This window comes from Pseudomonas sp. 37 R 15 (assembly GCF_900004865.1).
GTDB classification, from domain to species: domain Bacteria; phylum Pseudomonadota; class Gammaproteobacteria; order Pseudomonadales; family Pseudomonadaceae; genus Aquipseudomonas; species Aquipseudomonas fluorescens_AM.
The window spans coordinates 1-57671 of the sequence record NZ_CVTV01000056.1 but is presented as its reverse complement, the minus strand read 5'-3'; the positions used below and the strand labels follow the sequence as shown (position 1 = coordinate 57671).

General features: G+C 61.8%; 47 protein-coding genes and 1 pseudogene (1 of these 48 running past the window's edge). 22 read left to right on the top strand and 26 right to left on the bottom strand.

From position 1 onward, the window contains the following. The 13 genes from icmH to tssA form a co-directional block, all read right to left on the bottom strand. Nucleotides 1-259 carry the 5' portion of a type IVB secretion system protein IcmH/DotU gene (gene icmH / locus BFQ04_RS21330; protein WP_065952479.1) on the bottom strand. It extends 602 nt beyond the left edge of the window, so the window shows 259 of its 861 coding nt (coding positions 1-259); it begins with the start codon at nt 257-259; its stop codon lies beyond the left edge, outside the window. A 5-nt stretch (nt 260-264) separates the two neighbouring features. Then, nucleotides 265-1593, bottom strand: coding sequence for a type VI secretion system baseplate subunit TssK (tssK, locus tag BFQ04_RS21325; RefSeq protein WP_065952478.1), 1329 nt, complete (start codon nt 1591-1593; stop codon nt 265-267). 1 nt (nt 1594) lies between these two features. Next, nucleotides 1595-2080 carry a type VI secretion system lipoprotein TssJ gene (gene tssJ / locus BFQ04_RS21320; RefSeq protein WP_065952477.1) on the bottom strand — a complete coding sequence of 162 codons (486 nt, stop codon included), beginning with the start codon at nt 2078-2080 and terminating at the stop codon, nt 1595-1597. Between the two features lie 5 nt (nt 2081-2085). Continuing rightward, nucleotides 2086-3276, bottom strand: a complete 1191-nt coding sequence (tagH, locus tag BFQ04_RS21315) for a type VI secretion system-associated FHA domain protein TagH (protein WP_065952476.1) — start codon at nt 3274-3276, stop codon at nt 2086-2088. 20 nt (nt 3277-3296) lie between these two features. Then, nucleotides 3297-3428, bottom strand: coding sequence for a type VI secretion protein (locus BFQ04_RS28820; protein ID WP_065893074.1), 132 nt, complete (start codon nt 3426-3428; stop codon nt 3297-3299). 81 nt (nt 3429-3509) lie between these two features. Beyond that, nucleotides 3510-5042 carry a sigma-54 interaction domain-containing protein gene (locus tag BFQ04_RS21310; RefSeq protein WP_065952475.1) on the bottom strand — a complete coding sequence of 511 codons (1533 nt, stop codon included), beginning with the start codon at nt 5040-5042 and terminating at the stop codon, nt 3510-3512. After that, nucleotides 5039-7477, bottom strand: coding sequence for an AAA family ATPase (locus tag BFQ04_RS21305; RefSeq protein WP_065952474.1), 2439 nt, complete (start codon nt 7475-7477; stop codon nt 5039-5041). Before BFQ04_RS21305 ends, BFQ04_RS21310 begins: the two co-directional genes overlap by 4 nt. Before the next feature lie 12 nt (nt 7478-7489). After that, on the bottom strand, nt 7490-8497 hold the full coding sequence (gene tssG, locus BFQ04_RS21300; protein ID WP_065952473.1) for a type VI secretion system baseplate subunit TssG: 1008 nt from the start codon (nt 8495-8497) through the stop codon (nt 7490-7492). Continuing rightward, nucleotides 8461-10248 (bottom strand): type VI secretion system baseplate subunit TssF, encoded by a 1788-nt coding sequence (gene tssF / locus BFQ04_RS21295; RefSeq protein ID WP_065952472.1) that lies wholly within the window; start codon nt 10246-10248, stop codon nt 8461-8463. Before tssF ends, tssG begins: the two co-directional genes overlap by 37 nt. Further along, entirely contained in the window at nt 10238-10639 is a 402-nt protein-coding gene (gene tssE / locus BFQ04_RS21290; RefSeq protein WP_065952471.1) for a type VI secretion system baseplate subunit TssE, read from the bottom strand. The genes tssF and tssE overlap by 11 nt, the downstream gene beginning before the upstream one ends. Before the next feature lie 14 nt (nt 10640-10653). Next, nucleotides 10654-12135 (bottom strand): type VI secretion system contractile sheath large subunit, encoded by a 1482-nt coding sequence (gene tssC, locus BFQ04_RS21285; RefSeq protein ID WP_065952470.1) that lies wholly within the window; start codon nt 12133-12135, stop codon nt 10654-10656. 15 nt (nt 12136-12150) lie between these two features. Then, on the bottom strand, nt 12151-12660 hold the full coding sequence (tssB, locus tag BFQ04_RS21280; RefSeq protein ID WP_065952469.1) for a type VI secretion system contractile sheath small subunit: 510 nt from the start codon (nt 12658-12660) through the stop codon (nt 12151-12153). Between the two features lie 24 nt (nt 12661-12684). Then, a complete protein-coding gene (tssA, locus tag BFQ04_RS21275; protein ID WP_065952468.1) occupies nt 12685-14238 on the bottom strand; it encodes a type VI secretion system protein TssA in 1554 nt (517 codons plus the stop codon). 475 nt (nt 14239-14713) lie between these two features. On the opposite strand from tssA, the gene BFQ04_RS21270 reads away from it, so the two are divergent. Then, the gene (locus BFQ04_RS21270) at nt 14714-15229 is read left to right on the top strand and encodes an Hcp family type VI secretion system effector (RefSeq protein ID WP_065952467.1); all 516 of its coding nucleotides are present in this window, start codon (nt 14714-14716) and stop codon (nt 15227-15229) included. Between the two features lie 49 nt (nt 15230-15278). Here the strand turns inward: BFQ04_RS21270 and BFQ04_RS21265 are convergent, their stop codons facing one another. Next, nucleotides 15279-16100 carry an aldo/keto reductase gene (locus BFQ04_RS21265; protein WP_065952466.1) on the bottom strand — a complete coding sequence of 274 codons (822 nt, stop codon included), beginning with the start codon at nt 16098-16100 and terminating at the stop codon, nt 15279-15281. 106 nt (nt 16101-16206) lie between these two features. Here BFQ04_RS21265 and BFQ04_RS21260 point away from each other — a divergent pair, with 106 nt between their 5' ends. From BFQ04_RS21260 to BFQ04_RS21205, 12 genes are all read left to right on the top strand, one after another. Further along, nucleotides 16207-16701 carry a DUF1543 domain-containing protein gene (locus BFQ04_RS21260; protein WP_065952465.1) on the top strand — a complete coding sequence of 165 codons (495 nt, stop codon included), beginning with the start codon at nt 16207-16209 and terminating at the stop codon, nt 16699-16701. 114 nt (nt 16702-16815) lie between these two features. After that, nucleotides 16816-17097: a peptidylprolyl isomerase gene (locus BFQ04_RS21255; protein ID WP_065952464.1), complete on the top strand. Its 282-nt coding sequence runs from the start codon at nt 16816-16818 to the stop codon at nt 17095-17097. A gap of 128 nt (nt 17098-17225) precedes the next feature. Then, on the top strand, nt 17226-19085 hold the full coding sequence (locus tag BFQ04_RS21250) for an extracellular solute-binding protein (protein ID WP_065952463.1): 1860 nt from the start codon (nt 17226-17228) through the stop codon (nt 19083-19085). Further along, the gene (locus BFQ04_RS21245; RefSeq protein ID WP_065952462.1) at nt 19085-20143 is read left to right on the top strand and encodes a microcin C ABC transporter permease YejB; all 1059 of its coding nucleotides are present in this window, start codon (nt 19085-19087) and stop codon (nt 20141-20143) included. Before BFQ04_RS21250 ends, BFQ04_RS21245 begins: the two co-directional genes overlap by 1 nt. After that, nucleotides 20143-21165: an ABC transporter permease gene (locus BFQ04_RS21240; protein WP_065952461.1), complete on the top strand. Its 1023-nt coding sequence runs from the start codon at nt 20143-20145 to the stop codon at nt 21163-21165. Before BFQ04_RS21245 ends, BFQ04_RS21240 begins: the two co-directional genes overlap by 1 nt. A 10-nt stretch (nt 21166-21175) precedes the next feature. Next, nucleotides 21176-22747, top strand: a complete 1572-nt coding sequence (locus tag BFQ04_RS21235; protein ID WP_065952460.1) for an ABC transporter ATP-binding protein — start codon at nt 21176-21178, stop codon at nt 22745-22747. A 108-nt stretch (nt 22748-22855) separates the two neighbouring features. After that, nucleotides 22856-24256, top strand: coding sequence for a sigma-54 interaction domain-containing protein (locus BFQ04_RS21230; RefSeq protein WP_065952459.1), 1401 nt, complete (start codon nt 22856-22858; stop codon nt 24254-24256). Between the two features lie 284 nt (nt 24257-24540). Beyond that, a complete protein-coding gene (locus BFQ04_RS21225; RefSeq protein WP_065952458.1) occupies nt 24541-25932 on the top strand; it encodes a GntP family permease in 1392 nt (463 codons plus the stop codon). A 7-nt stretch (nt 25933-25939) separates the two neighbouring features. Beyond that, complete coding sequence (locus BFQ04_RS21220; protein WP_065952457.1) at nt 25940-26713, top strand: 3-hydroxybutyrate dehydrogenase; 774 nt, start codon at nt 25940-25942, stop codon at nt 26711-26713. 159 nt (nt 26714-26872) lie between these two features. Further along, nucleotides 26873-28825 carry an acetoacetate--CoA ligase gene (locus BFQ04_RS21215; RefSeq protein ID WP_065952456.1) on the top strand — a complete coding sequence of 651 codons (1953 nt, stop codon included), beginning with the start codon at nt 26873-26875 and terminating at the stop codon, nt 28823-28825. A 142-nt stretch (nt 28826-28967) separates the two neighbouring features. Further along, complete coding sequence (locus BFQ04_RS21210) at nt 28968-31505, top strand: PAS domain-containing protein (RefSeq protein ID WP_065952455.1); 2538 nt, start codon at nt 28968-28970, stop codon at nt 31503-31505. Nucleotides 31506-31548: 43 nt separating this feature from the next. Beyond that, on the top strand, nt 31549-31824 hold the full coding sequence (locus tag BFQ04_RS21205) for a peptidylprolyl isomerase (RefSeq protein WP_003174397.1): 276 nt from the start codon (nt 31549-31551) through the stop codon (nt 31822-31824). A gap of 103 nt (nt 31825-31927) precedes the next feature. Here the strand turns inward: BFQ04_RS21205 and BFQ04_RS21200 are convergent, their stop codons facing one another. The 8 genes from BFQ04_RS21200 to BFQ04_RS21165 all read right to left on the bottom strand — a co-directional run bounded on the left by BFQ04_RS21200 (nt 31928) and on the right by BFQ04_RS21165 (nt 38513). Next, on the bottom strand, nt 31928-32833 hold the full coding sequence (locus tag BFQ04_RS21200) for a sugar kinase (protein WP_065952454.1): 906 nt from the start codon (nt 32831-32833) through the stop codon (nt 31928-31930). Nucleotides 32834-32939: 106 nt separating this feature from the next. Further along, the gene (locus tag BFQ04_RS21195) at nt 32940-34148 is read right to left on the bottom strand and encodes an amino acid deaminase (protein ID WP_065952453.1); all 1209 of its coding nucleotides are present in this window, start codon (nt 34146-34148) and stop codon (nt 32940-32942) included. A 9-nt stretch (nt 34149-34157) separates the two neighbouring features. Continuing rightward, complete coding sequence (locus BFQ04_RS21190) at nt 34158-34922, bottom strand: IclR family transcriptional regulator (RefSeq protein WP_065952452.1); 765 nt, start codon at nt 34920-34922, stop codon at nt 34158-34160. A gap of 169 nt (nt 34923-35091) precedes the next feature. Then, on the bottom strand, nt 35092-35481 hold the full coding sequence (locus BFQ04_RS21185) for a RidA family protein (RefSeq protein WP_065952451.1): 390 nt from the start codon (nt 35479-35481) through the stop codon (nt 35092-35094). A gap of 15 nt (nt 35482-35496) precedes the next feature. Continuing rightward, a complete protein-coding gene (locus BFQ04_RS21180; protein ID WP_065952450.1) occupies nt 35497-36279 on the bottom strand; it encodes an amino acid ABC transporter ATP-binding protein in 783 nt (260 codons plus the stop codon). Beyond that, nucleotides 36276-36938 carry an amino acid ABC transporter permease gene (locus tag BFQ04_RS21175; RefSeq protein ID WP_065952449.1) on the bottom strand — a complete coding sequence of 221 codons (663 nt, stop codon included), beginning with the start codon at nt 36936-36938 and terminating at the stop codon, nt 36276-36278. Before BFQ04_RS21175 ends, BFQ04_RS21180 begins: the two co-directional genes overlap by 4 nt. Before the next feature lie 11 nt (nt 36939-36949). After that, a complete protein-coding gene (locus BFQ04_RS21170) occupies nt 36950-37612 on the bottom strand; it encodes an amino acid ABC transporter permease (protein WP_017737242.1) in 663 nt (220 codons plus the stop codon). A gap of 52 nt (nt 37613-37664) precedes the next feature. Next, the gene (locus BFQ04_RS21165; protein WP_065952448.1) at nt 37665-38513 is read right to left on the bottom strand and encodes a transporter substrate-binding domain-containing protein; all 849 of its coding nucleotides are present in this window, start codon (nt 38511-38513) and stop codon (nt 37665-37667) included. A gap of 277 nt (nt 38514-38790) precedes the next feature. On the opposite strand from BFQ04_RS21165, the gene BFQ04_RS21160 reads away from it, so the two are divergent. Both BFQ04_RS21160 and BFQ04_RS30505 read left to right on the top strand, forming a co-directional pair. Continuing rightward, a complete protein-coding gene (locus tag BFQ04_RS21160) occupies nt 38791-39039 on the top strand; it encodes a hypothetical protein (RefSeq protein ID WP_065952447.1) in 249 nt (82 codons plus the stop codon). Nucleotides 39040-39058: 19 nt separating this feature from the next. Continuing rightward, nucleotides 39059-39379: pseudogene (locus BFQ04_RS30505) on the top strand (thioredoxin family protein); the annotation flags it as partial. A 40-nt stretch (nt 39380-39419) separates the two neighbouring features. Here BFQ04_RS30505 and BFQ04_RS21155 read toward each other — a convergent pair. The 3 genes from BFQ04_RS21155 to rpiB all read right to left on the bottom strand — a co-directional run bounded on the left by BFQ04_RS21155 (nt 39420) and on the right by rpiB (nt 42904). Further along, on the bottom strand, nt 39420-40988 hold the full coding sequence (locus BFQ04_RS21155; RefSeq protein WP_065952446.1) for a TerC family protein: 1569 nt from the start codon (nt 40986-40988) through the stop codon (nt 39420-39422). A 410-nt stretch (nt 40989-41398) separates the two neighbouring features. Continuing rightward, nucleotides 41399-42379, bottom strand: a complete 981-nt coding sequence (locus BFQ04_RS21150) for a sugar-binding transcriptional regulator (protein ID WP_065952445.1) — start codon at nt 42377-42379, stop codon at nt 41399-41401. A 63-nt stretch (nt 42380-42442) separates the two neighbouring features. Further along, nucleotides 42443-42904, bottom strand: coding sequence for a ribose 5-phosphate isomerase B (gene rpiB / locus BFQ04_RS21145; protein ID WP_065952444.1), 462 nt, complete (start codon nt 42902-42904; stop codon nt 42443-42445). Between the two features lie 283 nt (nt 42905-43187). On the opposite strand from rpiB, the gene BFQ04_RS21140 reads away from it, so the two are divergent. The 7 genes from BFQ04_RS21140 to dhaL all read left to right on the top strand — a co-directional run bounded on the left by BFQ04_RS21140 (nt 43188) and on the right by dhaL (nt 50594). After that, the gene (locus tag BFQ04_RS21140) at nt 43188-44675 is read left to right on the top strand and encodes a sugar ABC transporter ATP-binding protein (protein WP_065952443.1); all 1488 of its coding nucleotides are present in this window, start codon (nt 43188-43190) and stop codon (nt 44673-44675) included. Next, nucleotides 44672-45649, top strand: coding sequence for an ABC transporter permease (locus tag BFQ04_RS21135; RefSeq protein WP_065952442.1), 978 nt, complete (start codon nt 44672-44674; stop codon nt 45647-45649). Before BFQ04_RS21140 ends, BFQ04_RS21135 begins: the two co-directional genes overlap by 4 nt. A gap of 34 nt (nt 45650-45683) precedes the next feature. Beyond that, nucleotides 45684-46691 carry a substrate-binding domain-containing protein gene (locus tag BFQ04_RS21130; protein WP_065952441.1) on the top strand — a complete coding sequence of 336 codons (1008 nt, stop codon included), beginning with the start codon at nt 45684-45686 and terminating at the stop codon, nt 46689-46691. Nucleotides 46692-46835: 144 nt separating this feature from the next. Beyond that, nucleotides 46836-47591, top strand: coding sequence for an SDR family oxidoreductase (locus BFQ04_RS21125; protein WP_065952440.1), 756 nt, complete (start codon nt 46836-46838; stop codon nt 47589-47591). A 27-nt stretch (nt 47592-47618) separates the two neighbouring features. Further along, nucleotides 47619-48734, top strand: a complete 1116-nt coding sequence (locus tag BFQ04_RS21120; RefSeq protein ID WP_065952439.1) for an MDR/zinc-dependent alcohol dehydrogenase-like family protein — start codon at nt 47619-47621, stop codon at nt 48732-48734. 210 nt (nt 48735-48944) lie between these two features. Then, on the top strand, nt 48945-49946 hold the full coding sequence (locus BFQ04_RS21115; protein ID WP_065952438.1) for a dihydroxyacetone kinase subunit DhaK: 1002 nt from the start codon (nt 48945-48947) through the stop codon (nt 49944-49946). A gap of 3 nt (nt 49947-49949) precedes the next feature. Next, the gene (dhaL, locus tag BFQ04_RS21110; RefSeq protein WP_065952437.1) at nt 49950-50594 is read left to right on the top strand and encodes a dihydroxyacetone kinase subunit DhaL; all 645 of its coding nucleotides are present in this window, start codon (nt 49950-49952) and stop codon (nt 50592-50594) included. Nucleotides 50595-50645: 51 nt separating this feature from the next. Here dhaL and BFQ04_RS21105 read toward each other — a convergent pair. Then, on the bottom strand, nt 50646-57671 hold a 7026-nt coding region (locus BFQ04_RS21105), incomplete at its 5' end, for a non-ribosomal peptide synthetase (protein WP_139111953.1).

Here is a 57671-nt window from a genome sequence, read left to right as displayed (position 1 = left end):
TCGTGACGAGGTTTTCACGACCTGAGCAGCCCTTGAGCCGGACCACTTGCGACAATACGTCCCAAGCCGCGACCACCAGCGGGTTGAGCATTGTCGTGAAGCTGTGTGCGTCCAACGCCTGGCTCGCGTAGATCATCCGATCCTGCAACTGTTCGTAGCGTGGCGGCGAGGGGAACTGCGTAAGCGCTCCTTGTGCGGGCCCATGGCCGTCGCGATCGAGCAGAACGGTTTTTTCATCCTGCGAATATTCACTGTCCATAGCGTTCAATTCCTGATGGCCCAGAAGGTCAACTCAAGCCCGGAGAATTCGCCCCCCACGTGGAACGCGAACCCACCCGACTGCTGCAACTGCGCGATGTCGCGGGCACTCATGTCCAGCATGAAATAAGTCTTGCCGGCGTGAAACGGGATCTGGCGCGGCGCTACGGGCAGTGGCTTGACCTTGATACCCGCCAGGTGCAGGTTGACCAGCTCGCGTATGCGCTCAACGGGGCCGATTTTCAGGTGCGCTGGCAGGCGTTGGCGTAATTGCTCCGAATCAGACTGCGCCGTGGCCGCCAGGATGAACGTCGCAGTGCCCAGCAATTTCAAGTCGCTTACCGGGCAAACCAATACGCCGTACTGTCGCTGTTGCAACGTCAACTCGATAGAGTGTTGTTCCAGCACGACCGACAGCACGCCCCGCACCGCTTCCATCAGCCCGCGGAAGCTTGCCCCCTGGTCGGCGTGCCGGTAATGCACGTCCAGCTCAGCGCGCCTGCTATCGCTGGCGAACGTTGATAACTCGCCGAGCAGCGCCAACAGTGCACCGAACACCGCTTCAGGGCGCACCCGGGCCTGGCTCAAGCAGTGGCGCAGTGCAAGCTCGGTACGATTGATGACCTGCAGCATCAGAAAATCACCCACCTGCGTGCCGGCGGCGGTGCTCTCCCCCCTGATCCGCGCGGCGATGGCATCCCCCCGCGATGCAAGCAAGCCGATCACCTCCTTGAGACAAGAGGCTACATACCCGCGGTCATGCATAAAAATGAACGTAGGGACGAACTCCGCGTCCAGGCGCACGCCCCCCGCGTCGGTAGACTCCAGTACCTGTGCGACCTTGAGTGTGACGTAACCCTGCTCCCTCTGCGGCTCACCCAACAGGAGGCGCAGATCAGGTCGCGCGCAGTGAATCCGACAACGAGAGCCGGTCCCGGCATTCGAGTCGCCTACCTCCACTTCACAGCTGAGGTAGCGCGCCAGGACATCGCCCTGCTCCGGTTGTCGGGCTTCAATCTGATTGTCGGTCGCCAGTAACAGCGCAAGGTAAACGGCCTGTTCCCCGGCATTGGCGGGCACCTGTAATACCAGGGGTTCCATGGCGGTACCGTGGTCGAACAGGGTGCCGTCCGGCAACACACCGCTGGCTTGAGTGACCACCAGCTTGCCCAGGTTGAGGTACTGCACATCGAATTCCAGTGTGAGGAAGCCCCAGGCATCAGGGCCCAGCAACCGCGTCTGGTTGAGCTGTTGCTGGTAATGCCGGTCGTTGTGCTGCAAGTGCTGTGGCCGCAACAGCATGCCTTCCTGCCATATGACTTTATGTACGTGCATATCACTGCACCTCCTTGTCGGAACGCGGGTCGGCAAGCCGGATTCCGTCCTGGTCCAGCACCAGCTCGGCACGGTTCAAGTGCCGGGCGGTGAGCGGAACGAGCAGCCGCCATTGAACGTGTGGCAAGTCTCGATAGGCCGCCAGGACGCCCACAAAATGACTGTTTGGTTCGACCCTCAACTTGAGTGCCAGTCGATCGCCCGGGCGCAGTTCAACTTCCTCACTGCTCACCCAGTCCTTTGGCAAACTCTGCTCGGCGTTGTCATACAGGCTGAAGAAGTCGGCGTTCTCAAAGGCAACGCCATGGCGCAGTTCAATCAACTGCAGCACGATCGGCGAGGGTCGACCCTGAAGATCCGGGTTGACGTGCTCGTTGGCGGTCAGTACCAGATCCAGTTTGGTCAACGTCGAGAACGGCGATAGGGCGCTGCAGCCAGCCAACAGTCCGAGCATGAGCAACAGCGATATGAGGGTGGCTCGATGCATGAATATCATCCTGGATAATCGTTGTGCAGGGTTGAGATCAGGCGCACCTGTTCCTCATAGGCCCTGACGAAGTCGCTGCCCAGCGGTCGCTCGTCGGACTGCTCATCCGCCGTCAGGCGCCGGTAGTGACGCAGGTATGCCCGCCAGCGCGCGCCATCGGAAAACCATCGGGGGGCTGCTTCCTGAAATTCGGCACACGCCAGTAAATGGCCTGGGGCGAAAGCGGCTCGAGCGTTTCGCAGCGTACTGCGGCAGGCGCTCAGCAACGCGACCTGATGCACCTGAAGCGCCCGGTGCGCCTGGGCGATCGCCTGTTCGCCAGACAGCGGGGCCACCTGCGCCATGTCCAATATCGCGGTTAAGGCCGCGTCGGTATCGACACAGTTGTGCAAGGGGTTGTGGGCGGTGCGCAACGCGTCGACAGGCAGCGTTGCCAGTTCGCCTTGCAATTGTTCACAGGTGCGCAGGCTGCTTTGCAGTCGTTCTACCTCCAGCCGAAACAAGCGCGCCACCTTGATCGCCAGCGCCTCTCGGGCAGCACTGTCAAGCCTGTCCAGGTCGAGCCCCAGCGCCGCAGCGAACGCGACCCAGAAGACCTCGTCGGACGAGGCTGCCATCGCGACAGATTCAGCCACGGGCATCTCCCTGAGGGGATCAACCCTGCGCGGCATCGCCACATGCTCGCGGTCGGCGGCATACCGATCAGCCCATGCCCCGAGTTCGCCGACGCCTGCACTCAACGCCGCCAGCTCATCCGAGACGCTATGCCGCTGGTGCTCAAGGTCCAGCGCCTGCAACGGGTCCAGCGCCAGGAAAGCGTCATCGGGAATCGGTATACCCGTGCTGATCGGCAGTTCATCAAAGGGTTGAGCGGGTTCAATCAACCGCGCGCGTATCGACAACGTCCCCAGCTCGAATACATCGCCCTCCTCGATCAGTCGCGCCTGCCCCTTGCGCAGTCGCTCACCACTGCCTGGCATGCCGATACCGTTGCTGCTGATATCGGTGAGAAAGTAACGTCCTTCCCGGCAACCCACCAGGGCATGGTGGCTGGAGAGCAAGCGGCTGGGATCGTGGATTACCCAGTCACAGCCGGAGCCACGGCCAATCACGCCGCCGACGCCGTCAAACACCTTGCGCACCGTGGACGCAGGACTGGCGCCTGCGGCCTCACATACTTCAAACACGAGTTGCATGGTCAGGCTCCCTCCTCTGCTCAGCGGCCACGGATCACTGCCTGAGGCTCACCCAAAGGCCGGTATTGGGCGTCATCGAATACATAGTTGGCGTTACAACCGCCAAGCAGACACAGCACAAGCACGACGAGGTGCCGGGGACGATCAAGCATCAGGTTTCTCCTCGGTGAAAAGGCATGCCGACGCCTATCGATGACGGCGGCGATGATCTCGGCAATCTTCAGATACACCGTTCAACGCTCCCCACGGGCATCGCCGCAGGCAATGTTCAAGCGCGCCAGCCGGTACAGCAGCGTGCGCCGTGCAACACCCAGTTCACGGGCGGTACGGGTTCGGTTGCCACGATTCTTGTGCAGGCAATCGAGCAGGAACACCCGCTCTACCCGTTCCATACGCTGGCGCAGCGTTACATCATCAACGGCGGTAGCGGCCGGTGCCTGGGGCAGCGACAGGTGCACCGGCAGAATCACGTCGTCGTCACACAACAGCACCGCTCGCTCCACCAGGCATTTGAGTTCACGCACGTTGCCGGGAAAGGGATGACTCGACAGTTGATCAAGGGCGATATTCGACCATTGCACAGGTGTCCTCCCCAGGCTTGCGCACGCCTTGACGGCGAAATGGCGTGCCAGTTGCAGCACATCTCCGTCCCGCTCACGCAAGGCGGGCAACTGGATGGGGAACTGGGCAAGCCGGTAATAAAGGTCTTCGCGAAAGCGGCCTTCGGCGACCATGGCTGCCAGGTCGCGGTGAGTGGCCGCGATGATACGCACATCAACTTTGTGCGCTGCACTGGCGCCCAATGGACGAACCTCGCCTTCCTGCAATACCCGCAATAGCTTCGCTTGCAGGGACAGCGGCATATCGCCGATTTCATCCAGCAGTAGAGTGCCGCCATGCGCAGCGTCGAACAGCCCGGCATAGTTGCGCTCGGCACCGGTGAACGCGCCTTTTCGGTAGCCGAACAGCTCACTCTCCAACAAGCCTTCCGGGAACGCCGCGCAGTTCTGCACCACAAACGCCTTGGCCGCACGCGGCCCTGCCAGGTGGATGGCCCGAGCCACCACTTCTTTGCCGGTGCCGGTTTCTCCCCGCAGCAGGACGGTATAAGGGGTATGCAGCACCTTGCCGATCAATTGGCAGGTCTGGGCCATCGCTGTGCTGCTGCCAATCAGGCCATAAGTACCGGCCAGCGACTGTTCGTGTCCTTGCGGTGCAACAGCCGGCACCCACCGCAGGCTGCGCAACAGAGCCAATTGGTGCAAGGCGAAGCTGCCGAACTGGCCCAGCGAGCACGCGTATCCTCGTAACGGCGCCGGGCGTTGAGCGGCGCATAGGAGCACGCCCGTGACTGCATTGAGACGGTTGAACAGCGGCACACTCAACATGGCGCGCCAAGGTGACGCGAGCACCGGCAAAAAAGCCATGTCGTAGGGACTGTTTTGCCCATCTTCCACATTGACGGCAACGCCCTGGTTCACGGTGTCGCGCAGCAAAGGCACCTGCAGCAGATCGATAGCTGCAGCCGCAACCTCCAACGAGGGTGTCGTGCTCAGGTGCTGGGCGATCAGATCAAGCCGACCAGTTCCTTCATCGAGCCGGTACAACTGGCTCAGTTCACAGTGGCTCATGTGTGCCGCAGCCGAAACGCACACGCCGGGCAATGAAGCGACGTCGGTGTCCAGGCCTATTCGCGTGAAACAGTCGAGCATGGCGCGGGCATGGGCAAGCGGGTCAGGCAGTTGCTCAAGGTTTTTTCCGGTCATTGGCTGAACTCACAGACGGGCTGGCCGTTGCCATCCAATCGGGCATGCACCGAGACAACCGGTGCGTCCGCGGCCATGGCGTCGAGCAGACCATCCACCATCTGCGGTAATAAATGCCGCTCGATCCACTGGTCGATGAACCGCGCACCGCTGTCGCCGTCAGCGCAACGCTCGGCCATGTGCGCCACCAATCCAGGCGTCCAGGTGAACGCCAGTTGACGTTGGTGCAGCCGCTGGCCAAGGCTCGCCAGTTTGAGTGCGGCGACCTCGTGCAGCACCTTTTCCCCAATCGGGTAATACGGTACGACACGCATACGGGCGAGCAATGCGGGCTTGAAGTGGGCACGCAGTACTGGATAGATCGCGTCTTGCAGCACTTGGGGATCAGGTCGTTGACCGTCTGCGCAAAGCGCGTCGATACAGTCGCTTGCCAAGTTGGAAGTCATCAGCAGCACGGTGTTGCGAAAGTCGATTTCCCGCCCTTCGCCATCATTGGCACGGCCTTTGTCGAACACCTGGTAAAACAGGTTCAATACCTGCGGGTCCGCTTTCTCCACCTCGTCGAGCAGCACCACCGAATAGGGACGCTGGCGTACGGCTTCCGTTAATACCCCGCCTTCGCCATAACCGACATAACCCGGCGGCGCGCCGATCAATCGGGAAAGCGCGTGCTTCTCCTGATATTCCGACATATTGATCGTGGTAACGAACTGCTCACCGCCGTACAAGAGATCGGCCAGCGCCAGTGCCGTTTCGGTCTTGCCGACACCGCTTGGCCCCACCAGTAGAAACACCCCGACAGGCGCATCGACCTTGTCAAGCCCAGCGGCGACCGCGCGCATGGCGCGATCCAGGGCCTGCACCGCGTGTTCCTGCCCAAGCACGCGCGCGCGCAGAGCCTCGGCAAACCCCAGGACTTTTTCGTTTGGTTCCAGGGCCAACTGCTCGGTGGGAATACCGGTCCACGCGCTGATGACTTGCGCTACGCCACGCGGGCATACCTCAGGTTTAGCCGACGGCTGCTCACCCCGCTCAAGCCAGCGCCGCTCAAGTGTCAGGCGCTCGTGCTCAAGGGTTTCCAGGCGCAGCGTCAACGCCTGCAAGGCCTGTGCGTCCACCGGCAAACCGAGCTCGGCGTCTCGACCCAGCGCCCGCGCCTGCCGCTGACCCTCGATCAGTTCGGTGCGTAGCGCCTGCAATGCCTGCGGCGGCATGGCCTGACGCGTGCGAACACTGGCACAGGCGGTATCCAGCACGTCCACTGCCTTGTCCGGCAGTTGTCGGCCTGCAAGATAGCGTGCACTCATGCGAGCGGCCGCCACCACCGCATCATCACGCACGTGCACGCCATGACTCGCTTCATAGGCAGGCACCAGTCCCCGCAGAATCGACACCGCCTGCTCGACACCGGGTTCCGCGACCAGTACCGGCTGGAACCGCCGCGCCAGGGCCGGGTCCTTTTCGATGTACTGCTTGTATTCCGACCAGGTCGTGGCGGCAATCGTACGCAGCGCGCCGCGAGCCAGCGCCGGCTTGAGCAGGTTGGCCGCGTCCAGGCCTCCCGGCTGGCCGCCAGCGCCAACCAGGGTATGGGCTTCGTCGATAAACAGGATCACCGGCTCCGGCGATGCATTCACTTCATCGATTACCCCTTTGAGACGCCGCTCGAACTCGCCTTTGAGGCCGGCCCCCGCTTGCAGCAGGCCCATATCGAGGGTCAGCACGCGAACCGCTTTAAGGGCCTCGGGCACTTGCAAGGCGACGATCTGCAACGCAAGTCCTTCGACGATCGCGGTTTTCCCTACCCCGGCCTCCCCCACCAGAATCGGGTTGTTCTTGCGCCGGCGCAGCAGAATATCGATCAACTGGCGTATTTCACGCTCACGACACAGCACGGGGTCTATCCGGCCCTCACGGGCCTGCCGGGTGAGGTCCTGGGTAAAGCGTTGCAACAGCGACTCGTTGGCAATCGGCTGGTTCTCGCTGGGCTGGCTCTTCAGGAAATCCCGCAGCCTGCCCGTGTCCAGGCGGCTGAGCACGGCGTAATACCCGCTGCCCGCGTGTTCCAGCGGGTGCTGTAAAAGTGCCAGCAACAGGGCGCCGTGATCGACGAAACGTTGACCCAACTCCACGTGCGCAATGATCAACGCTTGTTGTAACCACAGCACCAAGGCCTGGGCGAACACCGGATTGCGTGTAGCGCTCTGCTCACTCCTGGGCTGCAAGGCTGACTGCAGTTCGCCCACGGGAATGCCGGCATCGGACAATGCCTTGACCATCAGCCCGGCGGGATGCTCGAGCAGGGCCAGGAGCAGATCCTCCACTAACACTTCATGGCCGCCTCTTGTCATGCAGCGCTCGGCAGAACGCGTGAGGTCACGGCGGGTCTGGTCCGTCAGCGTGCGGATCAGTTGTTGCAGGTCCACATTAATCATGCTCATCAATCCTTAATGAAAATGCCCGTCGAGTGTGATCGCACCCTCGGCTCGCTCATGGTCCAGCCACGTGGTCCAACCCAGGCGGCACACATTGTTTGCGCCGATGTGCAGCGCCCGGATTTCGCCGGCCGCCAGCACCAGGCGCAGGTCAAATTGCAGCGCATCCGGCGCGGTTAAACGCACCAGCGAACACGCCGGGGCATACGCCGTTCCCGTGGGGAGAAAATCGTGAAAACGCTGCCAACCCAACGCCGTGATATGCACCCTGAACTTGCCGCTGCGGTCAGCGATCCGGCGCCCCAACACCAGGTCCTGGCCAAGCTCACAGTTGGCGCGGCCCAAGTCATTGCACTGCGACTGCGCAACGTCCACCGTGCGTGCGACCCATTGCTCGATGAACACCGAGGCATGTTTGAAGTAATACCGCAGGACGGTCTCGATCAACGTCGCCGAGTGCGTTCGCAGGCTCAGCAGCCCGAGGTAAGGCAACAAGCGCTTGCAATCGAGACGCGAGGCCCCTCGTATCGCGTGACTGCCGAGGCCGATCAGCGCAAACATCTGCTGTGAAAACCCATCACGGGCGCCCTGTTGGAAACAGGCCGGGTAACGGTATTTCCGCCAGATCGGTAACATCAGGCGGTGCAGTCGGTGGTGGAACACATCGAGGAAATCGCGCGTGGGATTGCCACCCGCTCGTTCCGCCAATGCCTGCTCAGCATAAAACGCGGGCAATGGTGAACCCGCGCCGAACAATCCCAGCACATTGATGCGCAGGCGCGCACGCAAGGTCCCGTGGTCGATGAAAAACGCCACGTGATCGATATCGTGTCCTGCAAACCCCAGGCCTGGATTGGCCTGGAATTCCAGCAGGTCGTACAGCGCATCCTCATCCAGCCGTGGATGGGCTTCGCGTAAGCGTGCGACCACCTGCACCACCGCCTGGAACAGCGTGTATTCGCGGATGACACGGCACAGCCGAGTCAAAGCAGGGGTTGCTGCCCCATCTGGAACGGCCATAGATACACGTCTCCTTGTGTGCTGATCACTCGCAACTCGTGATAGGAATTGAGGCTGGCGTACAGCGCAAAGAACTGATTGAGGACCGAAGCAAACACAAACAGATCGCCTTGGCCGGCAAACCCCAGGGGGTCCACCGTCAGGTCCACGCGCAATCCGCGAATCGGTAGGCCACGGTGCAAGCGGTCAACCGCTTCATGCTGGATGGAGCGCAGCGCGCCCAACTTTTTCCGGCTGATGTTCAGCGCCTGTCGATCGTGATAGCGCGGCAGATCGTAGGTTTCGAGAATCACCCTCAGCGCGTTGATATCGGTCAACGACAGATAGTTGAGCGACATGTTGCTGATCAGCTTCCAGAGGTAATCCTGGTCCAGCGGCGGCGCAAAACTCGCGGTTGGCGCGGTGATATTGCAAAACGTCAACGACTCGGGGGTGTGCTCGCCGGGCTGGTTGATGTCACCGGCCCGTAACTGTCGCGGCAGGCCTGCGTTGGTGCACGTCAGCTCGATCGACAGGGTTTCCGGGCCCTGCTCGCGACGACCGTCAAACCCTATCCAGGTAGCCAGCCCGTCATGCTGTACCGAAGGCCGTTGACGGATGCTGAAGCTGGGAGACGCCCCCGCAGTCTGCAGGTCGCCGTCATGCTCGAAGGACTCAAAGGGCACATACGTCTGATACCCCACGCCACCGGGCCGCCATCCTGTAACACGGTCAACCGAAAACACACCGGCATTTCCAGGGGAGTATTCCCCGGGCAACAGGAGGTATTCGTCCTGTTTTCCGTCCAGCCGAATGGGTATCGCATCGTGATTGAACAGGTTGACGATAGGCGTGCAGTACAGCTTCACGTTGTCCAGGGTGGGGCGTGCAAGCGCACGGCCCTGGCCGCACAGCTCGAAGCGCAACAGCATGCCGTGTGCCTGTTTGAGGATTTCCTGGGGAAACCGATGGAGGGCAGCCAACCCTTCGATATCGACAAACAGGTACTTCTCGGGAAACGTGAAATATTCCTGCAGGTGGCGATAACCACAAAAGGTGTTTTGCGGGTAGGGAATCAGTGCGTGTTCCTGTGCAAACCCCACCGGCCGGACCTGGCTGGCGCTGAGCCGCAGCGTGGCCGGCTGATCGTCGACCCCGTTGACCGGCGAACCGCTCTGGTCCAATAGCTGCACCTGAATGCTGTCCAGATGGCGCAACAGGCCAAGGTACAGGCCTTGGCTGATATAGCGGTCTCCGGCCAGGTGCAGGCGCAACGAATCGAATGCCAACGCACTGAAATTACCCTCTGCGCTCATGGTCAGGCGCAGGTCCAACCAGTCCACTGCACCCTGGTAGGTGTAATCCAGGCTACGCAGTTGCAACGGCATGACATCGGTGGCATAGCAGGTTTTGAAACGGCAACGTTCGCCCTTGATGGGCAGGCTTTCCACGGCGGTATCCCGTGCCACTCGAACACTGGGGCCGGCGCACTTCAACGGGTCAAATTGCAGGATGCTCAAAGCAGGCATCGGCCGCATGTAGTTGGGCCATAACAGATGCATCAACGAATGCGTCAGCTCAGGCAGCTCGTCATCCAGCTTCTGACGCAGGCGCGCGGTCAGAAACGCAAAGCCCTCCAGCAAGCGCTCCACATCCGGGTCCTGACCGGCCTCGGCGAGAAACGGTGCCAGGGCCGGGTTGCGCTCGGAAAAGCGCCGCCCGAGTTGCCGCAGGGCACTGAGTTCGCTTTGAAAATAACGGTTAAAGGCCATCTGCGCAGACCTCCACTTGCCCTGCATCCGCCAGACGCGCATGGAACACGACAGATTGGGTGCCACCGTCAATAAGCAGTCCGGCATCAATGGCAAAGGCCAATACCAACGTTTCGTGCACGCGGGGGAGCACCCTGACGCGTACATTCACCAGCCGTGGTTCGTAGGCCTGGATGAAGCGCTCGATCAGCAGCCGCGACTGGGTCAGGGATTCGTGCAGGCTGAGCCGCCTATCATTGAGATCAGGCAAGCCGTAATCCGGCAGCGTCTGGACGCTGCCTGCACGGGTGCTGAGCATTTTCGTCAAATGCGCGGCGACGGACGTCACGCGGCACACGCTGGCGGACGCGTCGGGCTCAAGGCGCTCGAAGAGGCTTCTGTAGTGGCGCATTCCCTGGCCTCGACTCATTCTTTATCGAGCTTGCCGACAAGGGACAAGGTGAAGTCTGCCCCCATGTACTTGAAATGCGGCCGTACGCTCAAACTGACGCGGTACCAGCCCGGGTCACCCTCGACATCGCTGACGACAATGCGCGCTGCACGCAGTGGACGCCGCCCGCGCACTTCTGCACTGGGATTCTCCTGATCCGCTACGTATTGGCGAATCCACTTGTTGAGTTCCAACTCCAGGTCGGTCCGTTCCTTCCACGAGCCCAATTGTTCACGTTGCAGAACCTTGAGGTAGTGGGCCAGGCGATTGACCACCATCATGTAAGGCAACTGGGTACCCAGCCGGTAGTTCAGTTCGGCTGCCTTGCCCTCTTCGCTGATGCCGAACGTCTTGGGTTTCTGCACAGAGCTGGCGGAAAAGAAGGCTGCATTGTCACTGCCCTTGCGCATGGTCAGGGCGATGAACCCTTCTTGCGCCAACTCATATTCGCGCCGGTCTGAAACCAGTACCTCGGTAGGAATCTTGGTTTCAATCTCACCCATGCTCTGGAAGTGATGCAACGGCAGGTCCTCGACCGCTCCCCCACTCTGGGGCCCGATGATGTTGGGGCACCAGCGAAAGCGCGCGAAGCTGTCGGTCAGGCGCGTAGCGAAGGCGTACGCCGTATTGCCCCACAGGTAGTGTTCGTGGCTGTTGACCACAGTTTCCCGGTAGGCAAAGGTTTTGACCGGGCATTCAAGGGGGTCGTACGGCGTGCGCAGCAAAAAGCGCGGTACCGTGAGGCCGATGTAGCGAGCATCTTCGCTCTGGCGAAAACTCTGCCACTTGGCAAACTGAGGGCCTTCGAAATGATCCCTGAGGTCCTTGAGGTCAGGTAGGCCGGTAAAGCTTTCCAGACCGAAGAAACCTGGCCCTGCGGCCGCGATGAACGGGGCGTGAGCCATACCGGCAACACCCGCCACGTATTGCATGAGTTTTACATCAGGCGCGCTGGGCGAGAGGAAGTAGTTGGCGATGATCGCCCCTACCGGCTGCCCGCCAAACTGGCCGTATTCGGCACTGTAGATGTGCTTGTAGAGCCCCGACTGGGTAACTTCCGGGGAATCTTCGAAATCGTCCAACAGGTCCTGCCGCGAGACATTCAGCAGTTCTATCTTGATGTTCTCACGGAAGTTGGTGCGCTCGACCAGCAGTTGCAGCCCTCGCCAGGCCGACTCCAGTGCCTGAAACTCCGGGTGGTGCAGAATCTCATCCATTTGCCGGCTGAGCTTGGCATCAATCTCGGCGATCATCCGATCGACCAGACGTTTCTTGACCGGTTCTTCGCGGTTGTGAGGCTTGACCAGTTCTTCGATAAACGCCGACACACCGCGCTTGGCAATGCTATACGCCTCGTCATCGGCACTCAGCAACGTCTGGGCAATGATGTTGTCGAGAATGCTGCACGCGTCGGCGGCGTTTGGCAGGGGCTGCGGGTCATGCTGGGTAGTCGTCATGGTGTCAGTGTCCTTTTACTGAATAGGTTCGGCATCAGCGTTGCTCAGCCCCAGCTCGGCCAGTACCCGAACACGGGAGTCGTCATCGGCCAGTGCCTGCTCAATGGCTTTGCGAAAGCTCGGGGTGTTGCCCAGCGGCCCCTTGAGCGCCACCAATGCCTCTCGCAGCACCATCAGCTTTTGCAGCTGCGGTATCTGCTCGACCAGGTTGGCGGGGTTGAAATCCTTCATCGAGTTGATCCGGACCTGGATCGCCAGGTCTTCGACGTCAGCGTCTTCCTGGAGGCGATTGGGCACGCTCAATGTCAAGTTCAGGGCCTGTTTGGCCAACACCTCATCGAAGCTGTTCCTGTCGATTCCGATAGGCTTGCGGTCCTCAAGCTTGCGCGGGTCCTCGCGTTGTGAAAAATCCCCCAGCGCCAGCAGTTTCAACGGCAGCTCAACTTCTTCCTGCGCACCACCAACCGCGGGTTTGAAGGTGATATTGATACGTTCCTTGGGTGCTACCGAACCGTCTTTGGCCATGGTGTTTCTCCTTATGATGATTTTTTATTCGAGTACCGCTTCCAGATCGAAATGGCACAACCGGCGGTGCGTGGCGTCCTTGCTTTCGCGCACGGCGTGGCTTTGTGGCAACAGGTCATAGCAGCGGTACAGAAGCCGACCGACGTGCAAGGCCAGTTCCGGCTCCCAGCGGTCCAGGCCCGCGCGCTGTAATTCGAGGTCCAGCTGTTCCAGTTGAATCCTGCCCAAGTCAGGCTTGCCCGCCCGCACGCATAACCTGGCCAGCGCCAGCCGCCAATGAAAGCGCGCGCGTTCACTGCACGCGCTCTTCAAACCTTGCGTGAGCACGCTCACTGCAGTCTTGAGCCCCTCCTTGCGCAAGCTTGGCATGGCCGCCTGCAAGGCGGCTTCCCAGGGTTCGCTGCCGACATCGGCGACAGCATTGAAAGACTCGGGTTTGTGCAGGTGGCGAATCACATGGAGCGTGATCCACTCACAGGTCGCCGGGGCCGCAAACGGGGTACCGTCGTCAAAGCGCAATTCAGGCAGGTTCGGCAAACGTTGCAATAACAGCGCGAAACTCATTTCCAGCTCAGTCATCGCCTGGCTCGCATGCAAGGCTTCAAGGCATTCCCAGACCATGCGCAGGCCATCGAACCAGAACAATGCGCCCGCCAGGCTGGCCTCGAGTTCAAGCAACAGCTCGGCGTGATGGCCGTGACTGAGACGATCCTGGTAACGGTTAAGCTTGTCGGGAGCCAGCGGGCGCAACGCCGTCACCCCCTCACTGTTGGCATCGGGATAGTTGACGAGGCTCAGCCAGGCCAAGGTGCGTCCCAGACGCAAGGCGCGCAGGTCGGTGGCATTCTGGCGCAACCACCAGGTACATAACGTGCGGGCCTGTTCCTGTAAGGCGCGCAGCGCTTTGTGGGCATCCTTCTCGTTGTTGATGGGCGATTCAGGCTTGAGCAGTTGCGTGCCCGCCTGCTTGACCTGGGCAATGACGCCCGCGATGCCCGCCGGCTCCACACCGCCTTGTGTGGCACGCGCCAGACGCTCCGCCAGTTGTCGTCGGCTCGGCAACAACAACGGCGCATCGCTACCCAGATGCTCGTTCAACAGTTCATCAAGGCGTACGAGGTGTTCATGCAGTGCCCGGAACAAGGGCAACTGGTCGACAAGAGACAGGTTATGCGAGAAGAGCGAGTCGAGGCGCGTCACCAGCCAGCCCAACGCGGCAACGCGGGTACGTGGCTTGGCGGGATACACCGGTGCCCAGTGATGCTCACAGAGATAAACCAGCAAACCAAGACCGGCCAGCAACCCAGGAAATGAATCACGCTGGTGCAGCGCCCAGGTCAGCCATACAGCGACGCGAAGATCCTTGGATTGCTCACGCAGCATGCGCTCACTGATGTCGCAGACCTGCTGCCAATTCGGCAGGCTCCCACCATGTATCGATTGTGTCTTGGCGACCTCGGTTTCCACGGTTTCAAACTCACTCGAAAACCGCACGTCGTTGCCAGCGAAATTCCCTGGCGAACAGGGGGTTCGTGCAAGTTCCTGGTAATAAGCATAAAGCTTTTCTGAATGAACCATTTTTGGCCGCACACAACTAAGAAGGCAGAATAGGCAAACCAGATACCATGAAACACGTATCTGAGTGCCGCTAACCCCGCGTTCAACACGCTACGAAGTGAACAAACCTTAGCCACCTTAAAAACAACCAGCAAGCCGCAGAGCAGGACTTAAGGAATTTCCTACGACCCTCTAAAATCGTGGCCTGCGCAAGGATTTGCGCACTTAATCAACTGAAAAATCCTTCAATTATCCGCACCTGCGCTTAATCGCTCACTCACCACCACGAGCAATTAACTGCGCACTTATGCGCAACTTCAATTACTGAATAACCGCCAAAAACCCACAACGCATTGAGCTATTAAATTTTTCCAACCAGATCGCCCTGACTTCATTGACCCACGCACTTTCCGGCACGCTTTTTGTTATAGGCCTTTAACCGCCCGGCAACTTTGCTGTTCGGGGGTACCTACTCAATCAGACAAGGAAACCCGTCATGCCAACACCCGCGTACCTCTCCATCACCGGTGTCAAACAAGGTTTGATCACCGCAGGTACATTTACCCAGGACTCGGTAGGAAACATTTATCAGGAAGGCCATGAAGATCAGATCCTGGTCCAGGCGTTTGCGCATCAGGTGATCATTCCCCGGGATCCGCAATCGGGGCAGCCTACCGGCCAGCGTGCACACAAACCGCTGATGATCAGCAAGGTCTTCGACAAGTCCTCGCCCCTGCTATTCAGTGCACTGACTTCGGGAGAAGAAGTGTCGTGCCGGCTGGAATGGTTTCGTACCTCTTCGGCAGGCACCCAGGAGCACTACTTCACCGTCGAACTGGAAGGCGCGACGATTGTGGACATCCAGTCGCGCATGCCCAATTGCCAGGACCCGGACAACGCCCATTTCACCCACCTGGAGGACGTGTACTTCAGCTATCGCAAGATCGTCTGGACCCATGAAGTAGCCGGCACGTCCGGCTCTGATGACTGGCGCAATCCTGTGGCCAGCTGACCGCGGCGCAGGCGGGAACGGTCCAGGGAAGGCACCGTTCCTGCTGGGACTACACCATGGCCAGCGGGTGCTTGCGCTTGGGCGCGCCAAACACGCGATCAATGGCGTCCAGGTCATGCTCGTCCAATACCAGCTTCGCAGCGGCAGCGTTTTGCCGTATGTGTTCGGGCGTCACTGCCTTGGGGATGGCAATGACGCCCTCCTGACGCAAGACCCAGGCGAGGGCGACTTGCGCAGCGGTCGCCTCATGGCGATGGGCGATCTGCTTGAGCGTCGGGCTCGCCAACAGTGCACCGCCCTGGGCGACAGGACAGTAAGCCATCAGGGGCAAATGGTGCTGTTGCCACCACGGCAGCAGGTCGAATTCAATACCACGCTCTTCAATGTTGTAGAGCACCTGATTGGTTGCGCACACAGGGGATGCCAGTTCCTGCAGGTCTGCCACATCAAAATTGGAAACCCCCCAACGGCCGATCTTGCCTGCTTCGCGCAAACGCTCGAACGCTTCGACGGTTTCTTCAAGAGGGTACTGGCCGCGCCAGTGCAGCAGGTACAGATCGATGTAGTCGGTGCCCAGGCGCTGAAGGCTCGCTTCGCACGCGCGGGGCACACCCGTGCGGCTGGCATTGTGCGGGTACACCTTGCTCACCAGGAATACCTGGTCGCGCCTGCCCTGGATGGCCTCGCCGACCACCTTTTCCGCACCGCCTTCGCCATACATTTCAGCGGTGTCGATCAGGGTCAGGCCCTCGTCGATACCCAGTTGCAATGCGCCCACTTCGGCGCGGCGCCGGTTCGGGTCTTCGCCCATGCGCCAGGTTCCCTGGCCGATGACAGGGACGGGAACGCCGGCCAGATCGATAGTACGCATGACAACCTCCTGATGAGTTCGCGAATTAACAGTGTGGCATTGACCGGACAAAAGGGTTCAATCGCAGTATGGTTGGCCTTTGATCAATCGCCAGGAATCACCCGCAATGCTGTTTGTTGTCATGCTCGGGGGCAAGCACCCCAGGGCCCGGATCGAAGTACACGATGTGGCGTTTGCCGTCGCGGATACGCTGCAAGCCACCTACCCGCAATTGCGCGACGCCTGGTTTGGCAGCCCCAAGGGCGTGCACATCGATTCGTGGATGGCGGTCGATGGTGTCGACGGCTGGAAGGTCCAATTCAGCCAATTGGCGCCGCACGGCGAGGCGCCTCACTTGTATTTCATCAACCTGGGCGGCTATGAGGCCAACAGCTTTGGCGAGGCCCATCACTACCTGTTGCTGGTCGCGCGCGACAAACGCGAAGCGATGAGCAAGGGCAAGCAGCACCTGTTGCGCCACTGGTCCCAGGCCCACACCGACGCGGTCATGGATATCGACGATTGTCTGCCCATCGACCTGGTGGACGGTCGCTATATCCATCTGGTCAAGGGCCCGCACGCCCCCATCGTCCAGCAGAACGACTACATCGTTTTGGCCTGAAACCCGCGCGCCAGGCCATTCCTCAGCCGGTCAGGCACGCCGGTGGAACTTTGCCGGGAAATAACCGCCTGAATCCGGTAGGCTCACCGTTTTTCACTTAAGGAGTTATTTTCCATGGCCAAAGCCACCGCCCGCCACATCCTCGTTTCCACTGAAGAAAAGTGCAACGAACTCAAGACCCAGATCGAAGGCGGCGCTGATTTCGCCGAAGTCGCCAAAGCCAACTCCAGCTGCCCGTCCAGCCGTCAAGGCGGTGACCTGGGTTCGTTCGGCCCAGGCCAGATGGTCAAGGAATTCGACAGCGTCGTCTTCAGCGCCCCGGTCAATACCGTACAAGGCCCGGTAAAAACCCAGTTCGGTTATCACCTGCTGGAAGTCACCAGCCGCCAGGACTGATCGGTCCGTGCTGATGCTGTAAACAACGGCCCGCCATTTGGTGGGCCGTTGTGCATGTGATGACTGACGACGCTTAAGTCGTTAACGTACCGCTCTCTATTTATGTTCATCCGCGCTCAAGGCTGATAATGCGATTGGCTTTTCCAAAACTGTTGAGCATCACCCTGGTCCTGTTCCTGACAGGCACCGCCGTGATAGCAGCGCCACAAGCCTCCCTCACGGTGTACGGCGAGCCGGCCAAATACCCCGACGGCTTCAGCCATTTCGACTATGCCAACCCGGATGCGCCCAAAGGCGGCAGCCTGCGCCGCTCCGCCCTGGAGATCGGGCGCTTTGACCATGTCTTGCCGTATATCGACAAAGGCATCGGCGTGTCCCAGGTGGATGGCTGGCTGTATGCGCCGCTGGCCCAGCGCTCCCTGGACGAGCCTTATACGGTCTACGGCCTGGTTGCCGAAAAAATGGAGCGCGCCGACGACGGTCTGTCGCTGCGTTTCTACCTCAACCCCAAGGCGCGTTTTGCCGATGGCAAACCGATTACCGCCGAAGACGTGCGTTACAGCTTCGATTTATTGATGACCCAAGGCAGCCTGCGTTTTCGCACGCTGTTTGCCGACGTCAAGCATGTCGAAGTCGAAGGCGAGCGCCAGGTGCGTTTCGACTTTGCCAGCAATGAAAACCGCACCCTGCCCCTGGATATCGCCACCCTGCCAGTGTTTCCCGAACATTGGTGGAAGACCCGCGACTTCGCCAATGGCGGCGGCTATGAAGCCCCTCTGGGCAGTGGCCCGTATAAAGTGAGCAAGATCGACTCCGGCAGCACCATCACCTTTACCCGCGATCCCGATTGGTGGGGCAAGGATTTGCCCGTCAGCCGTGGCCTCTACAACTTCGATCACCTGAGCCTGGAGTATTTCGGCGACACCGAAGTGGCGCGCCAGGTGCTGCGCGGCGGCGCCTACGATTTCAACCGGGAGTTTTCCGCCACCGGCTACTCCATCGGCTATAACGGCCCGGCCCTTGACGATGGCCGCCTGCAGCGCGCGCATTTGGCCAAGGAGATGCCGCAGCCGGCTCAGGGCTATGTGTTCAATGTGCAAAAGCCGATGTTCAAGGACCGTCGCGTGCGCCAGGCCCTGGCCATGCTATGGGATTTCGAATGGGCCAACCGGCAGATGATGCGCAACCTGTACATCCGTCAGCAGAGCTATTTCTCCAATAGCCCGCTTGCCGCCACCCAGTTACCGACCCAGGAAGAACTGGCGATCCTTGAACCCTTGCGCGGGCAGATTCCCGATGAAGTGTTTACCCAGGTGTTCAAGGCGCCTGTCACCGATGGCAGCGGCGTGATCCGCGATAAGCAGTTGCAGGCCCTGGCCCTGCTGGAGCAAGCGGGCTGGAAGCCTGACGGCGACAGACTGGTCAATGCCGAGGGCGAGCCGCTGGCATTCACCTTCCTCAATGCCCAGGCGGGTGTGGAACGTCTGCTGCTGCCGTACAAGCGCAACCTGGCGCAAATCGGTATCACCTTGAATATCCGCCGCATCGACTCCTCCCAATACGTCAACCGCTTGATGGCACGGGATTACGACATGATTGTCACCGGCTTTCCGGTCACGGCATCGCCGGGCATGGAGCTGTACAATTTCTTCGGTTCCGCCGCCGCGTTCGATCCGGGCGCCAATAACTATATGGTGCTGCAGGATCCGGCCGTCGACAGCCTGGTCAAGGGCCTGGTCAAGGCCGACACCCAGGCGCAGATGCTCACCTACGCCCACGCGCTGGATCGGGTGCTGCAATGGAACTACCTGTGGATTCCCAATTACTACCCACCCGGCACCTCCGCGGCGTGGTGGAATCGCTTCGGCCGCCCGGCCATCGAGGCGAAAAACGATGAAGCGCTGGAAACCTGGTGGGAAGTCAGCCCGACGCCGCTGACAGACGAGCAGATGCGCGCCAAGCTGGAACAACGTGGAGGTAAGCGCTGATGTTTGCCTATATCGTGCGGCGCCTGCTGTTGATCATCCCGACCCTGGTGATCATCCTGCTGGTCAATTTCGTGATCGTGCAGGCCGCGCCGGGCGGGCCGGTCGAACAAGCCATTGCCCACCTGCAAGGCATCGGCGGGGGCGGTGTCGCAGGCGCTGCCGGCGAAGGCATCAGCGGCTCGCGGGCCAGCCGCGGCCTGGACCCGAAACTGATCAAGGACATCGAAAAGCAATACGGCTTCGACAAGCCTGCGCCGGAACGCCTGTGGCTGATGCTCAAGAGCTACGCCCGACTGGACTTCGGCAACAGCTTCTTTCGCGGCGCGACGGTGATCGACCTGATCCTGGAAAAGATGCCGGTCACCATTTCCCTCGGCCTGTGGGCCACCTTGATTACTTACCTGGTGTCGATCCCCCTGGGGATACGCAAGGCGGTGCGCCATGGCAGCAGCTTTGATGTATGGAGCAGCACCGCCATCGTGATCGGCTATGCGATGCCGGCGTTCCTGTTCGCGATGTTCCTGATCGTAATATTTGCCGGCGGCACTTCGCTGAACTGGTTCCCGGTGCGCGGGTTGGTGTCGGAGAATTTCGAAGCACTGAGCACCGTGGGCAAGATCGCCGACTACTTCTGGCACCTGGTATTGCCGGTCACGGCGCTGGTGATCGGCGGGTTCGCCACCCTGACCATCCTCACCAAGAACTCGTTCCTCAACGAAATCACCCGACAGTACGTGGTGACCGCGCGCGCCAAGGGTTTGAGCGAGCGTCGCGTGCTCTACGGCCATGTGTTTCGCAACGCGATGCTGCTGGTGATTTCCGGGATTCCCCAGGCGTTCATCAGCGTGTTCTTCGCGGGCTCGCTGCTGATCGAGGTGATCTTCTCTCTCGATGGCCTGGGCCGCATGAGCTATGAGGCTGCGGTGTCGCGGGATTACCCGGTGGTGTTTGGTTCGCTGTTTATCTTTACCCTGTTCGGCCTCTTGATCAAACTCATCGGTGACCTCTGCTACACCCTGGTGGACCCGCGTATCGACTTTGCCGCGAGGAACGCCTGATGCTCAATCTGTCTCCCGTGGCACGTCGGCGTTTTGAGCGATTCAAGAAGAACCGTCGTGGCTGGTGGTCCCTATGGCTCTTCATCGGCCTGTTCATGCTGACACTGGGCGGCGAGCTGATCGCCAATGACAAGCCCCTGGTGCTCAGTTTCAAGAACGAGCTGTATTTCCCGGTATTCAAACGCTACACCGAGCAGCAGTTCGGCGGGCAACTGCCGTTCCAGGCCGACTACCGCAGTGACTACGTGCAAAAGCTGATAAGGCAGGACGGCGGCTGGATGCTGTTTCCCCCCATCCCCTTCAGCGACGACACACCCAACTATGAATTGACCCGCCCTGCCCCCAGCCCGCCGTCGACGGTGAACTGGCTGGGCACCGATGACCAGTCGCGGGATGTGCTGGCGCGGGTGATTTTCGGCGCGCGGGTGTCGATCCTGTTCGCCCTGGCGTTGACCGCGATCAGCGCGGCCATCGGCATCGCTGCTGGCGCATTGCAGGGTTACTACGGCGGCTGGGTGGACTTGCTCGGCCAACGCATCCTGGAGGTGTGGTCGGGCCTGCCGGTGCTGTACCTGCTGATTATTCTGTCGGGGTTCGTCGAGCCGAATTTCTGGTGGCTGCTGGGGATCATGGCGCTGTTCTCCTGGCTGGCCCTGGTGGATGTGGTGCGTGCCGAGTTCCTGCGCGGGCGCAACCTGGAGTACGTCAAGGCCGCACGCGCCCTGGGACTGGGCGACGGCAAGATCATCGCCCGGCATATCCTGCCCAATGCCATGACCGCGACCTTGAGCTATTTACCGTTCATCCTGACCGGGGCGATTTCGACCTTGAGCGCCCTGGACTTCCTCGGCTTCGGCATGCCGGCCGGCAGTGCTTCGCTGGGTGAGTTGATCGCCCAGGGCAAGCAGAACCTGCAAGCGCCGTGGCTGGGCCTGACGGCATTTTTCACCCTGGCGCTGATCCTGTCGCTGCTGGTGTTTATCGGCGAGGCGTTGCGTGATGCCTTCGACCCTCGCTCATGAGTGACCGCGTATGAACCTGATTGAAATCCGTGACCTGTGCGTGGCGTTCGGCGGCCAGACCGTGGTGCACAATGTGAGCCTGGACGTACGCCCAGGCGAATGCCTGGCGCTGGTTGGCGAGTCGGGCTCGGGCAAATCCGTGACCGCCCACTCGATCCTGCAATTGCTGCCCGAAGCCGGCGCGCACAGCACAGGCTCGGTGAAGTACCGTGGCCAGGAGTTGATGGGCGCGTCACCTGCGGCCCTGCAAAAGCTGCGCGGCAACCGCATTGCCATGATCTTTCAGGAGCCGATGACCTCGCTGAACCCGCTGCATACGGTCCAAAAGCAGATCGGCGAGACCCTGCTGCTGCACAAGGGCCTGGGCGGCAAGGCGGCGCAGGCGCGCATCCTCGAACTGCTCGACCTGGTGGGCATCCAGAAGCCGCGGGAGCGGCTCAAGGCCTATCCCCATCAACTCTCCGGTGGCCAGCGCCAGCGGGTGATGATCGCCATGGCCCTGGCCTGCGAGCCGGAGCTGCTGATTGCCGACGAACCCACCACCGCGCTGGACGTGACCGTGCAGCGCAAGATCCTGCTGTTGCTCAAGTCCCTGCAGCAACGCCTGGGCATGTCACTGCTGCTGATCAGCCATGACCTCAACCTGGTGCGCAGCATTGCCCAGCGGGTGTGCGTGATGCGCGCCGGAGAGATCGTCGAGCAGGCCGATTGCCAGACGCTGTTCACGGCGCCCCAGCACCCTTACAGCCGCCTGCTGCTGGACGCCGAGCCTTCCGGCGATGCGCTGTGCAGCGACGAGCGCGAGACGGTCTTGCAGGTCGATGACCTGACCGTGCAGTTTCGCCTCGGCGGCGGGCTTTTTCGGCCCAAGACCTACCTGCGCGCGGTGGACGGCATCAGCCTGAGCGTGCAACGGGGCAAGACCCTGGGGATTGTCGGCGAGTCCGGCTCGGGCAAGTCCACCCTCGGCCAGGCGATTTTGCGCTTGCTGGACTCCAGCGGCAGCATCCGCTTCCAGGGCCAGGCCCTCGACCCGCTCACTCATCAGCAGATGCGGCCGTGGCGCAAGCAGATGCAGGTCGTGTTCCAGGACCCCTATGGCAGCCTCAGTCCACGCATGTCAGTGCAGCAGATCATCAGCGAGGGCCTGCAAGTGCACGCCCCGTGCAGCCTCGACGCGCGCGAAGCGCAAGTGATCCAGGTCCTCAAGGATGTGGGCCTGGACCCCGCCAGCCGCCATCGCTACCCCCATGAGTTTTCCGGCGGCCAGCGGCAACGTATCGCCATTGCGCGTGCGCTGGTGCTCAGGCCGGCGCTGATGCTGCTGGATGAACCCACCTCGGCGTTGGACCGTACGGTGCAAAAACAAGTGGTGGCGCTGCTGCGCGAACTGCAGGAGAAATACGGCCTGACGTACCTGTTCATCAGCCATGACCTGGCGGTGGTGCGTGCGATGGCCCACGATATGATCGTGGTCAAGGACGGCAAGGTAGTGGAACGTGGCGCCAGTCATGACGTATTTGAGTCGCCGCAACACCCCTACACCCGGGAGCTTCTGGCAGCGGCGCACATTCCCCTGTAGGAGCGAGCTTGCTCGCGAAGAAATTGAATACTCCAAGTTCCTCCAGAAGCGCCGCGTTATCGTTGATAACCTTCGCGAGCAAGCTCGCGCCTACAGGATTTTGTACCCATGAGTACCAGCCTCAAGGATTACCAACAGGTTCGTGGCCTGGCTATCCAGTCGCTGTTCGAGATCATCGAGCAGTCCAGCGAAGGCACGGTGATTGTCGATCGCGACGCGAATATCGTCTGGATGAACGAACGCTACGCCAGGCGTTTCGGCCTGCAAAGCGCCGAGCAGGCCATCGGCCAACCCTGCGAGCAGGTGATTTCCAATAGCCTGTTGCGCCAGGTGGTGCGCAATGACCGGCCGATCCTGCTGGATATCCAGGACACGCCCAAGGGCCCGCTGGTGGTGATGCGCCTGCCGATCCACGATGAAGCGGGCGCGGTGATCGGTGCGATCGGGTTTGCGTTGTTCGATGAGCTGCGCAACCTGTCGCCGCTGATCGAACGCTACCTGAGCATGCAGCAGGAGCTGGCGTCCACCCGTTCGCTGTTGCGCTCGCGGCAAAGCAAATACAACTTCGCGCACTTTATCGGCACCAGCGCCGCCAGCCTTGAAGTCAAGCGCCGCGCGCGGCGCAGTGCGAGCGCCGAATCGCCGGTGCTGCTGCTCGGTGAAACCGGCACCGGCAAGGAACTGCTTGCCCAGGCCATCCATGGCGCGTCGCCACGCGCCCACAAGGCGTTCGTCAGCATCAACAGCGCGGCGATTCCCCATGACCTGCTCGAGGCTGAGTTTTTCGGCACCGCACCGGGTGCGTTTACCGGCGCCGACCGCAAGGGCCGGCCGGGAAAATTCCAGATCGCCCAGGGTGGCACGCTGTTTCTGGATGAGATCGGTGACATGCCGCTGCCCCTGCAAAGCAAGTTATTGCGGGTGCTGCAGGAAAAGGAATTCGAACCGGTGGGTTCCAACGAGATGCTGCACAGCGATGTGCGGGTGATTGCCGCCACCTCCATGGACCTGGAAGCGGCGATCAAGCGTGGCGAGTTCCGCGCAGACCTGTATTACCGCCTCAATGTCCTGCCGATCCAGGTGCCGCCGTTGCGTGAACGGCTGGAGGACATCCCCGCGCTGAGCGAAGCGATTCTGGAAGAACTGCGCAGCCGGCATGAGTTGAGCCCCGAAGCGCTGACACTGTTGGCCCACCATGCCTGGCCGGGCAATATCCGCGAGCTGCGCAATGTGCTTGAGCGGGCGGCGTTGTTGAGTGATGACCTGCTGTTGAACGCCGCACAGATCCGTGCGGCGATTGGTACGTTCAGCCCGGTGGCAAGCGGTGCGGTGGCCACGGTCGAGGGTGAGACGTTTGCGGCGGCGCGGGCGCGGTTTGATCGGCAGTTGATCGATGAGGCTTTGCAGGCGTGCGCGGGGAATGTGGTGGAGGCCGCCAAGCGGTTGGGGCTGGGGCGGTCGACGCTGTACAAGAAAATGATCGCCCTTGGGCTAACTCAGTCTCCCTAAAGAGACACTTCTCTCAATATAAAGACAATCCAATGTGGGAGGGGGCTTGCCCCCGATAGCAGTGTGTCAGGTTAAGCATATACACCTGATATACCGCCATCGGGAGCAAGCCCCCTCCCACATTGGAGCTGTGTTTGTCTCACTATTGAGACGGCCTCCAAAAAATTCAACGTAAACCTCACTAAATAACCTTTTATTTCAACAAGTTAAATACTTGGCACACATCTCGCTATAGCTCCCCAAAGCCCCACCCCACAACAATAACAATCCGATGGAGACACACCATGAGTGTGATCATTGCCCTGGCAGCGCTGGCGCTGCTGATGCTGGCTGCCTACCGTGGCTACAGCGTCATCCTGTTTGCCCCAATCGCTGCCCTTGGCGCTGTGCTGCTCACCGACCCGTCCGCTGTCGCTCCGGCCTTTACCGGGGTGTTCATGGAAAAGATGGTCGGCTTTATCAAGCTGTATTTCCCGGTGTTCCTGCTCGGCGCGGTGTTCGGCAAGCTGATCGAGCTGTCAGGCTTTTCGCGCTCGATTGTCGCCGCCGCCATTCGTGTGCTCGGTACGCGCCAGGCGATGCTGGTGATCGTACTGGTCTGCGCCCTGCTCACCTACGGCGGTGTGTCGCTGTTTGTGGTGGTCTTTGCGGTGTACCCGTTTGCGGCGGAGATGTTCCGCCAGAGCAATATCCCCAAGCGCCTGATCCCGGCCACCATCGCCCTTGGCGCGTTCTCGTTCACCATGGACGCCCTGCCCGGCACGCCGCAGATCCAGAACATCATCCCCAGCACCTTCTTCAACACCACGGCCTGGGCGGCGCCGTGGCTGGGGCTGATCGGTACGATCTTCGTATTCTGCGCCGGCATGCTGTACCTGGCGCGCCAACGCAACAAGGCCCAGCGCGCGGGCGAAGGCTATGGCACCGAGCTGCGCAACGAACCGGAAACCGCCGAGAACCTGACCCTGCCCAACCCCTGGATCGCGCTGTCGCCGCTGATTCTGGTGGGGGTGATGAACCTGCTGTTCACCCACTGGATCCCGCAGTGGTACGGCAAGACCCACAGCCTCAGTCTGCCCGGCATGAGCGCCCCGGTGACCACTGAAATTGCCAAACTCACTGCGATCTGGGCGGTGCAGGCGGCGTTGCTGGTGGGGATTATCGTGGTGCTGGTGTGCGGCTTCTCGGCGATCAAGAGCAAGCTGGCCGAAGGCAGTAAAAGTGCGGTCAGCGGCGCGTTGCTGGCAGCGATGAACACTGCCTCGGAATACGGTTTCGGTGCAGTGATCGCCTCGTTGCCGGGCTTTCTGGTACTGGCGGACTGGCTCAAGGGCATCCCCAACCCGCTGGTCAACGAAGCCATTACCGTGACCCTGCTGGCGGGGATTACCGGCTCCGCGTCCGGCGGCATGAGCATCGCCCTGGCAGCCATGTCCGAGAGCTTTATTTCAGCGGCCCATGCGGCCAATATCCCCCTTGAAGTGCTGCACCGGGTCGCGGCCATGGCCAGCGGCGGCATGGACACCCTGCCCCACAACGGCGCGGTCATCACGCTGTTGGCGGTGACCGGGCTGACTCACCGCGAAGCCTACAAGGACATTTTCGGCATCACGATCATCAAGACCCTTGCGGTGTTCGTGGTGATCGGTACTTTCTACGCCACCGGCATTGTGTGAGGTCTTCATGACGAGATTGAACGGCAAGACGGCTCTGGTCACCGGCTCCACCAGCGGCATCGGCCTGGGCATTGCCCTGAGCCTGGCCAAGGCCGGCGCCAACCTGATCCTCAACGGCTTCGGCGACGCCAGCGCGGTGATCGCCCAGGTGCAGGCATTGGGCGGCAAGGTCGGGCATCACCCGGCGGACGTCAGCGACCCGGCACAGATCGCCGAGATGCTCGCCTACGCCGAGCACGAGTTCGGCGGCGTCGACATTCTGGTCAATAACGCCGGCATCCAGCACGTGGCGGCAGTGGAAGACTTTCCGGTGGAGCGTTGGGACTCGATCATCGCCATCAACCTGTCATCGGTGTTCCACAGCACCCGCTTGAGCCTGCCGGGCATGAAGGCCAGGGGCTGGGGACGCATCGTCAATATCGCCTCGGTGCATGGCCAGGTCGGTTCGGTGGGCAAGGCAGCCTATGTGGCGGCCAAGCACGGGGTAATCGGCCTGACCAAAGTCGTGGGCCTGGAAACCGCTACCAGCAACGTGACGTGCAATGCCATTTGCCCAGGCTGGGTACTGACGCCGCTGGTGCAGAAGCAGATTGATGATCGTGTGGCCAGTGGGGTGGAGCCGCAGCAGGCGCAGCAGGATCTGCTCGCGGAAAAACAGCCGTCGCTGGAGTTTGTGACGCCGTCACAGTTGGGTGAGTTGGTGCTGTTCTTATGCAGCGAGGCCGGCGCCCAGGTGCGGGGTGCGGCGTGGAACATCGATGGCGGCTGGCTGGCCCAATAACCCCAGGCAGTGGAGATCAAATGTGGGAGGGGGCTTGCCCCCGATGGCAGTGTGTCAGAGTGAAAATTTGTAACTGAACTACCGCCATCGGGGGCAAGCCCCCTCCCACACTGGAACTCTATTGTTTGGAACACCAGTAAAAGAACAAGAGATCTCGCTATGTCCGACATCCTCTGGCAACCCTCCCCCGAACGCATCGCCAACACGCGCATGGACCAGTTCCGACGTTTTATCAATGCTCGCCACGATGTGCAGCTCAACGACTACCCCGCCCTGCACCAATGGAGCATCGACCAACGCGCGGACTTCTGGCAGGCCATCGTGGCGTTCTTCGACGTGCACTTTCGCAGCCCGCCCAGCGCCACGCTGGTCGAAGGCAATGAAATGCCCAGCGCCCAATGGTTTCCCGGCGCGACATTGAACTTCGCGGAGCACTTGCTGCGCCGCCGCGACGATCACCCTGCCGTGGTTGCCATCAGCGAAGACGGCCAGCGCGAACAACTGACCTACGCCGAGCTGGCCGCCCACGTGGCGGGCCTGCAAAAAAGCCTGCGCGTGGCCGGGGTCGGCCTCGGTGACCGGGTGGCCGCGTGCATGCCCAACACCTGGCAAACCCTGGTCGGCATGCTCGCCACCACCAGTCTCGGCGCAATCTGGTCGTGCTCCTCGCCGGATTTCGGCACTCAGGGCGTCATCGACCGGTTCGGTCAGATCGAACCCAAGGTGCTGATCACCTGCGCCGGTTATCGCTATGCCGGCAAGACCCTCGACCAGAGCGCCAAGCTCAATGAAATCCTCGCGCGGCTGCCGTCCCTGGAGCAACTGATCATCGTGCCTTACGCCCGCCCGCAGGCGCAGGTCGGCGACTACCTCACCCAAGCCCGGGTCACGCTGTGGGACGACGTCTACCAGGCCGGCGGCGAGCCTGAATTTGTCGCGGTGCCGTTCGATCACCCGCTGTATATCCTCTATTCCAGCGGCACCACCGGCGTGCCCAAGTGCATCATTCACGGCACCGGCGGCGTGCTGCTCACCCATCTCAAGGAACATGGCCTGCATGCCGACCTGTCTCGCGAGGACTGCCTGTTCTACTACACCACCTGCGGCTGGATGATGTGGAACTGGCTGGTGTCGGTGCTGGCGATTGGCGCCACGGCAGTGCTGTATGACGGCTCGCCGTTCCATCCCGGCCCCGAGCGTTTGATCGACCTGATCGATGCGGAAAACATCAGTGTGTTCGGCACCAGCCCCAAGTTCCTCGTCACCCTGGAAAAAGCCGGGCTGCAGCCACGCCTGAGCCACCACCTGAGCAGCCTCAAGGGCCTGATTTCCACCGGTTCGCCGTTGTCGCCCCAGAGTTACGACTATGTGTACCGCGAGATCAAGGGCGAGCTGTGCCTGTCGTCCATGTCCGGCGGCACCGATATCGTCTCCTGCTTCGTGATCGGCAACCCGGTGCTGCCGGTGCGCCGTGGCGAAATGCAGTGCAAGAGCCTGGGGATGGCCATCGAAGTATGGGACGACCAGGGCCAGCCGCTGGTCGGCGAAAAAGGCGAACTGGTGTGTACCCGGCACTTTCCGGCCATGCCCATCGGGCTGTGGAACGATCCACACCAGCAGAAACTGCGCGCTTCGTATTTCAGCCAGTTCCCCGGCGTATGGGCCCAGGGCGACTATGCCGAGCAGCGTCCCAACGCCAGCCTGCTGATCCACGGCCGCTCCGACGCGGTGCTCAACCCTGGCGGCGTGCGCATCGGTACCGCCGAGATCTATCGCCAGGTGGAAAAAGTCCCCCAGGTGCTGGAAAGCCTCGCCATCGGCCAGCGCTGGCAGGACGATGTGCGCGTGGTGCTGTTTGTGCGCCTTGACGACGGTGTGCAACTGGATGAAGCGCTGGAGCAGCAGATTCGCCAGGTGATCCGCGCCAATACCACACCGCGCCACGTACCGGCGAAGATCCTCGCGGTCACGGATATCCCACGCACCATCAGCGGCAAGATCGTCGAATTGGCAGTGCGCAACGTCGTGCACGGTGAACCGGTGAAAAACACCGATGCGTTGGCCAATCCGCAGGCGCTCGAGCAATTTCGCGACCGCCCTGAGCTGGCGTGACAGATGAAAGGTTTCAGCGCTGATACAGCGTTTTGAAGAAAAACCGGCAATGCATGCTATTTTTCGAGGTAGCCACCCGTGGTTGTCTCTTGGGATAATGGGTGTTGTCTTTTTTTCAGAGCGTGAAGCGCAAGGCTTGTTTATGAATGGAACATCCACCGGTAGCGAGGCCGCTGCACTGATCGAGCGGCTGGACTGGGCGCAAAGCCCCCTCGGTGAGGCCAATGACTGGCCGCAAAGTCTGCGCACCGCCGTGGATATCGTCGTGCATTCGCCCATGCCGATGCTGCTGCTGTGGGGCGAGCAGCTCATCCAGCTCTACAACGATGGCTTCGCCCTGCTGGCCGGCAACAAGCACCCCGACGCCCTGGGCCAGCCGGTACACACGACCTGGCCGGAACTGCAGAGCTTTGCTGCGCCGATCTATGACGCGGTGCTCAGCGGCCAGGTGCGAACCTTCAGCGAGCAGTGTTTTGTGCTGCAGCGCAACCATCGCGACACTGAGATCTGGCTCGACCTGACCTACAGCCCGGTGCGCGATGAAAGCGGCCGCGTGGCCGGCATCCTGGTCACCGCCATCGAAACCAACGAGCGGCGCAGCAAAGCCCTCGAATTGCAGCAGCGCTCAGAAGACAGCCTCAAGGCCCAGCACAGTACCGAGCAGCGTCTGCAGCTGGCACTGGCGGCGACCGACGCAGTAGGCACCTGGGACTGGGACATCGGCGAAGACCGCTTTATCGCCGACGCGCATTTCGCTTACTTGCATAGCGTCGACCCGAATGACGCCGGCCTGTTGCCCATCAGCGCCTACCTGCTCGGCGTGCACCCCGAAGACCGAGGCTCGGTCACGCGCAGCATCAAGCACTGCATCACCTACGGCACCGAATACGCCGAGGAATACCGCCTGCAGCAAGCCGACGGCCAGGTGCGCTGGGTGTTTGCCCGTGGCCGTTGCTACAAGGACCCGCAGGGACGGCCGGCGCGGTTCCTTGGCGCCGCGCTGGACCTCACCGAGCGCAAGCACACCGAGCAGGCGCTGCGTCAAAGCCAGACCGAGCTGCAACTGATCATCAACGCCATGCCGGTGTTGATCGGCTATGTCGACCACGAGCAGCGCTTTCGCCTGAACAACAGCGCCTACCTCGACTGGTACGGCAAGACGCCACAGGAGCTGTACGGCAAGACCATCCGCGAAGTCATCGGCGACGAGGTGTACGCCGGGCGCGCAGACAAGATCGCCGCCGCGCTCAACGGCAAGGCGTGCAGCTTCATGACCGTCTCGCCCCATCGCGACGGGCGAGCGCGCCATGCCTTGATGAAGTACCTGCCGCGCTTCAGCAACGACGGCTCGGTGAACGGTTTCTACATCTTTGTGATCGATGAGACCGAACGCAAGCTCACCGAAGAAGCCCTGCGCCATCTCAACGAGAACCTCGAAGAACGCGTGGCCCAGCGCACCCAGGCACTGGCCGAGGCCAACCAGCGTCTGCAGAACGAGATGTTCGAGCGCGAGCGGGCCGAAGATGCCTTGCGCCACGCGCAGAAAATGGAAGCGGTGGGTCAGCTCACGGGCGGTATCGCCCACGACTTCAACAATATGCTCACCGGTATCATCGGCAGCCTCGACCTGATGCAACGCTACATTGCCGACGGCCGCAGTGAGGACATCGGCCGCTTTGCCGATGCCGCCGTGACGTCCGCCCACCGCGCCGCCGCCCTTACCCACCGACTGCTGGCGTTCTCACGGCGCCAATCGCTGGACCGGCGGCCCACCGATCCCAACCAGTTGGTGGCGTCCCTGGAAGACCTCTTCCGCCGCACCAAGGGCGCGCATATCACCCTCAACGTGCAGCTTGGCAAAGACATCTGGCCGGTGAACACCGACGCCAGCCAACTGGAAAACGCCCTGCTCAACCTGGTGATCAATGCCCGCGACGCCATGCCCGACGGCGGCGAACTGCTGATCGAAACCGCCAACAGCTATCTGGACGGCACCGATATCACCACCCTGGAGCCGGTCAAGGCCGGCGACTACGTGATGCTTGGCGTGCGCGACAACGGCAGCGGCATGGCGCCGAAGATCCTGGCCAAGGCCTTCGACCCGTTCTTTACCACCAAACCCATCGGCCAAGGCACCGGACTGGGCTTGTCGATGATCTACGGCTTCGCCCAACAGTCCGGTGGCCATGTGACTATCCAGAGCGAGCCGGGCCAGGGCACGTGCGTGCGCCTGTACTTGCCGCGCCTGCACGGCACCGCGCTGGAAAGCAGCCTGCCCGCCAGCCTGAGCGAGGCGCCGGTGGCCCTGGCCGGAGAAGCCGTGGTGGTGGTCGAGGACGACCCGGCGGTGCGCATGCTGGTGGTCAATCTGCTCGACGAACTGGGCTATACCGCTCACCAGGCGGCGGATGCGCGTGCCGCGCTGCCGCTGCTGGAATCGGACTTGCGCGTGGATTTGCTGGTGACCGACGTCGGCCTGCCGGGCATGAACGGCAGGCAACTGGCGGAAATCGCCCGCCAGCATCGCCCGGGCCTGCGCGTGCTGTTCATGACCGGTTATGCCGAGAAAGCCGCTGAACGCCAGGGCTTCCTGGAGGACGGCATGGACATGGTCGCCAAGCCATTTTCCATCGACCTGTTGGCCACTAAAATCCGCAGCATGATCGGCGTCGATGCCTGAGTTCAGGCATAATCGCGCGCCGTCGCACACCTGGTAGACATCAATGAAAGCCCAAGCCCGCCATATCCTGGTGAAAACCAGCGAAGAAGCCGAACAACTCAAGCAGCGCATTGCCAAGGGCGAAGCCTTTGACGTGCTCGCCAAGAAGTACTCCACCTGCCCGTCGGGCAAGCGTGGCGGCGATCTGGGTGAGGTGCGGCCCGGGCAGATGGTGGGGGCCATCGATGCGGTGATCTTCAAGAAGCCGGTGAAGGTGGTGCATGGGCCGATCAAGAGCAAGTTTGGGTATCACCTGGTGCAGGTGTTTTACCGGGACTGAGGGGGTTGGCTTTACACCGCCATCGGGGGCAAGCCCCCTCCCACAGGGGAACGCATTCCAAATGTGGGAGGGGGCTTGCCCCCGATCCGCCACAGGCGGCCATTCACCTCGGTATCAACGCCCCCGGCACCTGAATCACCCGACTCGCCAGCCGATGCCCCGCCAACGCTGCCTCTTGCGGCGACTCACCCTTGAGCCGCCCGGCCAGATACGCCGCACTGAACGAATCCCCCGCCGCCGTGGTGTCCACCACCTTCTCCACCGTTACCGCCGGCACCGCATAGCGCTCCCCCGCGCAACGAATCAAACACGCATCCGCGCCCCGCTTGAGCACCACCTGCGCAATCGCTGGATAGGCCGCAAATACCTGTTCGCTGTCCTCATAACCAAACAACGCGCGCTCGTCATCCTCGGTCAGCAAGGCGATGTCCACTTCAGCCAACACCTTGCGATAAGCCTCACGAGCCGTGTCCACATCGGCCCATAAGCGTGGCCGGTAGTTGTTATCGAACACCACCTTGCCACCCCGGCGGCGGGTCTCTACCAGGGTGTCCAGCAAGCGCTCGCGCCCAACCGCACCGAGCACCGCCAGGGTGATGCCGCTGAAATACACCACGTCATACTCCGGCAACGCCGCCAGGATCGGTTCGGCCGCAGGCGTGGTGAAACAATCGCGTACGGCCGCTTCGTTGCGCCAATAGAGAAACTTACGCTCGCCATTGGCATCGGTCTGGATGCAATACAAACCCGGCAGGCGTCCGGGCAGGCGCTGGACCATGCCCAGGCCGATGCCCTCGGCTTGCCACTGTGCGCACATTGAATCGCTGAAACTGTCATCGCCCAGGGCAGTGACGTAGTCGACGCTGCCGATATCACCCAGTTCGCGGCGCAGGTACACCGCGGTGTTCAGGGTGTCACCGCCGAAGCTCTGGTGCAGGCTGCCGTCGGCGCGGTGTTGCAGTTCGATCATGCATTCGCCGATAAGGGCGATGCGCGGTTTAGTGGTCATGGCTGCTGTCTCGGTGGGGCTGATGGCCTCATCGGGGGCAAGCCCCCCACAGGGGAACGCATTCCAAATGTGGGAGGGGGCTTGCCCCCGATAGGCGCGACGCGGTCTAGAAACACGTACGCAGGGACTCGATCACCCGCAACTGCTCATCCACCAGGCAACCCACCTGCCACTTGTCGAAGGTCAGGCATGGGTGGGACGTACCAAACGAAATGATGTCGCCAATGCGCAGGTCAACCCCCGGCGCCACGGTCATGAACGCATGCTGGTCCATCACGGCGGTCACCTGGCACGCGCTCACATCATCGCCCTCGGCCGGCACGATCCCGGCCTTGTAGCGCTTGAGCGGTACCGGCAGACCGGCGTCGTAGGCCACGTCGCGCTTGCCCAGGGCGATCACCGCAAAGCCCGGTTCCGGCAACGATTGCACATGGGCCCAGACTTCCAGCGCCGGGCGCAAGCCTTCGTTGAGGTCGCTGCGACGGTCAAGCACACAGCACTGCGCTTGCTTGTAGATACCATGGTCGTGGGCCACGTAGCTGCCTGGGCGCAGCACGCTGAGGAAGCGCCCGGCGGCATTCTGTTGCTCGAAGGATTCGGCGATCAGGTCATACCAGGCCGAACCCGAGGCTGTGACGATGGGTTTGGGCAGGTCAAAAAAGCCGTTGTCCTGCAGGTCCACTGCCAGGCGCACGAGGCTGGCGGCGAAGTCACGGATGCCGCTGATGGCGTGCTCGCCGTGGATCACCCCTTCGTAGCCTTCGATACCGGTCAGGGCCAGCGCAGGTTGAGCCTTGATCGCCTTGGCCAATTCGCGCACTTGCTGCTCGCTGCGGCAGCCGCAGCGACCACCGACTACACCGTACTCGATCATCACGTTCAGGCGCAGGCCACGGGCGGCGAAGAACAGGCCCAGGTCAGCGACGTTGTCCGGGTGATCGACCATGCAATGAAAGTCAAAATCCTGATCGGCCAGCAGGTCGGCAATCAACGCCATGTTCGGCGCCCCCACCAACTGGTTGGCCATCAGCACGCGACGCACGCCACCGGCGTAGGCAGCGCGGGTCTGCACGGCGTTGGCCAGGGTGATGCCCCACGCACCCGCAGCGACCTGACGCTGGAACAGCGCCGGCATCATGCTGGTCTTGCCGTGGGGCGCCAACTGCGCGCCGCTGGCACTGACGAATGCCTGCATCCAGCGGATGTTGTGTTCCAGTGCCTCGCGGTGCAGCACCAGGGCCGGCAGGCTCACGTCGCGGACCAGATGAGCGCCAATGGCGGCGGCGCCTTTTTCAACGGCATTGAAGGCAGACATGGGAAATTCCTATTCGGTGATGCGCCGGGCCAGGTTGTTGGCGCTGTCGATCAGCACCCGGCGATAGTCATGGTAGTTTTTGCTCGCATCAGCCCGGGGGGCAACGATGCACAGCGTTGCAATGCTGGTGCCCTGCGCGTCGCGCACCGGGGCGGCAAAGCAGTGGGTAAAGGTGTCGGCCACGCTGTCGAAGGAGAAGAACCCGTCGAGGGTGGCCTGGCGGATCTGTGCCAGGAAGGTCTCCAGGGGCAGGCGCAGGCCATCGGGCAGGATGAAATCGTCGGGGTCGATCAGGTCGATGATCTGCTGGTCGCTCAAATGCCCCAGCAACAGGCGCCCGGAAGCGGTCCAGGGGATCGGCGCGTTTTCACCGATATCCGACGAAATACGGAAATGCCGCTGGCCTTCGCGCATCAGCGCTACCGTGTACTTGCGCCCGTTGAGCAGGCACATCTGCGCGGTTTCGTGGGTCTTGCTGACGATCTCCTGCAAGGCGTGGTCGGCCTCGCGCGTCAGGTCGAAGTGGCGCAGGTGCGCCTGGCCGAGGAAATACAGCTGGCGGCCGAGGTAGACGTGACCGTCCTTGCCCACGGTTTCCAGGATGCGGCGCTCGAGCAGCGAGGCGACCAGTTCATAGACCGTGGACTTGGGGCTGCCGATGCCGCTGGCGATATCATTCGGGCGCAGCGGCTGGCCGATTTCCTTGAGAAAATCGAGAATATCGAACGCACGGTCCAGGCCTTTGGCGCGGCGTTTGATGGTGTCTTCGGTCATGGCGGTTCCGGTCCGGTCGACGTTGATGTGTGCGACAAAGTTCTCCTGTGGGAGGGGGCTTGCCCCCGATTGCAGTGTGTCAGTCCATACAGCTGTTACTGATACACCGCTATCGGGGGCAAGCCCCCTCCCACATTGGAGCAGCTGTGGTGTAGAGAGTGGGGCCAATTTAGCCCTTTTTCTTGTAGGCCACGCAATCGATCTCGACCTTGCAATCGACCATCATGTTCGCCTGCACGCACGCCCGCGCCGGGGCGTGTTCGGCCGTGAAGTATTCGCCGAACACCTTGTTGAAACTCCAGAAGTCCCGTGGGTCTTCCAGCCACACGCCGACACGCACCACGTCTTTCAATTCGTAGCCGGCCTCTTCAAGGATCGCCACCACGTTGCGCATGGTTTGGCGGGTTTGCTCGATGATGCCGCCAGTGATGATTTCGCCGTCCACCGCAGGCACCTGGCCTGAGACGTACAACCAGCCGTCCGCTTCCACTGCGCGGGCGAAGGGACGTGGCTGGCCGCCGCCGGCAGTACTACCGGCACCGTAACGAGTAATGCTCATAAAATAGCTCCTTGATTAAAAACGAATGTTCTTGAGAAATTCCGCCAGGCGCGGCGACTGCGGGCGTTCGAAAATATCCTTGGCGCTGCCCTGCTCTTCAATGCGCCCCTGGTTCATGAAAACGATCTTGTCCGACACTTCGTAGGCAAAGCGCATTTCGTGGGTGACCAGCAACATGGTCATGCCCTCCTCCGCCAGCCCCTTGATCACGCTGAGCACTTCGCCTACCAGTTCCGGGTCGAGGGCCGAGGTCACTTCGTCGAACAGCATCAGGCTGGGGTTCATGGCAATCGCCCGTGCAATCGCCACGCGCTGTTGCTGGCCGCCGGACAACTGACCGGGAAAGTGATTGCGACGCTCCAGAAGTCCCACGCGGTCGAGCCATTTTTCCGCAAGCGACACGGCCTCGTCCTTAGGCATTTTCTTAACTTTCAACAACCCCAGGGTCACGTTCTGCAAGGCGGTCAAATGCGGGAACAGGTTGAATTGCTGGAACGCCATGCCGGTCATTGCGCGGTGTTGGGCGATCACGCGCTCGGGATGACGCACGCGCTTGCCGGCCACGTCGCTGTAACCGATGGACTCGCCGTCCAGGGTAATCTGCCCGCCCTGGAATTCTTCCAGCAGGTTGACGCAACGCAACAGCGTGGTCTTGCCCGAGCCGCTGGAGCCGATCAGGGTCACCACGTTGCCGCGCTGCAGGCTCAGGTCGACCCCCTTGAGTACTTCCACTGCCCCGTATTGCTTGCGCAGGCCACGAATATTCAGCAGCGGTTCGGTTGTTTGATGTTGATTCATGGCAAGGCCACCCGCTTTTCTATGAAGCGCCCGAATAATTCAATGGCGTAGTTGATGACAAAGAACATAAAGCCTGCGAACAGGTAGAACTCCAGGGTCATGAAGGTGCGTGCGATGACTTGCTGGGTGCTCAGCAGCAACTCGGCCACGCCGATGACCGAGAGCAGGGTCGAGGCCTTGACGATTTCCGTGGAGGAATTGACCCACGTCGGCAGGATCTGCCGCAACGCCTGGGGCAACAGCACGTAGCCCAGGGACTGGTAGAACGTCAGGCCAATCGCCTTGCCCGCTTCCAGTTGCCCACGGGGAATGGCCTGCAGCGCACCGCGCACGATTTCCGCGACGTGGGAGCCACAAAACAGCGTGAGCCCGACCGCGCCGGCCTGGAACGCGCTGATCTGCCAACCGAGCGCCGGCAGCATGTAGAAGCACGCCAACACCAGCACAAACACCGGTGTGCCACGAATCAGGTCGACATACAGACGCAATGGCGCACGCATCCAGAACGTGCCGTAAGTGAGCACCATCCCGGCGCAGATACCGATCAGGGTGCCGAAGATAATCGCCAGCGCCGAGCAATAGATGCTGGTCTGAAACCCCGCCCACAGCGTCTCCCGGGCAATCCACAATTCATGCAGCCAACTGGGGGATTCGTACATGGAAACCCTCCTTAACGACGGATCGCCAGACGCTGTTCCAGGTAACGGAGCAGCATGGCAATGAGGTAACAGGCGGCCACGTAGAGCGCGGTCGTGACCAGCCAGGTTTCAATCACCCGGTAGCTTTCGACGTTGATCTTGCGGGCGTAATAGGTCAGCTCCGGCACCGCAATCGCAGCGGCCAGGGACGTGTCCTTGAACAGCGAGATAAAGTTGTTCGACAGCGCCGGCAGCACGTTGCGCAGCATCACCGGCACGGTGATATAGGCGCGGATACGCCACTCACCCAGGCCAATCGCCAAGCCGGCTTCGCGCAGGCCCTTGGGAATGTTCAACAGCCCGGCACGGAACACCTCGGTCAGATAGGCCCCGGCATACAGCGACAGGGTAATGATGAACGAAGGAATTTTATCCAGGCGAATGCCCAGCGACGGCAAGGCGAAATAGATCAACAGGATCAACACCAGGATCGGCGTGTTGCGCACCACCGTCACGTACACCGAAGCAAAGATACGCAACGCGCGGTGCCTGGACAGCATGGCAAACGCCATCAGCAGGCCGATCACGCAGCCGATGGCGATCGACAGCAAGGCCAACTGCAGGCCCAGGCCGAGGCCCGCCAGCAAGGTGTCGAAATCACGCCATACGGCGGCAAAGTTCAACTGATAGTTCATGGTCGACAGTACCTGAGTGGGGCGCCGTCAAGCGCGCCCCGATTGTTGCGGATCACTTGAATTCCACAGGAAAACCAATCGCCGGCTCCGGCAGGTCAACGCCGAACCATTGCTTGAACGAGGCCTTGTAGGTGGGGAATTCGACGCCGGTCATGGCTTCATGCAGCGCGGTATTGACGAAGTTCAGCCAGTCCTGGTCGCCACGCTTGACCGCGCACGCATAGGTCTGCGGGCTCCAGGCGTAGGTCGGGCTGCGGTAGCGGCCAGGGTTTTGCACCATCAGGTATTTGACCGAGGACTGGTCGGTGGCGGCGGCATCCGCACGACCGGAGTTCACGGCCTGGTACATCAGGTCGACGCTGTCGTACTGGTCGACCTTGGCCTTGGGCAGCGCCTGATGCACCAATTGCTCGGCATACACGTTCTGCAGCACGGCCACGGTGACGCCATCGCCCGCCGCCTGCAGGTCCTCGATTTCCTTGTACTTGCTGGTGTTCGGCAGCAGCAGGCCGACGCCTTCGCGGTAATACGGCAGGGTGAAGGCCACTTGCTGCGCACGGCTGGCGGTGACGGTGATGAACTGGCAACTCATGTCGACTTTGTCGGTCAGCAGATTGGGAATCCGCGCGTCGGACGACTGCACCACGAACTCGACCTTGCTCGGGTCATTGAACAACCCCTTGGCCACGATGCGGCCAATGTCGATATCGAACCCCTGCAACTTGCCATCCGCTCCCTGGAAGTGCCACGGCGCATTGGTACTGCCTGTACCCACGATCAGATGCCCGCGCTTGAGCACGTCGTCGAGCTTGCTGTCCGCCGCCTGCGCGAGGCTGGTAACGCACGCCGATGCGGCGAAGAGAAAAACACACGCTTTGAACACGGAAGGTCGGTGATGCATGACAAGCACTCCAGGAGATGTGTATTCCGCTGTACCGGAACTTGGTATGTAACAACGGAATAGACAGCAGAAAGTGTGCCATAGCCACTGAAGGAAAAATATGCCGGAGAGAAAATCCTTAAGGATCAGCAAGATAGTTATTGAGGAGCACGGCGGCGTTGCGCCATCACCCCAGCGCTCTGCTACTCAATGCCCCACAACGGTGTTACTGCGCACCAACCTTGTACGGTTGGGCTAACCTGTAGAGCGAACAAGCCCCTGCACGGAGGGACCCCAGATGAAATTGAAGCTTGGCCTGTTAATGCTGTGTTACCTGATGGCCGGCAACGCCCTGGCCAGCAACGACCGCCGCGACTGCAAGGAACAACTGCGCAAACTCAAGGAAGCCTTCGACACCAACTACACCAGCCAGAATCACCATGCCTACCGTGAGGCCAAGGCATCCCGTGACAATGAGGAATACCGCAAGTGCGCCAGCCAGGCGCGCAAGGCCCGGGAACGCCTGGAGCGTCAGCCGGACCTGTGAAGGTTGACAGTAGACACCGATGCACCACCGGCCTAGCGTTGGCAAAAACGCTGGCCGAGAGGGAAGTCAAATGGGTATCGCAAAGGACGCTATTGCAACCAACGAGCAGTATCAGTTGATCGTCAGATCCGCTCCAATCGTATTCATCCTGTTTGTTTCAGAGACCTGCCCTGGATGCGGCCCCGCCGCCGAGCGCTTCGAAGCGGTTGCACGGCGTTACAAGACGGTGAAATGCCTGGTGGTCGATATCGCAAAAACCCCCACATTGCCGGGGGTGAGAGCGACACCCACCCTTGTCCCCCACGTCAATGGCAAGGTCGAGGAATTCATCGAAGGGTTTGGCCCCCAGGCAACCCAGGAGCAAACCCTTGAAGGCATATTCAGGCGCTATGCCCTGAAAGAGGCTCAAGGCATACCTGCGTCACCCGGCGTTCACGCACCGCAGCCACCGTCAACCGCCAACCTTCATGTTCCAGGTGATCACCTACCACAGGCAGGCGATCAAGCAGGCTCATGACCAGCCCGGCCAGGGTCTGGTAATCCTCGGTAGCGGCCGCCTTGAAGCCGGTGCGTCGGCGGACCTGATCGAGGTTCAACGCGCCATCGGCACGATACCCCGCGCCGTCCTCGACGATATCCGGCCCTTCGATCTCGCTGGCGTCCGGCAGCTCACCCGCGATGGATTCGAGGATATCGGTCATGCTCAACACGCCCATGAAGTCACCGAACTCGTTGATCACAAAGGCGATATGCGTAGATTCCTGGCGCATTTGCTCCAGTGCATTGAGGATCGAAAAGCGCTCCAGCAGGTTGATCGCACGACGCGCCAAATGCTCCAGATTCGGCTCGTTGCCGGCCAGGTATTCCTTGAGCAATTCCTTTTTGTGCACGAAGCCCAGGGGCTCATCGACCGCACCGTTACGGATCAACGGCAGCCGCGAGTAGGAGGAGTGCATCAGTTTCAGGCGAATGCTCTCGGGATCGTCCGCCAGATCGATACAGTCGACCTTGGCCCGTGGCGTCATCAATGTGCGGATCGGTCGTTCAGCCAGTTGCAGCACACCGCTGATCATCACGCGCTCGCGTCGATCGAACAACGGGCCCTGCGCAGCATCCGGCTCGCCCAGCAGGTCAGCCACCTCCTCACCGACCTCTTCCACCGCCAGGGTGCGACCGCCAAGCAGGCGCATCACCGCGTGGGCGGTCCGTTCACGCACCGGTAATACGCCTTGCGCCGACTTCTTGCGCCGCGAGCGAGCGATCTGGTTGAATACTTCAATCAGGATCGAGAAGCCGATCGCCGCGTACAGGTAGCCCTTGGGAATATGAAAGCCCAGGCCTTCGGCAGTCAGCGCGAAGCCGATCATCATCAAAAAGCCCAGGCACAGCATGATCACCGTCGGGTGGGCGTTGACGAAGCGGGTCAGCGGCTTGCTCGCCACGATCATCAGGCCGATGGACACGATCACCGCGATCATCATCACCGCCAGCTCATCGACCATGCCCACGGCGGTAATCACCGCATCCAGGGAGAACACCGCGTCGAGCACGACGATCTGCGCCACGATCGGCCAGAACATCGCATAGGTCACGTTGCCCTTGTGCTGGGCGACATGCCCTTCCAGGCGTTCATGCAGTTCCATGGTGGCCTTGAACAACAGGAACACACCGCCAAACAGCATGATCAGGTCACGCCCGGAGAAACTCTTGTCGAACACCTCGAACAGCGGCTGGGTCAGCGTCACCAGCCAGGAAATACTCGCCAGCAGGCCCAGGCGCATCAGCAGGGCCAGGGACAAACCGATCAACCGCGCGCGGTCGCGCTGTTCAGGCGGCAACTTGTCCGCGAGGATCGCGATAAACACCAGGTTGTCGATGCCCAGTACCAGTTCCAGCACAATCAAGGTCGCAAGGCCGAGCCAGGCCGTTGGATCCGCTAACCATTCCATCTAGGGGTTCTCTGTATTCAAGGGGTTCAGAATGCCGGACACGGCAAAACGCGGTCATTGGACCGGGACAAGGTTAGTCGACGAAATACGGGGTGTATGAGCGGGAACAACGACAGCGGGTGTCTTGGGGAAAGACGACTGGGGGGCTCCGAGAGGCTGTTCATGCAAGTCCTGAAATAACGAAAGGGCTTGAATCCTACAGCCCAAATACAAATTTCCCACAGGGCAAAACTATTACAAAACCTGTCCCCTGACTTATATAAAACCAATGTGGGAGGGGGCTTGCCCCCGATGGCTGTGTGCCAGTCAACATATAAGCCGGCTGGCACACCGCTATCGGGGGCAAGCCCCCTCCCACATTGGTCCCCATTCCAGATTGGTCTCCAGTCCACATTTGGAAGGGTGTTGAGTCAGGCTTTTCGGGTGGCGTCGTCCAATGCCAGGATGGTATGTGCATTGGTCACCGTCGTCGCCAGAGTATTGATCACCCCCGAGCGCAACGCGCCCAAGGTCGCCGCCGCCTTGGTGTTCTCACTGGCAATCGCCACCACGTCCGGGATGCGAAACAGCTCCTGCACCGTCAACCCGATCACCCGCCCCTGGATGGCGTTGACCGCCGGCTGGCCGTGAATATCGATAAAGTCATAGCCCATCATGTCGCCCACCGTGCCGGACAAGCGGGCCTGGGCGATTTCCTGCGGCGAAAACCAGCCCATGCGCACCATGTTGCTGTTCTCGCTCATGTCACCGATGCCGATCAAGGCAATGTCGGCGCGGCGTGCACGGTCCAGGGTCGAGCGCACCGTGTCGTTATTGATCAAGACGCCGCGCAGTTCCGGGTTGGCCACCAGCGCCGGGGCGTACAGGCTCTCACTTTCACCCCCAAAGCGCAGGGCCAGGCGCCGGCAGATGTGGTCGGGGTTCATGTACTCGCCGGCCTTGAGCGAACCGCCGATGGCGCAGACAAAGGTGCAGTTGCGCGTCACCGGCAGAAACACGTTATCGGCCACTGCGCCGACATTACGCCCCATGCCCACGGCGACGATCATGCCGTCGCCCAGGGTTTTGTTCAGGTAATTGGCGACCAGACTGGCGACGGCCGAGCGCTGGGTGTCGGCGTCGCTGTGGTCGACGGCGATCAAGGCACGGTCGAGCTTGAAGCGCTCCACCAGCGCCCGCTCCAGCTCATTGTTCATCGCCGGGTGCTGCAACACGCGCACCTCGACAATGCCTTCATCCCGCGCGCGCTTGAGCAAACGGCTGACCTTGGCCCGCGACAGGTCGAAGCGCTTGGCGATGGCCTCCTGAGTGACGTTCTCAAGGTAATAGAGCATCGCCACTTCGGTCATCTGATCGATATCACTGGCCATGCGCTGGGTACTGTCACTCATGGGGACGGGCTTCCGTTTCGGCGTCAAAGGCGCATTCTCCCGGCTCTTGCCCCGCGCCGTCCACTATTGATGCCCATCGCGCTCGATCGCATTGATGCGCTCGACCTTGGCCCCCGAACGCGCGGCCTCGAACTCCGACGCCAGGAACGCGGTGACGATGCTTTTGGCCAGTTCCGCGCCGATTACCCGCGCACCGATGGACAGGATCTGCGCATCGTTGCTCTTGCGTGCGCGCTCCGCCGAGTAAGTGTCGTGAGCCTGGGCCGCCCGGATCCCGAGCACTTTGTTGGCCGAAATCGCCATGCCGATCCCGGTGCCGCAGACCAGCACGCCGAGGCGCTGCTGCCCGGCGGTGATGGCGCTGGCCACGGCCAGGGCGATGTCCGGGTAAAGCACGGGTGCAGTGGAATGCGTGCCGAAATCGGTCAGCGGGTATCCCAGCGCCTCGATATGGCGCTTCAACAGCTCCTTGAGCTCAAAACCCGCTTCATCGCATCCGATAGCCACCGGGAAAGGTGTGTTCATGGCGTCTGGCTCCGCTGCCGTTACTGCTGTTAAGACTGATCATTTGATCATTCAGTGAAATTTAATTCAGACATTTCTCGTGCATAAGCCTGATTCTGTCAAGCGAGTTTTTACTGACCTCCCAGTCAAAGCCCCATAAAGCGCGAATAAAAGCACTCAAGATGAGAATCATCACTTTTAAGTGAAAGGGATTGACTGATCAGAATTTCATTTGATACACATATGATCACAGCGAAACATGACTGTGCGACCTAATAAGAATTCACAGCACGAGGACACGCCGATGGCCACGCCATTACTGCTCCAGGCTGAACACGTCGCCAAGGCTTACGCCGGGGTACCTGCCCTGCGTGACGGGCGCCTCTCCTTGCGGGCCGGCAGCGTACACGCCCTGTGTGGCGGCAATGGCGCAGGCAAATCGACATTTCTGAGCATCCTGATGGGCATCACCCCGCGCGATGCCGGCAGCATTCTGCTCAACGGCGCAGCGGTGCAGTTCAACCGCCCGAGCGAGGCCCTGGCGGCGGGGATCGCGATGATCACCCAGGAGCTGGAACCCATTCCCTACATGACCGTCGCCGAAAATATCTGGCTGGGCCGCGAACCGCGCCGCGCTGGATGCATCGTCGATAGCAAAACCCTCAACCGGCGTACCCGCGAGCTGCTCGAAGGCCTGGAATTCGACGTCGACCCCACCAGCCCCATGCACCGCTTGAGCGTGGCGCAGATCCAACTGGTGGAGATCGCCAAGGCGTTCAGCCATGACTGCCAGGTGATGATCATGGACGAACCCACCTCGGCCATCGGCGAGCGTGAGGCAGACACCCTGTTCAAGGCCATTCGCCGCCTCACCGCGCGTGGCGCGGGCATCGTGTACGTGTCGCACCGCCTGAGCGAACTGGCGCAGATCGCCGATGACTACAGCATCTTTCGCGATGGCGCCTTTGTGGAAAGCGGGCGCATGGCCGATATCGACCGCAACCACCTGGTGCGCGGCATCGTCGGCCAGGAGCTGACGCGCATCGACCACAAGGTCGGCCGTGAATGCACCGCCACCACCTGCCTGCAAGTCGACAACCTGAGCCGCAGCGGCGAGTTCCACGACATCAGCCTGCAACTGCGCCAGGGCGAAATCCTCGGCATCTACGGCCTGATGGGGTCGGGGCGCAGTGAGTTCCTCAACTGCATCTATGGGCTGACCACGCCGCACTCGGGCAGCGTCACCCTGCACGGCAAGCCCCTGCCCATCGGGCTGCCCAAAGCGACCATCAACGCCGGCATGTCGTTGGTCACCGAAGACCGCAAGGACAGTGGCCTGGTACTCACTGGCAGCATTGTTTCCAACATTGCGCTGTCGGCCTACAAGCGCTTGTCGAACTGGTCACTGATCAACGCGCGCAAGGAAACCCAATTGGCTGAGGACATGGTCAAGCGCCTGCAGATCAAGACCACTTCCCTGGACCTGCCGGTGGCGTCCATGAGCGGCGGCAACCAGCAGAAAGTCGTGCTCGCCAAATGCCTGTCCACGCAACCGGTGTGCCTGCTCTGCGATGAACCCACGCGGGGCATCGACGAAGGCGCCAAGCAAGAGATCTACCACCTGCTCGATCAGTTCGTGCGCGCCGGGGGCGCTGCCATTGTGGTGTCATCGGAAGCCCCGGAACTGCTGCACCTGAGCGATCGCATCGCCGTCTTCAAGGGCGGCCGCCTGGTCACTGTCAGCAGCGACACCGCCCTTTCCCAGGAAGCCTTGTTGAGTCTTGCCTCATGAATGCCAAAACGATCGTTGCGCCCGTTACCGCCGCGCCGCGCAGCCGACTGCGCCTGTCCCTCGACCGCTTCGGCCTGCCGCTGGTGTTTATCCTGCTGTGCGTGGCGATGGCGTTTTCCAGTGAATACTTCATGACCTGGCGCAACTGGATGGACATCCTGCGCCAGACCTCCATCAACGGCATCCTGGCCGTGGGCATGACCTATGTGATCCTGACCAAGGGTATCGACCTCTCGGTGGGCTCGATCCTCGCGTTTGCCGGGTTGTGCAGCGCGATGGTCGCGACCCAGGGCTATGGCCTGCTGGCGGCGGTCAGTGCGGGAATGTTCGCCGGCGCGATGCTCGGCGTGGTCAACGGCTTCATGGTCGCCAACCTGTCGATCCCGCCGTTCGTGGCCACCCTGGGCATGCTCAGCATCGCGCGCGGCATGACCTTCATTCTCAATGACGGCAGCCCCATCACCGACCTGCCCGACGCCTACCTGGCGCTGGGCATCGGCAAGATCGGCCCGATAGGCGTGCCGATCATCATCTTCGCGGTGGTCGCGCTGATCTTCTGGATGGTGCTGCGCTACACCACCTACGGCCGCTATGTGTACGCGGTGGGTGGCAATGAAAAGAGCGCACGCACCTCCGGTATCGGCGTGCGCAAGGTGATGTTCTCGGTGTACGTGGTCTCCGGCCTGCTCGCCGGACTGGCCGGCGTGGTGCTGTCGGCGCGTACCACCTCCGCCCTGCCCCAGGCCGGGGTTTCCTATGAGCTGGACGCGATTGCCGCCGTGGTGATCGGCGGCACCAGTTTGTCGGGCGGCACCGGCAGCATCGTCGGCACGCTGTTTGGCGCGCTGTTGATCGGCGTGATCAACAACGGCCTGAACCTGCTCGGCGTGTCCTCCTATTACCAGCAGGTCGCCAAGGGCCTGATCATCGTGTTCGCAGTGCTGATTGACGTGTGGCGCAAGAAAAAACGCTGAAGAACGACCAATAACAATAACTGGAGTTCGACTTATGAAACTGGGTATCACTTTGGCCGCTGCGGCGACCCTCACCCTGCTGGCCAGCAGTATCGCCCTGGCCGCCGATGGCAAGACCTACAAGATCGGCGCCGCCGTCTACGGCCTCAAGGGCCAGTTCATGCAGAACTGGGTCCGCGAGCTCAAGGAGCATCCTGCGGTCAAGGACGGCACCGTGCAATTGACCGTGTTCGACGGCAACTACGACGCACTGACCCAGAACAACCAGATCGAAAACATGGTGACCCAGCGCTACGACGCCATCCTGTTCGTGCCCATCGATACCAAGGCCGGCGTCGGCACGGTCAAGGCGGCCATGAGCAACGACGTGGTGGTCATCGCCTCCAACACGAAAGTTGCCGACGCCAACGTGCCGTATGTGGGTAACGACGATGTGGAGGGTGGCCGCCTGCAGGCCCAGGCCATGGTCGACAAGCTCAACGGCAAGGGCAATGTGGTGATCATCCAGGGCCCCATCGGCCAATCGGCGCAGATCGACCGTGAAAAAGGCGAACTGGAAGTGCTGGGCAAACACCCGGACATCAAGATCATCGAGAAGAAAACCGCCAACTGGGACCGCGCCCAGGCACTGGCCCTGACTGAGGATTGGCTGAACGCTCATCCCAAGGGCATCAATGGCGTGATCGCACAGAACGACGACATGGCCCTCGGCGCGGTGCAGGCTCTGAAGTCCCATGGCCTCACGTCCAAGGACGTGCCCGTGACCTCCATCGACGGCATGCCGGATGCGATCCAGGCGGCGAAAAAAGATGAAGTCACCACCTTCCTCCAGGACGCCCAGGCCCAGTCTCAGGGCGCGTTGGACGTGGCGTTGCGCGCATTGGCCGGCAAGGACTACACGCCGCAGTCGGTGATCTGGGAGCGCTATGCCAAGGACGTGAAATGGGGGGATGGCAGTGACAAGAACTACATCCTGCCGTGGGTGCCGGTGACCCATGCGAATGCCGATGCGCTGTACAAGCAGGTCAGCGGCGCCAAGTAGTCACTTGAAATAGGGTCAACGGTGGGAGGGGGCTTGCTCCCGAAAGCGGTGTAACAGTGATAGATCAGGTGACTGACACACTGCCATCGGGGGCAAGCCCCCTCCCACACTGGATCTGCATCGCTTTGAAAAGAGGAGTCACTCATGTCTGGTTTCTGGAACCAAGCCTTCGACCTCAGCGGCCGTTGCGCCGTGATCACTGGTGGCGCCGCCGGTATCGGCCTGGCCTGCGCCACCCTGCTGGCGGAGCGCGGCGCCCGGGTGGCCTTGCTCGACCGCGATCCGGCAGTGGTTGACGTTGCCGCCCGTCTCGGCGACGGGCACCTGGGCATTGCCGTCGACCTCGGTCGGGTCGACCGCATACAACCTACCATCGACCACGTATTCGAACACTTTCAACGTCTGGATTACCTGGTCAACAGTGCCGGCGTGGTGTTGCTGGACAAGGCCATTGAGGTCAGCGAAAGCGCCTGGGACACCACCCTGGATATCAACCTCAAGGCCAGCTTCTTCGTCGCCCAGGCCTGCGCCCGTCACATGCTGGCCCAGGGCAGCGGGCGTATCGTCAACCTCGCCTCCCAGGCCGCCGTCATCGGCCTGGACCTCCACGTTGCGTACTGCGCGAGCAAGGCGGCCATTGTCGGCATGACCAAGGTGCTCGCCATGGAGTGGGCACCGCAGATCAACGTCAATGCCATCTCCCCCACCATCGTCGAAACCGCGCTGGGCAAGAAAGCCTGGGCCGGTGAGGTGGGTGAGCGGGCCAAACGGCAAATCCCGGCAGGCCGCTTTGCCCAGCCCGAGGAAATCGCCGGACTGGCGCTGTACCTGCTCAGCGATGCCGCACAGATGATCACCGGCGCGAACATGGTGATCGACGGCGGCTACAGCATTCAATAATTCATCTTGATGTCGTGAGGTTTTGTCATGTCCACCGTTACCGAACGCAGCCCCGAACACCATGCCCCGGTCATTCCGAAAACCATGCAGGCCGTGGTGTGCCATGGCCCGGAAGACTATCGCCTGGAAACCGTCGACGTTCCCACACCGGGGCCGGATGAAATTCTCACCAAGGTCGAGCTGTGCGGCATCTGCATGGGCGACATCAAGACCTATCGCGGCGCGCCGTCGTTCTGGGGCGATGCCGAGCAACCGCGCTACGTGAAACCGCCGATGATTCCCGGGCATGAGTTCGTCTGCCGCGTAGTTGCCCTGGGCCCCGGCGCGGAAAAACGCGGCGTGGCGGTCGGTGACAGGGTGATTTCCGAGCAGATCGTGCCGTGCTGGGGCTGCCGGTTCTGTAACCACGGACAATACTGGATGTGCCAGAAGCACGACCTCTATGGTTTCCAGAACAATGTGCAGGGTGCCATGGCCCAGTACATGATCTTCACCAAGGAAGGCATCATCCATAAAGTGCCGGAATCCATCGCACCGGATGAAGCGATCCTGATCGAACCCCTGGCGTGCTCGCTGCACGCGGCAGAACGCGCCGATGTCGACCACGACGACATTGTGGTAGTCGCCGGCGCCGGCACCCTGGGCCTGGGCATCATCGGCGCGGTGCGGTTGCGCAACCCGAAAAAGCTCATCGTGCTGGACATGAAGCCCGAGCGCGCCGCCCTGGCCTTGCGCATGGGCGCCGACGAAGTGTGGAACCCGGGCGAGGTCGACGTGCTGGCGAACATCCGCGAGATCACCGATGGCTACGGCTGCGACATCTATATCGAAGCCACCGGGCACCACAAGGCGGTGAACCAGGGCCTGGCGATGCTGCGCAAATTGGGGCGTTTCGTTGAGTTCAGTGTGTTCAATGATGAAGCCACGGTGGACTGGTCGATCATCGGCGACCGCAAGGAACTCGACATTCTCGGCTCGCACCTGGGGCCGTACATGTACCCGCGCGCCATCGACTTTATCGGCAACCGCAAGATCGACATGCGCGATGTGGTGACCCATACATTTGCCCTGGCTGACTTCAAGGAAGCGTTTGCGGTGATGGAGCGCGGTGATAAATCGCTCAAAGTGGTACTGCAACCTTAAATTCGCGAGGGGCTTGCCCTGATTGTAGGAGCGAGCTTGCTCGCGAAAAACTCACAGGCACCGCGTTCATTCAGGAAGCACGCGTTATCGTTGACGTTTTTCGCGAGCAAGCTCGCTCCTACCAAAAAGCCTTGAATGAGTGGCCATTGGGGCTTGCCCCCTCCCACATTAGATGTGTGGTGAACCAATAAAAAAACAGGAACCCGCGTTATGAATCGAGTCATCAACGATCCGGACCAAGTGGTCGAAGACATGCTGCGCGGCATCCTGGTCGCGCACCCCGAGCTGCGTCAGTACGAAACCAACCCACGGGTCATCGTCAAGGCCAAGCCCTCGGCGCAGGGCCGGGTCGGGATCGTCACCGGCGGCGGCTCAGGCCATGAACCGGCCTTCCTCGGTTACGTCGGCCCGGGGCTGGTGGATGCGGTGGCGGTCGGCGAGATTTTTTCCTCGCCCACCGCCAAGAGTTTTTTCGACGCCTTGCGCGCCGCCGACCATGGCGCGGGCGTGGCCTGCCTGTACGGCAACTATGCGGGCGACAACATGAATGTGAAGCTGGCGATGAAAATGGCCGCCAGCAAAGACATGCGTGTCCGCACCGTGGTCGCCAATGACGACGTCGCCTCCGCCCCCCGGGCAGACATCGCCAAGCGGCGCGGCGTGGCCGGGGAAATCTTCATGTGGAAGATCGGCGGCGCCGCGGCGGCCCGGCATTACGACCTGGACGGGGTGATTCGCGTCGCGCAGAAAGCCGTCGACAACTGCCGCTCGATTGGCATCGGCCTCACGCCGTGCACCATCGCCGCCGTGGGCAAGCCGAACTTCCAGATCCCCGACGGCCAGATGGAGCTGGGTATCGGCCACCATGGCGAACCGGGCATCGAAGTGATTCCCATCGAGTCCGCTCAAGCCATGGCCGAACGCATGCTCGCCCCCATCCTCGAAGATCGCGATTTCAGCCAGGATGACAGCGTGGTGGTGCTGGTCTCAGGCCTCGGCGCCACGCCGGTGATGGAGCTGTACGTGTTCTACGCCGAGGTGCAACGCCAGCTCGAAGCCAAGGGCTTGAAGATTCACCGTTGCTATGTCGGCAACTACTTCACCTCCCTGGAAATGATGGGTGTGACCCTGACCCTGCTCGGCCTGGATGCCGAGTTGACAACACTGATCGACCAACCCTGCCGTTCCATCGGCATGACCCAGGCGGAGTGAACCATGAGCGAGCATTTTTCCACCCACGACGGCGGCGCCCTCGTCGCCGACCTGGTCAGCGTGATCGTGGCCAACCGTGAATACCTCAGCGAAATCGACGGCGCGATTGGCGACGGCGATCACGGCATCAACATGGCCAAAGGCTTCGCCCACTGCGGGCGGGCGCTCGAAGGTCGCCAACTGACCTTGGCCGAAGCCCTGGATGAATTGACCCTGAGCCTGATGGAAGGCATTGGCGGTTCGATGGGGCCGTTGTATGGCAGCCTGTTTATCGGCATGGCCGATGAGGTACGCACCAGTGAAGACATCGACGCCGCCACCTTCGCCCGCCTGCTGCGCGGTGGCCTGACCTCGTTGCAGGACATCACTGAGGCAGGAGTGGGTGACAAGTGTCTGATGGACACGCTGATTCCGGCGGTGGAGGCCTTCGAGCGGGCGCATGCTGATGGAGCTTCGTTCAGCCATGCACTGCAAGCAATGAAAAGCGCTGCTTCGCAGGGGCGCGACTCGACCAGGGACCTGGTAGCGAAGATCGGCCGGGCCAGTCGTCTGGGTGAGCGTTCGCTGGGGGTCCTGGATGCGGGGGCCGTGTCGTGCTGCCTGATACTCACGCGACTGGCGGACTCCATCCAGGCCCGACTGAGCTGACCGGCAATGCGGGAGGGGCTCGCCTCTCCCGCAGGCCTGTCGGCTTGCCTGTCAGCGCATGGCCTCCTCCAGGCTGCTGATGAATACGGCACTGTCGATAATGCCGTCGTGGTCAGTCTCGATCATCACCGAACGCTCGATGCGCCCCTGGCCGATCACGCTCGCCATCTGCTGCTCGATCAGTGCCTTGAAGCGCCCTGCCCGGCTCATGGACGCCCACCAGCAACTGACTGGCGCCTTGATCGGCTTGAAGTCGGCCGCGACCATCCGTTCGCTCAACGCGCGGTCGACGTCCCAGGCAATCTGCGCTTCGTTGCCGTGCAGCAGTTGCTCCTTGATGGCCGTAAAGGTTTCGCCCAATGCCTGCTCAGCCCAGCTCACGAACCCTTGCCATTGACCCATTTCATCCTCGGCATCGCGCTGGCATTGCTCCCAGGCACGCTGTATCGCCTCGGCGAACTCAGGGAACATCACGCCCAATAACGCGGCGCGGCGCTCGTTGGCCGAAACCTCACGATCTTCCCCCACGTCCACCGCATCCCAGTAGGGCGTGACCCACTGCGGCGGCGCGGCGTCGATCCATCCCACACACTCCACGTCACGCCCCGCCTGCTCCAGGCCGTGCGCCACTTCCATCGCCAGGTTGCCGCCCAACGACCAACCTGCCAGGCGGAACGCCCCCTGGGGCTGGGCCATGAGCAATTGTGCGGTGTAATCCTCGACCATCACTTGCCACTGCGGCACTGCCGCGCCCTCCTCGGCCAATGCTCGGCACATCACCCCCAATACCGGGCGCTGCTCGCGCAGGGCCAGGGCAATCGCGGTGTAGCAATGCACCGAGCCAAAGCTTGGGTGGAACAGGAACAACGGCGTGCCTTCGGTCTGCTGGTTGAGCCTGACGATCAACGACGCTCGGTTATCGCCCTGCAAGCAGCGGACCTGCCCCGCCACGGTCGGATTGAGCATCAGCTGGCTGACCGACAAGTTCACGCCGCTGACCTTGCGGATGCGCTCCTTGAGCATCAGTACCCGCAACGAATGGCCACCCAGTTCGAAGAAATTGTCGTGCAGCCCCACGCGTTCCACGTCGAGCACCTCGCTCCAGATCGCCGCGACCTGCTGCTCGATTTCGCTGCGGGGTGCCTGGTACTGCCCGGTGCCGTGGGCCTGCGGCTTGGGCAATGCCTTGCGATCCAGCTTGCCGTTCGGACTCAGCGGCATCTGCTCCACTACCACCCACTGCGCCGGCACCATATAGTCCGGCAACTGTGCGGCCAGGTGCGCAACCAGCGCGGCTTTCCAATCGTCCTGCGGCTGTTGCAGCACCAGGTAGCCCACCAGGTGGGTGCCGTCGACCGCGAGCACTGCCGCTTCACGGATGCTGCTGTGTTCCAGCAGGCGCGCTTCGATCTCACCCAGCTCGATGCGCAGCCCGCGCAGTTTGACCTGGTGGTCGATGCGCCCGGCGTATTCAATCACGCCATCGTCGCGATAACGTGCCAGGTCGCCGGTGCGATACAAGCGCGCGCCGCTGCCGAACGGATCGGTGACAAAGCGCTCGGCGGTCAGCGCGGGGCGACGGTGATAACCCCGCGCCAGCCCGATCCCGCCCAGATACAACTCACCCAACACGCCGACCGGCGCCGGTTCCAGGTTGGCGTCCAGCACATAGCACGAAAGGTTGGCGATCGGCCGGCCAATCGGCACGGCGTCGCGGCCTTCTTCGACGCAGGTCCAGTGGGTCACGTCGATAGCCGCTTCGGTCGGGCCATACAAGTTGTACAACCCGGCGCCGGGCAGCTTGGCGAAGACCTGCTGCTGGGCGTCGGCGGGCAGCGCTTCGCCGCTGCAGACAATGCGTTGCAGGCTCTGGCACGAGGCCACATCTGCGTCTTGCAGGAAGGCTTGCAGCATGGACGGCACAAAATGCAGCGTGGTGATGCGTTGCGCGTTGATCAGGCTGACCAGCCGCGCCGGGTCACGATGGTCGCCCGGTGCGGCCACCACCAAGCGTGCGCCGGTCATCAATGGCCAGAAGAACTCCCACACCGACACGTCAAAGCTGAACGGCGTTTTTTGCAGCACGCTGTCACGAGCCTCGAGGCCATACGCCTGCTGCATCCAGCACAGCCGGTTGGTCAGCGCACGATGGCGGTTGCCGGCGCCCTTGGGCTGGCCGGTGGAGCCGGAGGTGTAGATCACATAGGCGAGGTTTTCGCCCTGCACGGCGACGTTCGGGTTGTGGGCGCTGAAGGCGTCCGGCGAGGCGTCGCCGCTTTGCAGCACCAGGCATTGCACACCGGCTGGCACCGGCAGTTGCGCCTGCAGGTGGGCCTGGGTCAACAACAATTGCACAGCGCTGTCCTGCAGCATGTAGGCCAGTCGCTCACGCGGGTATTCCGGGTCCAGCGGCACATAGGCACCGCCCGCCTTGAGCACCGCCAACAAGCCCACGACCATTTCGATCGAGCGCTCCAGCGCCAGCCCCACCAGTACGTCCGGGCCGACGCCGGCAGCGATCAGGCGATGGGCCAGGCGGTTGGCCCGGGCGTTCAATTCGGCGTAGCTCAAGGTGTGCCCGGCAAACATCAGCGCCGGGGCCTGCGGCGTGCGCTGCACCTGCGCCTCGATCAACTGATGCACCGCTTGATCCAGCGGATATTCCACGGCAGTGGCGTTCCATGTCTGCACCAGCGTCGCGCGCTCGGCGGCGGCCAGGCTTGGCAATGCGCCGAGGCATTGGGCAGCATCGTCTGCCAATGCCATGAGTAAGTGCTGGAAGTGCTCGGCCAGGCGCTGGATGTGCGCTGCGCTGAAGGCCTCGCGGTCGTAGTTGAACTCCACGCCCAGGCTGTCGCCTATCGCCAGCAGGACCGTCAATGGGTAGTGGGTCTGCTCCAGGCTTTGCACCGCGCCAAAGCGCAGCCCCGACGGCGCGCCCTGCTCCAGGGCCTCGGACACCGGGTAGTTTTCGAAGACCAGGATACTGTCGAACAGTGCTTCGCCGCCCAGCCCGGCCCAGCGCTGGATCTCGAACAACGGCGTGTGTTCCTGCTCACGCAAGCTCAGGTTCTGCTGCTGGACCTGCTGCAGCCACTGATTGACCGACATCTGTGCATCCGGGGTCGCCACCACCGGCAAGGTGTTGATGAACAGGCCGACCTGCTGTTCAATCCCGCGCAATTGCGCCGGACGCCCTGCCACCGTGGCGCCGAACGCCACGGTGGCGTGCCCGGTATGGTGCTGCAGCAGCAACAGCCAGGCGCTTTGCACCAAGGTGTTGAGGGTGACTTTGTTGCGCTGGGCGAACGCTTTGAGGCGCTCGGTCTGCGGCGCGTCAAGACTCAGGCGATGCTCACCGTTAACCGCCAGGGCCGTGTCGTCCTGGACCTGTGCGCCACGCGCCAGGCGCGTGGGTTCCTGCAAGTTGATCAGCTGGTCTTTCCAGAACGCCTGGCTGAGTGCCTTGTCCTGGGCGTGCAGCCACGCGATGTAATCGCGATAACGCCCGGTCGGCGCCGGCAACGGTTCGCCTGCATAGTGTTGCAGGACTTCGCCAAACAACTGCGAACCACTCCAGCCGTCCATCAGGATATGGTGATTGGTGTAGATCACGTGATGGCTCGACGCACCGGTGCGCACCACCGTCAGGCTCAACAGCGGCGCCTGTTCCAGCACAAAGCCCTGGGCTCGTGTCGATTCGGCCAGGCTGTCGAGGCGTTGGATGGCATCACTGCGGGCCTGCCAATCCAGCTCGACAAACGGCAGGCGCACCTGCTTGTAGACCACCTGCAAGGGCTGCTCCAGCTCGGCCTGCCAGACAAAACCGCTGCGCAGGATTTCGTGACGCTCGACCGCCGCCTGCCACGCCTGGTGGAAGCGCGGTACATCCAGGCCGTGCACGTCAATGCGCATCTGGTTGATGTAGTCACCCGAGCCTTCGCCATACAGCGACTGGAACAGCATGCCCTGCTGCATGGGCGACAGCGGATACAGGTCTTCGACCTCGGCGGCGTCCAGCGCCAGGTCATCAAGCTGCTGCTGGGTCAGGTTCGCCAGGGGGAAGTCGGAAGGCGTCACGCCCCGATTGGCGGGTTCACAGCAATGGTCGATCAGCGCCCTGAGTTCCTCGGCGTACTCATCGGCCAGTTGCTGGACAGTCGCTTGCGCGAACATCGCCTGGCTGAAACTCCAATTGAGCTTCAGCTCGCCGCCATACACCTGGCCGTTGATTTCCAGCCAGTTACCCAAGGGCGCGTCCGGGCTTTGTTCGGCACCGCTGGCGTCGCCGGAAGGCGCAAACAGCCCTGGCTGCTCGGCGCTGTCGAAGCTGGCGTCGAACTGCCCCAGGTAGTTGAACGTGATGCGCGGGCGTGGCAACGCGGCCAATGCCTGTTGGGCCTCGGCATCGCCCAGGTAACGCAATGCGCCAAAGCCCAGGCCTTTGTCGGGGACGGCGCGCAGTTGTTCCTTGATCTGTTTGAGGGAGCCGGCCAGGGTGACGGCCGGCAGCACTTTCAACGGGTAAAGGCTGGTGAACCAACCGACGGTGCGGGTCAGGTCGATCTCGTCGAACAGGTCTTCGCGGCCGTGGCCTTCGAGCCTGATCAACATCGCCTCGTCACCGGTCCAGCGCGTGATCACACGGGCCAGGGCGGTCAGCAACAGGTCGTTGATCTGGGTGCGATAGGCACTCGGCGCGTCCTGCAGCAAGCGACGGGTGTAGACCGGGTCCAGATGCGTACTCACACTCAGCGCCAGGTGGTTGCTCAGGCTGGCCTGCGGGTCAGCGCCGGGCAAGCCGGATGGACTGTCGTGCAGTTGCGCCTGCCACCAGGCCAGTTCGTGTTGCAGGGCCTCACTGCGTGCATACGTCTGCAGGCGTTCAGCCCAGGCGCGGGTGGCGCTGGTCTTGGCCGGCAGTTGCACGGCGGCGCCCTGGGCCAGTTGCTGGTAGGTGCTCTGCAGGTCTTCGAGCAGGATGCGCCAGGACACGCCGTCGACCACCAGGTGATGGATGACCAGCAACAAACGCTGCGACCCGTCGGCCAGTTGCGCCAGCACTGCGCGCAACAAGGGCCCCGCATTCAGGTCGAGGCTGCGCTGGGCTTCTTCGCCCAGGGCTTCAAGTTCCTCGACCGTATTCAAGGTGGTCTGCCACAGCACCTGGTCGGCCTGGTGCAGGTGCGGCCCACGGTAGGCCGCGCTCCAACCCGCCGCCCCCTGCACAAATGTGCTGCGCAAGGCATCGTGGTGCACGATCAGCGCTTCAAGTGCGGCCACCAGCAACGGCACCTGCAAGGGCTCGTGCGGTTGCAACACCACCGATTGGTTCCAGTGGTGGCGCTGGGGGATGTCATCGGCAAAGAACGCCTGTTGCACCGGCAACAGCAGCAGCTCGCCGCTCAGTGCCGACTGATCCAGCAGCACTGCGCCCTCGCCTTCCCGGGCGACGGCCGCCAGGCTCTGCACAGTCTGGTGCTGGAACAAGTCCTTGGGCGAAAACCGCACGCCGACCTGACGCGCGCGGCTGACCACCTGGATCGACATGATCGAGTCGCCGCCCAGCTCAAAGAAGTTGTCATGCAAGCCCACTTGCGGCAGGCGCAGCACGTCGGACCAGATCGCGGCGATCTTGCGCTCCAGTTCGCTGTGCGGCGCCACATACACCTGCTGCATCAGGCTCACATCCGGCAACGGCAGGCCCTTGCGGTCGAGCTTGCCGTTGGGGGTCAGCGGCATGCGTTCGAGGAACATCAGGTGCGTGGGCACCATGTAGTCCGGCAAACGGGTTTTCAGGGCGCGGCGCAGGGTTTCGCGGCCGTTGGCCTGGGCGACGCCATCGTCGAGCAGGGCCGGGTCAAGCGGCACTACGTAGGCCACCAACTGCTTGCCGGTCGGGCCTTCCTGGGCCACCACCACGGTTTCGCCGACGCTGTCCTGTTCGCGCAGGCGCGCTTCGATTTCGCCCAGCTCGATACGGAAGCCACGGATTTTCACTTGATGGTCGACGCGCCCCAGGTAATCCACCACGCCATCCGGGCGCCCACGGGTCAGGTCGCCGCTGCGATACACGCGGCTGCCGGGTTTGCCGAACGGGTCCGGCACAAAACGTTCGGCGGTCAACGCCGGACGCTCCAGGTAACCCCGCGCCACGCCCTCGCCACCCAGGTACAACTCGCCGGCCACGCCGATGGGTTGCAGGTTGAGTTGCGCGTCCAGCACGTAGCCGCTGCGGTTGCCGAGCAAGGTGCCGATGGGCGCGTAGACGGCGCCGCACGGGTCGCCTTTGCGCGCCTTCCACAGCAGCGGCGTGACCACGGTTTCCGTCGGGCCGTAGCCGTTGAACAGGTAGGTCGGTTTCAGCGCACGCCAGGCCAGGTCATAGCTGGCCTGCGCCACGGCATCACCGCCAAAGCAATACACGCGCACCGCCGGAGGGTTGCCGTCGCGTTCGGCGTGTTCGGCCAGTTGCTGCAGATACACCGGTGGGAACACCGCCATGGTCACGTTGTGCCGGTGCATCTGTTCATAGGTGTATTCGGGCAGCCACAGGCTGTCGTCACGGATCAGCACGCTGGCGCCATTGATCAACGGGTGCATCCAGCCTTCGTGGGAACCGTCGAAGGCGAAGGACATGAAGTGCAGTTCGCAATCGGCCGGGCGGGTTTCATAGCGCTCGCCGGTGGCGATGATGTGCGCCACCAGCGGTCCGTGGGACACCGCCACGCCCTTGGGCATGCCGGTGGAGCCGGAGGTGTAGATCACGTAGGCGAGGTTGTTGCCGTCGAGGGCGACGTTCGGCGCCGTGTAGTTGTCATCGGACCAGTCCTGTAGCTGATCCACTGCCAGGGCTTGCAGGCCTTGCGGAATCGGCAGGCGCTGTTGCACCGTCGAGTGGGTCAGCAGCAACCGCGAGCGGCTGTCCTGCATCATGTACAGCAGGCGATCACGCGGGTATTCGATGTCCAGCGGCACGTACACGCCACCGGCCTTCAGCACCGCGAGGAACGCCACCATGATCTCGGCACTGCGCGGCATGGCAATCGCCACGCGCACTTCCGGGCCGACGCCACG

What these genes read in the sequence shown, in the direction of transcription:
- tssG (WP_065952473.1), bottom strand. Translation starts at nt 8,497, where the DNA reads ATGGCCGTTCCAGATGGGGCAGCAACCCCTGCTTTGACTCGGCTGTGC.
- BFQ04_RS21250 (WP_065952463.1), top strand. Translation starts at nt 17,226, where the DNA reads ATGCGATTGGCTTTTCCAAAACTGTTGAGCATCACCCTGGTCCTGTTC.
- BFQ04_RS21125 (WP_065952440.1), top strand. Translation starts at nt 46,836, where the DNA reads ATGTCTGGTTTCTGGAACCAAGCCTTCGACCTCAGCGGCCGTTGCGCC.
- tssE (WP_065952471.1), bottom strand. Translation starts at nt 10,639, where the DNA reads ATGCGCCACTACAGAAGCCTCTTCGAGCGCCTTGAGCCCGACGCGTCC.
- BFQ04_RS21255 (WP_065952464.1), top strand. Translation starts at nt 16,816, where the DNA reads ATGGCCAAAGCCACCGCCCGCCACATCCTCGTTTCCACTGAAGAAAAG.
- tssK (WP_065952478.1), bottom strand. Translation starts at nt 1,593, where the DNA reads ATGCACGTACATAAAGTCATATGGCAGGAAGGCATGCTGTTGCGGCCA.
- tssJ (WP_065952477.1), bottom strand. Translation starts at nt 2,080, where the DNA reads ATGCATCGAGCCACCCTCATATCGCTGTTGCTCATGCTCGGACTGTTG.
- BFQ04_RS21135 (WP_065952442.1), top strand. Translation starts at nt 44,672, where the DNA reads ATGAATGCCAAAACGATCGTTGCGCCCGTTACCGCCGCGCCGCGCAGC.
- tssB (WP_065952469.1), bottom strand. Translation starts at nt 12,660, where the DNA reads ATGGCCAAAGACGGTTCGGTAGCACCCAAGGAACGTATCAATATCACC.
- BFQ04_RS21260 (WP_065952465.1), top strand. Translation starts at nt 16,207, where the DNA reads ATGCTGTTTGTTGTCATGCTCGGGGGCAAGCACCCCAGGGCCCGGATC.
- BFQ04_RS21240 (WP_065952461.1), top strand. Translation starts at nt 20,143, where the DNA reads ATGCTCAATCTGTCTCCCGTGGCACGTCGGCGTTTTGAGCGATTCAAG.
- BFQ04_RS21170 (WP_017737242.1), bottom strand. Translation starts at nt 37,612, where the DNA reads ATGAACTATCAGTTGAACTTTGCCGCCGTATGGCGTGATTTCGACACC.
- BFQ04_RS21200 (WP_065952454.1), bottom strand. Translation starts at nt 32,833, where the DNA reads ATGACCACTAAACCGCGCATCGCCCTTATCGGCGAATGCATGATCGAA.
- BFQ04_RS21195 (WP_065952453.1), bottom strand. Translation starts at nt 34,148, where the DNA reads ATGTCTGCCTTCAATGCCGTTGAAAAAGGCGCCGCCGCCATTGGCGCT.
- BFQ04_RS21225 (WP_065952458.1), top strand. Translation starts at nt 24,541, where the DNA reads ATGAGTGTGATCATTGCCCTGGCAGCGCTGGCGCTGCTGATGCTGGCT.
- BFQ04_RS21210 (WP_065952455.1), top strand. Translation starts at nt 28,968, where the DNA reads ATGAATGGAACATCCACCGGTAGCGAGGCCGCTGCACTGATCGAGCGG.
- BFQ04_RS21205 (WP_003174397.1), top strand. Translation starts at nt 31,549, where the DNA reads ATGAAAGCCCAAGCCCGCCATATCCTGGTGAAAACCAGCGAAGAAGCC.
- tssF (WP_065952472.1), bottom strand. Translation starts at nt 10,248, where the DNA reads ATGGCCTTTAACCGTTATTTTCAAAGCGAACTCAGTGCCCTGCGGCAA.
- BFQ04_RS21180 (WP_065952450.1), bottom strand. Translation starts at nt 36,279, where the DNA reads ATGAATCAACATCAAACAACCGAACCGCTGCTGAATATTCGTGGCCTG.
- tssC (WP_065952470.1), bottom strand. Translation starts at nt 12,135, where the DNA reads ATGACGACTACCCAGCATGACCCGCAGCCCCTGCCAAACGCCGCCGAC.
- BFQ04_RS21185 (WP_065952451.1), bottom strand. Translation starts at nt 35,481, where the DNA reads ATGAGCATTACTCGTTACGGTGCCGGTAGTACTGCCGGCGGCGGCCAG.
- BFQ04_RS21165 (WP_065952448.1), bottom strand. Translation starts at nt 38,513, where the DNA reads ATGCATCACCGACCTTCCGTGTTCAAAGCGTGTGTTTTTCTCTTCGCC.
- BFQ04_RS21270 (WP_065952467.1), top strand. Translation starts at nt 14,714, where the DNA reads ATGCCAACACCCGCGTACCTCTCCATCACCGGTGTCAAACAAGGTTTG.
- tagH (WP_065952476.1), bottom strand. Translation starts at nt 3,276, where the DNA reads ATGCAACTCGTGTTTGAAGTATGTGAGGCCGCAGGCGCCAGTCCTGCG.
- tssA (WP_065952468.1), bottom strand. Translation starts at nt 14,238, where the DNA reads ATGGTTCATTCAGAAAAGCTTTATGCTTATTACCAGGAACTTGCACGA.
- BFQ04_RS21175 (WP_065952449.1), bottom strand. Translation starts at nt 36,938, where the DNA reads ATGTACGAATCCCCCAGTTGGCTGCATGAATTGTGGATTGCCCGGGAG.
- BFQ04_RS21220 (WP_065952457.1), top strand. Translation starts at nt 25,940, where the DNA reads ATGACGAGATTGAACGGCAAGACGGCTCTGGTCACCGGCTCCACCAGC.
- BFQ04_RS21190 (WP_065952452.1), bottom strand. Translation starts at nt 34,922, where the DNA reads ATGACCGAAGACACCATCAAACGCCGCGCCAAAGGCCTGGACCGTGCG.
- BFQ04_RS21130 (WP_065952441.1), top strand. Translation starts at nt 45,684, where the DNA reads ATGAAACTGGGTATCACTTTGGCCGCTGCGGCGACCCTCACCCTGCTG.
- BFQ04_RS21230 (WP_065952459.1), top strand. Translation starts at nt 22,856, where the DNA reads ATGAGTACCAGCCTCAAGGATTACCAACAGGTTCGTGGCCTGGCTATC.
- BFQ04_RS21235 (WP_065952460.1), top strand. Translation starts at nt 21,176, where the DNA reads ATGAACCTGATTGAAATCCGTGACCTGTGCGTGGCGTTCGGCGGCCAG.
- rpiB (WP_065952444.1), bottom strand. Translation starts at nt 42,904, where the DNA reads ATGAACACACCTTTCCCGGTGGCTATCGGATGCGATGAAGCGGGTTTT.
- BFQ04_RS21155 (WP_065952446.1), bottom strand. Translation starts at nt 40,988, where the DNA reads ATGGAATGGTTAGCGGATCCAACGGCCTGGCTCGGCCTTGCGACCTTG.
- BFQ04_RS21305 (WP_065952474.1), bottom strand. Translation starts at nt 7,477, where the DNA reads ATGATTAATGTGGACCTGCAACAACTGATCCGCACGCTGACGGACCAG.
- BFQ04_RS21245 (WP_065952462.1), top strand. Translation starts at nt 19,085, where the DNA reads ATGTTTGCCTATATCGTGCGGCGCCTGCTGTTGATCATCCCGACCCTG.
- BFQ04_RS21120 (WP_065952439.1), top strand. Translation starts at nt 47,619, where the DNA reads ATGTCCACCGTTACCGAACGCAGCCCCGAACACCATGCCCCGGTCATT.
- BFQ04_RS21310 (WP_065952475.1), bottom strand. Translation starts at nt 5,042, where the DNA reads ATGACCGGAAAAAACCTTGAGCAACTGCCTGACCCGCTTGCCCATGCC.
- BFQ04_RS21160 (WP_065952447.1), top strand. Translation starts at nt 38,791, where the DNA reads ATGAAATTGAAGCTTGGCCTGTTAATGCTGTGTTACCTGATGGCCGGC.
- BFQ04_RS21265 (WP_065952466.1), bottom strand. Translation starts at nt 16,100, where the DNA reads ATGCGTACTATCGATCTGGCCGGCGTTCCCGTCCCTGTCATCGGCCAG.
- BFQ04_RS28820 (WP_065893074.1), bottom strand. Translation starts at nt 3,428, where the DNA reads ATGCTTGATCGTCCCCGGCACCTCGTCGTGCTTGTGCTGTGTCTGCTT.
- BFQ04_RS21140 (WP_065952443.1), top strand. Translation starts at nt 43,188, where the DNA reads ATGGCCACGCCATTACTGCTCCAGGCTGAACACGTCGCCAAGGCTTAC.
- BFQ04_RS21115 (WP_065952438.1), top strand. Translation starts at nt 48,945, where the DNA reads ATGAATCGAGTCATCAACGATCCGGACCAAGTGGTCGAAGACATGCTG.
- dhaL (WP_065952437.1), top strand. Translation starts at nt 49,950, where the DNA reads ATGAGCGAGCATTTTTCCACCCACGACGGCGGCGCCCTCGTCGCCGAC.
- BFQ04_RS21215 (WP_065952456.1), top strand. Translation starts at nt 26,873, where the DNA reads ATGTCCGACATCCTCTGGCAACCCTCCCCCGAACGCATCGCCAACACG.
- BFQ04_RS21150 (WP_065952445.1), bottom strand. Translation starts at nt 42,379, where the DNA reads ATGAGTGACAGTACCCAGCGCATGGCCAGTGATATCGATCAGATGACC.